The organism is Flavobacterium polysaccharolyticum, assembly GCF_038739875.1.
Taxonomy (GTDB): Bacteria; Bacteroidota; Bacteroidia; order Flavobacteriales; family Flavobacteriaceae; genus Flavobacterium; species Flavobacterium polysaccharolyticum.
Genome location: NZ_JBCGDP010000016.1, coordinates 57672 through 112477, shown reverse-complemented (window position 1 = coordinate 112477; position 54806 = coordinate 57672). Strand labels below are relative to the sequence as shown.

The 54806-nt window shown below is 37.1% G+C and carries 42 protein-coding genes (1 of these 42 only partly in view); 37 read left to right on the top strand and 5 right to left on the bottom strand.

What is annotated here, in order from left to right; translation table 11 throughout:
- Positions 1–470 precede the first annotated feature (470 nt).
- Positions 471–968 (bottom strand): PH domain-containing protein, encoded by a 498-nt coding sequence (locus tag WFZ86_RS15400; protein ID WP_342692757.1) that lies wholly within the window; start codon positions 966–968, stop codon positions 471–473.
- 447 nt (positions 969–1415) lie between these two features.
- Between WFZ86_RS15400 and rlmD the strand changes: the two genes are divergently transcribed.
- The 3 genes from rlmD (at position 1416) to WFZ86_RS15385 (ending at position 4726) form a co-directional block, all read left to right on the top strand.
- Positions 1416–2828, top strand: coding sequence for a 23S rRNA (uracil(1939)-C(5))-methyltransferase RlmD (gene rlmD / locus WFZ86_RS15395; protein ID WP_342692756.1), 1413 nt, complete (start codon positions 1416–1418; stop codon positions 2826–2828).
- Between the two features lie 553 nt (positions 2829–3381).
- Positions 3382–3921, top strand: a complete 540-nt coding sequence (locus WFZ86_RS15390) for a DUF6452 family protein (RefSeq protein ID WP_342692755.1) — start codon at positions 3382–3384, stop codon at positions 3919–3921.
- Positions 3893–4726 carry a DUF6048 family protein gene (locus WFZ86_RS15385; RefSeq protein WP_342692754.1) on the top strand — a complete coding sequence of 278 codons (834 nt, stop codon included), beginning with the start codon at positions 3893–3895 and terminating at the stop codon, positions 4724–4726. Before WFZ86_RS15390 ends, WFZ86_RS15385 begins: the two co-directional genes overlap by 29 nt.
- 115 nt (positions 4727–4841) lie before the next feature.
- Here the strand turns inward: WFZ86_RS15385 and WFZ86_RS15380 are convergent, their stop codons facing one another.
- Together WFZ86_RS15380 and WFZ86_RS15375 are read right to left on the bottom strand one after the other, a co-directional pair.
- Complete coding sequence (locus WFZ86_RS15380; protein ID WP_342692753.1) at positions 4842–5078, bottom strand: hypothetical protein; 237 nt, start codon at positions 5076–5078, stop codon at positions 4842–4844.
- 106 nt (positions 5079–5184) lie between these two features.
- Complete coding sequence (locus tag WFZ86_RS15375; protein ID WP_342692752.1) at positions 5185–6363, bottom strand: THUMP domain-containing class I SAM-dependent RNA methyltransferase; 1179 nt, start codon at positions 6361–6363, stop codon at positions 5185–5187.
- Positions 6364–6474: 111 nt separating this feature from the next.
- Here WFZ86_RS15375 and WFZ86_RS15370 point away from each other — a divergent pair, with 111 nt between their 5' ends.
- The 20 genes from WFZ86_RS15370 (at position 6475) to WFZ86_RS15275 (ending at position 26801) form a co-directional block, all read left to right on the top strand.
- Positions 6475–7239, top strand: coding sequence for a class I SAM-dependent DNA methyltransferase (locus tag WFZ86_RS15370; RefSeq protein WP_342692751.1), 765 nt, complete (start codon positions 6475–6477; stop codon positions 7237–7239).
- Between the two features lie 64 nt (positions 7240–7303).
- Positions 7304–7972 (top strand): ZIP family metal transporter, encoded by a 669-nt coding sequence (locus tag WFZ86_RS15365; protein WP_342692750.1) that lies wholly within the window; start codon positions 7304–7306, stop codon positions 7970–7972.
- A gap of 270 nt (positions 7973–8242) precedes the next feature.
- Complete coding sequence (locus tag WFZ86_RS15360; protein ID WP_342692749.1) at positions 8243–9385, top strand: PDDEXK nuclease domain-containing protein; 1143 nt, start codon at positions 8243–8245, stop codon at positions 9383–9385.
- Positions 9386–10192, top strand: coding sequence for an N-acetylmuramic acid 6-phosphate etherase (murQ, locus tag WFZ86_RS15355; RefSeq protein WP_342692748.1), 807 nt, complete (start codon positions 9386–9388; stop codon positions 10190–10192).
- Between the two features lie 62 nt (positions 10193–10254).
- Positions 10255–10476: a DUF6095 family protein gene (locus WFZ86_RS15350; protein ID WP_315142069.1), complete on the top strand. Its 222-nt coding sequence runs from the start codon at positions 10255–10257 to the stop codon at positions 10474–10476.
- Complete coding sequence (locus tag WFZ86_RS15345; protein WP_342692747.1) at positions 10476–11048, top strand: pentapeptide repeat-containing protein; 573 nt, start codon at positions 10476–10478, stop codon at positions 11046–11048. Before WFZ86_RS15350 ends, WFZ86_RS15345 begins: the two co-directional genes overlap by 1 nt.
- A 2-nt stretch (positions 11049–11050) precedes the next feature.
- The gene (locus WFZ86_RS15340; protein ID WP_342692746.1) at positions 11051–11632 is read left to right on the top strand and encodes a DUF1572 domain-containing protein; all 582 of its coding nucleotides are present in this window, start codon (positions 11051–11053) and stop codon (positions 11630–11632) included.
- A 35-nt stretch (positions 11633–11667) separates the two neighbouring features.
- Positions 11668–12036: a DNA topoisomerase IV gene (locus tag WFZ86_RS15335; protein WP_342692745.1), complete on the top strand. Its 369-nt coding sequence runs from the start codon at positions 11668–11670 to the stop codon at positions 12034–12036.
- 44 nt (positions 12037–12080) lie between these two features.
- Positions 12081–12854, top strand: a complete 774-nt coding sequence (locus tag WFZ86_RS15330; protein ID WP_342692744.1) for a TerC family protein — start codon at positions 12081–12083, stop codon at positions 12852–12854.
- Positions 12855–12947: 93 nt separating this feature from the next.
- Entirely contained in the window at positions 12948–14867 is a 1920-nt protein-coding gene (locus WFZ86_RS15325) for a DUF294 nucleotidyltransferase-like domain-containing protein (protein WP_342692743.1), read from the top strand.
- The gene (locus tag WFZ86_RS15320; RefSeq protein ID WP_342692742.1) at positions 14867–15529 is read left to right on the top strand and encodes a 3'-5' exonuclease; all 663 of its coding nucleotides are present in this window, start codon (positions 14867–14869) and stop codon (positions 15527–15529) included. The genes WFZ86_RS15325 and WFZ86_RS15320 overlap by 1 nt, the downstream gene beginning before the upstream one ends.
- Before the next feature lie 382 nt (positions 15530–15911).
- Positions 15912–17351 carry an MFS transporter gene (locus WFZ86_RS15315; protein WP_342692741.1) on the top strand — a complete coding sequence of 480 codons (1440 nt, stop codon included), beginning with the start codon at positions 15912–15914 and terminating at the stop codon, positions 17349–17351.
- 96 nt (positions 17352–17447) lie between these two features.
- Positions 17448–18284 (top strand): 5-dehydro-4-deoxy-D-glucuronate isomerase, encoded by an 837-nt coding sequence (gene kduI, locus WFZ86_RS15310; RefSeq protein ID WP_342692740.1) that lies wholly within the window; start codon positions 17448–17450, stop codon positions 18282–18284.
- 25 nt (positions 18285–18309) lie between these two features.
- A complete protein-coding gene (locus tag WFZ86_RS15305) occupies positions 18310–19101 on the top strand; it encodes a gluconate 5-dehydrogenase (RefSeq protein WP_159683796.1) in 792 nt (263 codons plus the stop codon).
- 19 nt (positions 19102–19120) lie between these two features.
- Positions 19121–20521 (top strand): glucuronate isomerase, encoded by a 1401-nt coding sequence (uxaC, locus tag WFZ86_RS15300; RefSeq protein WP_342692739.1) that lies wholly within the window; start codon positions 19121–19123, stop codon positions 20519–20521.
- A gap of 40 nt (positions 20522–20561) precedes the next feature.
- The gene (locus WFZ86_RS15295; protein WP_342692738.1) at positions 20562–21584 is read left to right on the top strand and encodes a PfkB family carbohydrate kinase; all 1023 of its coding nucleotides are present in this window, start codon (positions 20562–20564) and stop codon (positions 21582–21584) included.
- A gap of 12 nt (positions 21585–21596) precedes the next feature.
- Positions 21597–22265, top strand: a complete 669-nt coding sequence (locus WFZ86_RS15290; protein ID WP_342692737.1) for a bifunctional 4-hydroxy-2-oxoglutarate aldolase/2-dehydro-3-deoxy-phosphogluconate aldolase — start codon at positions 21597–21599, stop codon at positions 22263–22265.
- Between the two features lie 24 nt (positions 22266–22289).
- The gene (locus WFZ86_RS15285; RefSeq protein WP_342692736.1) at positions 22290–23105 is read left to right on the top strand and encodes an SDR family oxidoreductase; all 816 of its coding nucleotides are present in this window, start codon (positions 22290–22292) and stop codon (positions 23103–23105) included.
- A gap of 38 nt (positions 23106–23143) precedes the next feature.
- Entirely contained in the window at positions 23144–24586 is a 1443-nt protein-coding gene (locus tag WFZ86_RS15280; RefSeq protein ID WP_342692735.1) for a tagaturonate reductase, read from the top strand.
- 598 nt (positions 24587–25184) lie between these two features.
- The gene (locus tag WFZ86_RS15275) at positions 25185–26801 is read left to right on the top strand and encodes a UxaA family hydrolase (protein WP_342692734.1); all 1617 of its coding nucleotides are present in this window, start codon (positions 25185–25187) and stop codon (positions 26799–26801) included.
- Positions 26802–27375: 574 nt separating this feature from the next.
- Here WFZ86_RS15275 and WFZ86_RS15270 read toward each other — a convergent pair.
- Complete coding sequence (locus WFZ86_RS15270; RefSeq protein WP_342692733.1) at positions 27376–28395, bottom strand: LacI family DNA-binding transcriptional regulator; 1020 nt, start codon at positions 28393–28395, stop codon at positions 27376–27378.
- A gap of 317 nt (positions 28396–28712) precedes the next feature.
- Between WFZ86_RS15270 and WFZ86_RS15265 the strand changes: the two genes are divergently transcribed.
- From WFZ86_RS15265 to WFZ86_RS15200, 14 genes are all read left to right on the top strand, one after another.
- Positions 28713–30155: a glycoside hydrolase family 28 protein gene (locus WFZ86_RS15265; protein ID WP_342692732.1), complete on the top strand. Its 1443-nt coding sequence runs from the start codon at positions 28713–28715 to the stop codon at positions 30153–30155.
- A 25-nt stretch (positions 30156–30180) separates the two neighbouring features.
- On the top strand, positions 30181–33384 hold the full coding sequence (locus WFZ86_RS15260; RefSeq protein ID WP_342692731.1) for a SusC/RagA family TonB-linked outer membrane protein: 3204 nt from the start codon (positions 30181–30183) through the stop codon (positions 33382–33384).
- A gap of 19 nt (positions 33385–33403) precedes the next feature.
- Complete coding sequence (locus tag WFZ86_RS15255) at positions 33404–35191, top strand: RagB/SusD family nutrient uptake outer membrane protein (protein ID WP_342692730.1); 1788 nt, start codon at positions 33404–33406, stop codon at positions 35189–35191.
- Positions 35192–35232: 41 nt separating this feature from the next.
- Positions 35233–36786, top strand: coding sequence for a DUF5123 domain-containing protein (locus WFZ86_RS15250; RefSeq protein WP_342692729.1), 1554 nt, complete (start codon positions 35233–35235; stop codon positions 36784–36786).
- Between the two features lie 473 nt (positions 36787–37259).
- Entirely contained in the window at positions 37260–40394 is a 3135-nt protein-coding gene (locus tag WFZ86_RS15245) for a SusC/RagA family TonB-linked outer membrane protein (RefSeq protein ID WP_342692728.1), read from the top strand.
- Positions 40395–40405: 11 nt separating this feature from the next.
- Complete coding sequence (locus WFZ86_RS15240) at positions 40406–42061, top strand: RagB/SusD family nutrient uptake outer membrane protein (protein WP_342692727.1); 1656 nt, start codon at positions 40406–40408, stop codon at positions 42059–42061.
- A gap of 205 nt (positions 42062–42266) precedes the next feature.
- Positions 42267–43166 (top strand): alpha/beta hydrolase fold domain-containing protein, encoded by a 900-nt coding sequence (locus WFZ86_RS15235; RefSeq protein WP_342692726.1) that lies wholly within the window; start codon positions 42267–42269, stop codon positions 43164–43166.
- Positions 43167–44126, top strand: a complete 960-nt coding sequence (locus WFZ86_RS15230; RefSeq protein ID WP_342692725.1) for a DUF4861 family protein — start codon at positions 43167–43169, stop codon at positions 44124–44126. It abuts the gene before it with no gap.
- 5 nt (positions 44127–44131) lie between these two features.
- On the top strand, positions 44132–45352 hold the full coding sequence (locus WFZ86_RS15225) for a glycoside hydrolase family 88/105 protein (protein WP_342692724.1): 1221 nt from the start codon (positions 44132–44134) through the stop codon (positions 45350–45352).
- A 23-nt stretch (positions 45353–45375) separates the two neighbouring features.
- Positions 45376–46575, top strand: a complete 1200-nt coding sequence (locus WFZ86_RS15220; protein ID WP_342692723.1) for a glycoside hydrolase family 88/105 protein — start codon at positions 45376–45378, stop codon at positions 46573–46575.
- 3 nt (positions 46576–46578) lie between these two features.
- Positions 46579–48204 (top strand): glycoside hydrolase family 43 protein, encoded by a 1626-nt coding sequence (locus WFZ86_RS15215; RefSeq protein ID WP_342692722.1) that lies wholly within the window; start codon positions 46579–46581, stop codon positions 48202–48204.
- Between the two features lie 10 nt (positions 48205–48214).
- Positions 48215–50224, top strand: a complete 2010-nt coding sequence (gene pelA, locus WFZ86_RS15210) for a pectate lyase (protein ID WP_342692721.1) — start codon at positions 48215–48217, stop codon at positions 50222–50224.
- Between the two features lie 229 nt (positions 50225–50453).
- Positions 50454–51800 carry a glycoside hydrolase family 28 protein gene (locus WFZ86_RS15205; RefSeq protein WP_342692720.1) on the top strand — a complete coding sequence of 449 codons (1347 nt, stop codon included), beginning with the start codon at positions 50454–50456 and terminating at the stop codon, positions 51798–51800.
- Between the two features lie 7 nt (positions 51801–51807).
- The gene (locus tag WFZ86_RS15200) at positions 51808–52539 is read left to right on the top strand and encodes a rhamnogalacturonan acetylesterase (protein ID WP_342692719.1); all 732 of its coding nucleotides are present in this window, start codon (positions 51808–51810) and stop codon (positions 52537–52539) included.
- A 56-nt stretch (positions 52540–52595) separates the two neighbouring features.
- On the opposite strand, the gene WFZ86_RS15195 is transcribed toward WFZ86_RS15200, so the two are convergent.
- A protein-coding gene (locus tag WFZ86_RS15195) for a DNA gyrase/topoisomerase IV subunit A (RefSeq protein ID WP_342692718.1) crosses the window boundary here: on the bottom strand, positions 52596–54806 show its 3' portion. It continues 495 nt past the right edge of the window; the window shows 2211 of its 2706 coding nt (coding positions 496–2706); its start codon lies beyond the right edge, outside the window; the stop codon is at positions 52596–52598.

Genomic DNA, 54806 nt, shown 5'->3' with positions numbered 1-54806 from the left:
CAGCCTATTTATGCGTCTTGCCAACTTAACCCCGGATGCCATGTGTTCAGTAATCAGGTTTCCAACACACTTGGTCATAGGTACAAACGTAACTACCTATTTTTGACATCGTCTTTTGCGCTAACGAGGCTTCATCATTGGTTCACTTGCGTTCAACTCACATAAACTTACCTTCGACATTCTTTGATGCCGTTTTTCTTTGTCGCTCACCACATTACAGTTTCCTAATAATGCAGCACAAAGTGGTTTAGTAACTACTCCTGAAAGTCGTCACTGATAGACCTACTATCATCTGTTTTAAAGCATCAACAACTACGTTGTTGTTCAAGTCACACACATTCGCGCGCTTCAAGTAGTTTGAGACTAAATTAAGCCCTATATTCGGATTTGCCAAATCTTCCAAATACAAAACCAATTTCAAATTAAGCCTAATGCCCAAATTGCTTGTAGCGTGTGTTAGTGGCTGTAAACTAGTACCAAGGATATAAATTATCAATTGTAAACTTTTTAATTCTTTTACTTTTTAATAGATTATTTTCTGAATTTATCGTTTCGGTTAAACAATTGTAATATATTTTCTTTCCGTTTTTCAAGTTTAATTTAACATAGTAATAATCGCTCCAAGGATTTCGCCCTTTCCACGACACAATATGTTTTTCCACTTCCAAAACTTCCTGATATAAAATATTTTCTATTTCAGCATCTGTCTCAATTTCTAAATGATTTTGTTTGAAAGTTATTTTTCGATTTTTATTTAGTATTTCGTAGCGATAATTCAAAATAAACCCTGGAACGGTAATTGAAGAAAGTACCAGGAAGATAACGCTTGAGCCATAAATATTTTTATTGATTGTAAAATTTTCTATTTCAATATAAAGTATGACTATCAATATTAGGAAACCAAAAATTGACATTGATAACAACACAATTGAAGGCATGATATAATTTAGATTTCTCTTATATTCCATAATTCGTTTTTTCTGCTATTTTTCGGTTTTATAGTCACTAACTTGCAAATACGTCTTACAAAACCAGACCAATCTACCTCATTTTAGGTGAATAAGTCTAAAAACTACCAAACCTTTATTCTTTCCCCAAATATATTCTTTTTCCTCCTAAAAACATAAAATTTTTCTGAAAGTTTCTCTCGTGTTTTGGGTGTTGTATCTGCTGTCTGAACACTGACAATTACCGTCTTAAAAGCGTGAGGGATGGGAGCGGCATCCTCTTGGGGCGGGGTTCGCCCCAAGAGATATAGCGGACTGCCCGACCCCCGATTTCCGAGATAGTGTGGGTTCAAAGAAAATGGGTTTCGGGGGGCACGCCCAAATGGTACTTCTCAACAAATACAGTGGTTTTCAAAAAAAATTGTGAAATTGAATTTGTAAAACGTTTCAAAGCCTTATTTTTGCGCCATGGCAAAGAAAAATACAGACAAAGTTGTCTTTCATCAGATAAAAGTCCTTGATGCTGGAGCAAAAGGCGTGTCGGTGGCTAAAGCGCCCGATGGTAAAGTAGTGTTCATCTCGAATGTCGTGCCTGGCGACGTGGTAGATGTGCAAACGTTCAAGAAAAGAAAAGCCTATTACGAAGGCAAAGCGGTGAAGTTTCACGAGTTCTCGGAACACCGCGTTGACCCAATTTGTGAGCATTTTGGGGTGTGTGGCGGTTGCAAATGGCAAAATATGAAGTACAGCCAGCAATTGTTTTTTAAACACAACGAGGTTAAAAACCACCTGCAACGTATTGGTAAAATTGAATTACCGGATTTCGAACCAATTTTGGGTTCTGAAAAACAGTTTTTCTACCGTAACAAAATGGAGTTTTCGTTCTCAAACAGCCGTTGGCTAACCGAAGCCGAGATTGGAAGCAGCGAGGAATTGGACAATAAAAATGCCTTGGGTTTTCATATTCCGAAAATGTGGGACAAAATCCTAGATATCAATAAATGTCATTTGCAAGAAGACCCTTCGAACGCCATTCGCAACGAAGTGCGTGAATTTGCCAATGCAAACGGTTTGACATTCTTTAACCCCAGAGCGCACGAAGGCTTGTTGCGTACGCTAATGTTGCGCACCGCATCGACTGGCGAAATTATGGTGTTGATTCAGTTTTTTGAAGACGACCAAGCCAATAGAGAGTTGTTGTTGGATCATTTGTATGCCAAATTTCCGCAGATTACGTCTTTACAATACGTGATCAACAACAAAGCAAACGATACCTTGTACGATACGAACATCAAATTGTACAAAGGACGTGATTACATCCTTGAGGAAATGGAAGGTTTGAAATTTAGCATCAACGCCAAGTCGTTTTACCAAACCAACTCGGATCAAGCGTACGAATTATACAAAATCACAAGAGATTTCGCTGGATTGACAGGTAACGAAACGGTGTATGATTTGTACACAGGAACGGGAACTATCGCTCAGTTTGTGTCGAAAAAAGCCAAAAAAGTAATTGGGGTTGAAAGTGTGCCCGAAGCGATTAAAGACGCCAAAGCGAATGCCGAAAGAAATAACATCACCAATTGTGAGTTCTTTGTAGGAGATATGAAAGTGGTCTTCAACGAAGCCTTTATCGCGCAACACGGCAAACCAGACGTAATCATCACCGATCCACCAAGAGACGGAATGCACGCGGCGGTTATTGATCAAATCTTGAAAATTGAGCCTCAAAAAGTGGTGTATGTGAGTTGTAATTCGGCTACACAAGCTCGTGATTTGGCTTTGATGGATGAGAAGTACAAAGTGACGCGCGTTCGACCTGTGGATATGTTTCCGCAAACGCATCACGTGGAGAATGTGGTGTTGTTGGAACGTCGTTAGTTTTTGTAAACATATAAGTCATTTGAATTTCTTTTTAATGGTTTGTGTATTTTTTAAACCATATAAGGCATTCAAGGGCATGTAAGGGTTGTGGGTAATTTTTAAACATATAAGTCGTTGAAGTTTCTTTTTAATGGTTTGTGGTTTTTTGAAACCATAGAAGGCATTCAAGGGCATATAAGGGTTGTGGGTAATTTTTATAAACATATAAGGCATTGAAGTTTCTTTTTAATGGTTTGCGTGTTTTTTAAACCATATAAAGCATTGAAGAGCATATAAGGGTTGTGGTTAATTTTTAAACATATAAGTCATTGAAGTTTCTTTTTAATGGTTTGTGGTTTTTTGAAACCATAGAAGGAATTCAAGGACATTTTAGGTTTTTCTTGGCGGACTTGGCGTAAATCTTTGCGTACTTTGCGGTTAGGTTTTTAGACCATAGAAGGAAATATAAGGTTGAGCATAAATAATGAATAGATATAGAAATCATTTGAGTTTTTTTTGTAATCTTCAACAACTACTTAAATGATATAGCCGTATAAATAAATAGTTTTAAATGAAAAAAATAACGCTTTTACTGTTGGTGTTTTGTTTCTCTTTTTCGAGTTGTGAGAAAGATGATATTTGCGATGCCAATACGCCTACTACACCTAGAATGGTGATTAAATTCTTCGATATCAACAATCCAACGGTTGAAAAAAGCGTGTCGAATTTAAAAGTAATAGGCGAAGGGATGACCGATGGTGTGATTTTTAATGCTTCGTCTTCGGGAGAATCAAAATTTTTGGCGAATACTTCAAAAATTTCGATTCCGCTGAAAACCAATGCCACTACGACTACTTTTAGCTTTACGCTAAATTCTGGCAGTACCAATACCGCCTTGGTCAATACGGATGTGATCAAATTCAACTATACCACCAACGAAGTCTATGTCTCTAGAGCTTGTGGTTTCAAAACCTTGTTCGAAATGAGTGCTACTACACCATTTGAACACACGGATGGTCCCGCCTCTGATACCAAATGGATGACAGTAGTGCAATTGCAAAAAACTAACATAAACAACGAAAATGAAACACACCTTTCTATCTTTTTTTAGTGGCTGCTTGCTCTTTTCTATGTTTACTGTTCAAGCACAAGAAACGACTTCGACTACTACACCTCCTAAAGCCACCAACATCCTTCCTGCAAAACCAAAGCAAGAATTAGAAAAATTACCTGCCAAAAAAAAGGACACTGTTGTTCCTCCAAAATTTAATCGTTATGGTCTAAGAGTAGGCGCTGATTTATACAAACTGACCAGAGGTTTGTACGACAGCAACTATAAAGGTATTGAGTTGGTAGGAGATTATCGAATAACGAAAAAATATTTTTTAGCTGCCGAATTGGGTTCTGAAAACAAAACCACCGAAGACGACCGTTTGACTTCGACTGCCAAAGGTTCTTACCTAAAAGCAGGATTCGATTATAACGCTTACGAAAACTGGTTGGATATGGAAAACATCATCTCGATTGGGATGCGTGCTGGTTTTTCGAGCTTTAGCCAAGAATTGAATAGCTACAAAATCTACAATCCTAATCCATATTGGGGAGAAGTTCCTGTTGTGGTTGCGGGAAAAAATTACAGTGGCTTAACGGCTACTTGGGTAGAAGTGGTGGCAGGAGTAAAAGCCAAAGTATTCAACAACGTTTTTGTGGGTTTCAGTTTGCGATTGAACCGCTTAATTACCAACAAAACTCCAAGTGGATTTGATAATTTGTACATTCCTGGTTTTAACCGAACGTATAATGGTGATTTTGGCGTAGGTTTTAACTACACTGTTTCGTACTTTGTTCCGCTGTATAAGAAAAAAGTACTTCCTGCTGAAAAAGCAAAAAAAGAAGAGAAAAAGCCGAAGAAATAGAAAGCAGAAGGCAGAAGGCAGAAAGCAGAAGGCAGAAAAAAAGCGTTTTTACTAATCGTAAAAACGCTTTTTTATGCTTGGAAATTATGAATCAGTTCTACAACTGACCAATCCATTATCCTATGATTCGGACTCCTTTAAGAAAAATCCAAGACATAAATAATTTTTCGCCGTCTTTCGTTTTGGCTGCTTGAAATTTAGGTGCCAAAATTGTACCCAAAGCAAATGCGGTTAACGGAACCCAAAAACCTATTAAACCTGTATAGGTTCCCACTAAATAGCGAAAACCAACAAACAAAATGGCAAAACACCCCAATTGGTATAGAAATGCTCGTACTTGTAATTTCGTCATATCAGTCCCCTATCCCGTCGCGGCGGGAAATCCTATTAGGGGTAAATAGGTTTTTATGTTTGACTATTAAATTTAAAATATATCCTTTTCAACTTTACCTGCAGGACTACATTCCCCCTTCGGGGGTTAGGGGGCTCTGAAACTTGGTTCTTTTACTTCCTTCATACATTTCGTATTTCACCAAACGCGCTTCTAAACTAGCGTTAAACAATTTGATTTTTCGGGAAGGTTTTAAACCGACAAATTTCAAAGCATCTAAATTCGCAGTAATAAACCACGCATTGGTGCCTGGATAATTCTTCTTCAAAGTATCGCCAATGTTTTTATAAAATTCTTCCATATGAATATCTAATCGCTCGTCATACGGCGGATTAAAAACCATATGCAATTTGCCTTCGGTAGTTTTCTCTGTATCAAAAAAGTTTTCCTCAGCAACCTTTACGTATTCGTCTAAATTGGCATTTTTGATATTGTCTTTGGCTTTTTGAACCGCACTTGGCGCTTTGTCATAACCAGTAATCGTGTAATGAAACTCTTTTACTTTTTTCAGCAAACTGTCCATAATTTGGTCAAACAAATCATTATCCCAATCCTTCCATTTTTCAAAAGCAAATTCTTTTCTGTTGATATTCGCAGGAATATTACAAGCAATCATTGCGGCTTCGGCCAAAAATGTTCCTGAACCGCACATTGGATCCAAAAAATGCCCTTGTCCTTCCCAACCTGATAACAATAAAATACCTGCTGCCAAAACTTCATTGATAGGAGCAATATTCGTAGCCGTTCTGTAGCCACGTTGATGCAAGGAATTTCCAGAAGTATCTAATGCCACCGAAACTTGGTCTTTGCCAATATGAATGTTGATTCGTAAATCAGGAAAAGCTTTGTCAATGCTTGGACGTTGCCCTGTGCGTTCTCTAAATTGATCCACAATCGCGTCCTTACACTTTTGAGACACAAACTCCGAATGGTTAAAATGATCCGAATGCACCGTTGCATCAATCACAAACGTTTGATTAGCATTAAGGTATTTTGACCAATTCACACTCGAAATGCCTTTGTAAAGTGCTGCTTCATTATTGGCTCTAAAAGAATAAATAGGTTTTAACACCTTTAATGCCGTACGTAAAGACAAATTGGCCTTATACATAAATCCTTTATCCCCCTTAAAACTCACCATTCTCACGCCTTGCTCAACCTCTTGCGCACCCAATTGGCGCAACTCTTTGGCCAATATTTCTTCAAAACCAAAAAAGGTTTTGGCTATCATTTTAAAATTCTCCATCGTATGCTATATTCCAAGTATTAAATTCCAAACTCCAAACGGTTTGAAATAGTATATTTTCTGCAAAAATACACTAAATTTGCCGGACTTAAATTAAATGAAAACGAATAAATGTCTGAAGACCACAAACCCACTATAAACCACCAAGAGCCTTCCACCAAAAATTGGTTTACCTCTTGGTTTGACACTCCTTACTATCATATCCTTTATAAAGAGCGCAATTATCGTGAGGCGCAAATTTTTATGGATAATTTGACGCAATATCTCAACTTACCCGATAAAGCAAAAGTTTTAGATTTAGCTTGTGGGAAAGGCCGTCACGCGATTTATTTGAGTCAACTAGGATATACCGTTTTGGGAGCCGATTTGTCTGAAAACAGTATTGCTGAGGCGAGCAAAAACAGCAACACCCATTTATCCTTCAAAGTGCACGATATGCGTGAACCTTTTGAGGAAAAATTTGACGCTATTTTCAATCTATTTACCAGTTTTGGCTATTTTGAAGATGAAGCTGATAATCTGAAAACTTTAATAGCCATCAAAGACAGTCTATCCGAAACAGGATTTGCAGTAATAGATTTCATGAATGTGAATCAGGTGATTGAAACCCTAGTTCCCGAAGAAGTTAAAACGGTAGACCAAATCGATTTTCACATCAAAAGATATGTAAAAGAAGGACATATTTACAAAGAAATCAGCTTTGAAGACCAAGGACAACACTATCATTTCACCGAAAAAGTAAGAGCCTTTAGTTTGAAGGATTTCCAAGAGCTAATGGACGAAGCTGGCATTTATTTGTTGGATATTTTTGGCGATTACAAGCTAAAAAAATTCCACAAAACCGAAAGCGAACGTTTGATCATGATTTTTAAATAAGTTAATCTTTTTAAACTTTAAACTTCTAAACCTTAAAAATCTACAAACCAATTAAATAAAAAAAATGAACTACCTCTTGCCTTTAATTGCAGTAATCCTTGGCTATGTCTTGGCATTAGTAATCAAGCCTAAAAAAAAATCCAATTTAAAACTCTTATTGGCTTTTAGTGGTTCATTTTTGCTATCGATTACTGTAATCAACCTCCTTCCAGATGTATATGCCACCAAAAATGATACAATAGGCATGTATATCATGTTAGGGATTTTATTCCAAATCTTGTTAGAATTTTTCTCAAAAGGAGCAGAACACGGTCATGTACACGGTCATGATAAAATGAGCCAAATTCCTTGGTTGTTGTTCATCAGTCTTTGTATTCATGCGTTTTTAGAGGGTTTCCCAGTGGGGCATCATCATGATTTGGCTATCGGAATTGCCATTCATCACCTGCCTATTGCTATTATTTTGACTACTTTTTTCGTGCAAGCCCAACTCGACCGAAAAGCCATTTTTGCCTTCATGATAACCTTCGCCATGATGACACCTTTCGGAACATTCGCTTCAGATTATATTCCCGAATTACAAGAGTACACGACAGAAATTACCGCCATCGTGATTGGAATTTTGTTTCACATCTCCTCTACGATCATTTTTGAAAGTAGCGAAGGACACAAATTCAACGTGGCCAAAGTATCGATGATTATTCTAGGAATCGCCCTAGCTTTTTTCATTTAAAAAATAATTTGGGCGTGCCCCATAGAGCAAAGCGACTTATTTATAGCCCCATTTATAAAGCCCCTTTGCACTATGCGGTCGGGCTTTACGCGCTACTTCGGTAGCCAGCTGCAAATAAATTCACTGAACACCTACGTAAATAAATGTGTGTGAAGTAATCCCTCACGCAAAAGAAAATGGTATTCAATAAATTCCTATTTTTACAAGATAACGCATTTATTAAAATTGTATTTTAGAAGCTTATAAATTAAGTCAACCGCAAAAATAAGTATGCAAGAAATCCAAAATTTAGTAGCCGTAATTAATGAAACTCAAACTTATTTTAGGCAACAAGCCCAAAAACAAGTCAATATTGGGCTTACTTTACGCAACTGGCTAATTGGTTACTACATTGTAGAATATGAGCAAAAAGGCAAAGACAGAGCGGTTTATGGAGAAAATTTATATAAAGAAATTGCCAATCGATGTAAGCATATAAAAGGGATGTCTAAATCCAATCTATACATCTATAAAACATTTTATCAGCTATATCCAAACATTTTCCAGACAGTGTCTGGAAAATTATATATTAATGACTTACAAAGAAATACAATTTTACAGACAGTGTCTGGAAAATTGATAGCCGAGCAAAACCAAGCAGAAAACAACGAAATTGTAATTTTACAATCACCGAGTAAAAAATCTATTCTGGACATTGAAAAATCAATAAATCATTTGAGTTTTTCTCATTTTATAGAATTGATAAAACAAGACAATGATGCCAAACGCGATTTCTATGAGTGGCAAAGTATCGAAAATAGCTGGTCGGTTCGAGAACTACAAAGGGCGGTAAACAGTATGTTGTTTGAACAAACTGGTTTAAGTTTTGACAAAGAACAAGTCATAAAAAACCAACAGAAACAATTGCCACTAGTTGCCGAAGATTTTTTCAAAAACCCATATGTTTTAGATTTTTTAGAACTTAAACAAGAAACATCATATTCTGAAAGTGATTTAGAACAAGCAATTATCGATCACTTACAAAGGTTTTTAATTGAATTGAGCAAAGGTTTTTGCTTTGAAGCTAGACAAAAACGCATCACTTTTGACAATACACATTATTTTATTGATCTCGTATTTTACCATCGTATTTTAAAATGTAACATTATCATCGACTTAAAATTAGGTGAATTTACACACGCAGATTCAGGTCAAATGAATGTTTATTTAAATTATTACAACGAAAATGAAAAACAAGAAAACGATAATCCACCAATTGGATTAATTTTGTGTGCAGGTAAAAACGAAAGTTTGGTAAAATATGCAACGGCTAATTTAACACAACAAGTTTTCGTCTCTAAGTATTTAATAAACTTGCCTAACGAAAATGAACTTAGAAAAATCATCGAAGAAGAACAAAACAAATTTAAATAAATGACCTTCACTAAAACCACCGAACAATCCTCAAAATACGAGCATTTAGAAAAAATGTCGGTTCAGGAATTGCTGCACAATATCAACCAAGAAGACCAAACAGTTCCATTAGCAGTTGCAAAAGCTTTACCCCAAATCGAAACCTTGGTAAACGAAATTGTGGCCAAAATGAAACTAGGAGGCCGCCTTTTTTATATTGGAGCTGGAACTTCTGGACGATTAGGTGTGGTCGACGCATCGGAATGTCCACCAACTTTTGGCGTTCCTTTTGATTTAGTTGTTGGTATCATCGCTGGTGGAGACAAAGCCATCCGCAGAGCTGTAGAAAATGCCGAAGATGATGCGGAACAAGCTTGGAAAGATTTACAACAATTCGACATCAATGAAAATGATGTGGTCATAGGTATTGCTGCTTCAGGCACAACTCCTTATGTAATTGGCGGTTTAAAAGTCTGCAACGAGAAAAAAATCAGTACTGGAAGTATTTCTTGTAATGCAGGAAGTCCGTTGTCACAAACTGCTAAATTCCCAATCGAAGTCATTGTAGGTCCAGAGTTTGTAACCGGAAGTTCGAGAATGAAAGCAGGTACCGCTCAAAAATTAGTCCTCAATATGATTTCTACGGCTACTATGATTCAGTTAGGCAAAGTAAAAGGCAACAAAATGGTCGATATGCAATTGAGCAACGCCAAATTAGTAGACCGTGGCGTGAAGATGATTATGGAAGAAATTCCAGTTTCCTACGAAAAAGCATCCGAATTATTGGCCAAATACGGAAGCGTTCGAAAAGCGGTAGATAACTTCTAACTTTTCATCTTTCACTTCTCACTTCTAACTTCTCACTTCTAACTTCTCACCTCTAACTTTAAATGGCAACCAACAAAGACTTTTTATCCAAAGGAATCAAATATTTATCGGGAGCTTTGCCCCTACTCTTCCTTGGCCCGTCTATCATTTATAACGCCTTTATGAACCAACATACGAATTGGCATTATTTGGTACTCGGCATAGGAATCATAGCTTGTTTGGCTTCGATGTACTTAATCTTTACAGGCCTTAGATGGATTATGAAAGCTTTATTTAACGACTAATGGAAAACCTAATTAACGTTCAGAAAACCTTCGAAAAGGTCATCGCTGTTGATCAAAAAATAAACCATCGCGAATTTGAAGATTGCGTGTTTAAAAACTGTGATTTCTCCAATAGTGATTTATGCAACAATACCTTTATGGATTGCGAGTTTATAGACTGCAATTTATCTATGGTGCAACTTGCAGCCAGTAGCTTAAAAACCGTTCGTTTCAAAAACTGCAAACTCTTGGGCATTCAATTTCAAGGATGTGATGATTTTTTATTCGATGTGGGTTTTCAAGATAGCGTGTTGGATTATGCTTCTTTCGCCAATAAAAAAATGCCCAAAACCCAATTTTCAGGGTGTTCGCTCAAAGAAGTAACTTTCATTGGGACACAACTGAACAATAGTGTGTTTGATAATTGCAATCTTGATCGTGCGATTTTTAATGATACCCAATTGGCAGGAGCCGATTTTAGAACCGCATACAATTACAGCATTGACCCCGAATTCAATCCTATGAAAAAAGCTAAATTTACAACACAAGGAATCGTAGGCCTTTTGGATAAATACGATATTAAAATAGAGTAGTTATGGAGCAAAATGCAATCTATCTTGAAAGTGTAAAAAAGCAATTTTTGTATTATAAATTGTTGGGAGAAAAAGCTATTAATCAATTAGCTGAAGAACAATTGTTTGTAGCTTTAAACAACGATACTAATAGTATTGCCTTGATTGTAAAACATTTGTCGGGAAATATGCTTTCGCGTTGGACAGATTTCTTAACTACCGATGGTGAAAAGGATTTCAGAAATAGAGATGCCGAATTTGAAAATAATTGGAGTACTAAAGAAGAAGTAATGGCGCATTGGGATAAAGGCTGGAATTGTTTTTTAAATTCTCTTGAAAGTCTTCAACCAGAGCAATTGAATACCATCATTTACATTCGAAATGAAGGACATACCGTTATGGAAGCCATAAACAGACAATTAGCTCATTATCCTTATCACATTGGGCAAATTGTCTTCTCAGCTAAACAATTGAAAAATGGAGACTGGGAAAGTTTATCCATCCCCAAAAACAAATCTCAAAGTTACAATGCCACAAAATTTGCTCAAGAAAAGAAAAAACAACACTTTACCGATGAAGAAACGCATCGATTAAAAAACCAATAAAATTATAAAACCTAACTGTAAGTATTTCAGTATATATGAAAAAAACAATAAGCGCATTGGCTATTTTAAGTATGATTTCCTGTTATAACGTGGACCGTAAATGCTCCGATTTTAAAACAGGGAAATTCAAATTTGAGTACGAAGTAAATGGTATCAAAAAAACAACCCTTTTCGAACGCAAAGACAGCATCGAAATTGAGACTTTTGAAGGCAAAACCGATACAGCCACCATTCGTTGGGTCAACGATTGCGAATATGTAATCCAAAAAAAACATCCAAAAAATATGGCGGAAGAAAAAGCCATACAAATGAAAATCCTGACCACAACAGCTAATTCCTATACCTTCGAATTCGGAATGGTGGGTTCAGATGCCAAACAAACTGGCACCGTAATTAAACTTTAGTACATTGTATAAAAACGTAAATCTTAACTTTTAACAAAACCTAAATGGAAGTATTTCTGAATCCTGATGCATGGATCGCCTTATTGACCCTAACTTTTCTAGAAATTGTTTTAGGAATAGACAACATAATTTTTATTTCGATTGCCACAGGAAAATTACCCGAAGAAAAACGCAAAAAAGCCACCAAAATTGGAATATTTTTGGCCATGTTCATGCGAATCGCTTTATTATTTGGAATCAATTTGTTGATTCAAATGAAAAAACCATGGTTTACCATCGACTGGGGATGGTTACAGGCAGGTATTACCGGTCAAAGCATTATTTTACTGTTGGGTGGTCTGTTTTTGATTTATAAAAGCACCAATGAAATCCGTGAAAAAGTAGATGAAAAGGGACATGAAGAAAAAGAATTAAGCAAAGCAGCCACCAAATCTTTCCAAAGTGTCATTCTACAAATCATTATGATCGATTTAGTTTTTTCTTTCGACAGTATTCTTACTGCGGTTGGGATGACCAATGGCGTTCCTGGAGCTATCTATATCATGATTACCGCAGTAATTGTTTCGGTTTTCGTTATGATGCAATTTGCTGTTCCGGTAGGTAATTTTGTAAACAAACATCCATCTATTCAAATCTTAGGATTATCCTTTTTGATTTTGATTGGCTTTATGTTATTGACAGAAAGTGCGCATTTATCCAATGCTTCAATCTTTGGAAGTCACGTCACGCCAGTACCTAAAGGCTATTTATACTTTGCCATTTCATTTTCTTTGTTTGTCGAAGTATTGAATATGAAAACCAAAAAGAAATACCACTAAAAATAAGCTTCCAAAACTGGAGGCTTTTTTTATGCGGCTATTTCACTTTTTAGTACATTACAAAACAAGAAAAATAGCACTAAAACATTCATAATGAAAAATACCATTTCACAGAGAGTTGCCGATTTTTTGAAAAATTATCCGCCTTTCAGTTTTTTAAACTTAAGAGAAATCAATACTTTGTCAGAAGAGGTTTCTATTATTTATAAAGAAAAAGACAGTATTGTTTTTGAAGAAAATGAAGGGGCGCATGATTCGTTTTATGTCATCCATAAAGGGGCTGTTGCCTTGAAAAAAGGAAGTAATAACGAAATCATCAATATTTCAGACGAAGGCGATCTTATCGGTTTAAGACCTCTCATTACGCACGAAAATTACAAAATGGAAGCACGTGCTCACGAAGAAAGCATCCTTTATGCCATTCCGAGTGACTTATTCAAACCTTATGCCTTAAAAAACAAGGATGTAGCTAATTTTTTGATTGAAAGTTTTGCTTCAAATACCGAAAATCCCTATTCTGAAAGTCATCGCGGCAAACTTTATGGCGAAATAGTGAATGAAGAAATTTTGGGCAGTAGCCAAAAGCTTTTAGATTTTCAACCTGTCAAATACTCCAAAAAAATCATTACTTGCACGCCCTCAACACCAGCCAATAGCATTGCCGAGATGATGACCAAAAAAAATGTGGGCGCTATTTTGGTTGTTGAAAACGAACTCCCCATTGGTATTGTAACCGACAAAGATTTAAGAAATAAAATCGTGACGGGAGCCTTTCCTATTACAGCTCAAGCGGCCTCTATAATGAATAGCCCTGTGATTACGTATCCAAAAAAAATGACAATCACGCAAGCCCAAATGGCTATGATTAAAAGCAATATTAGCTATTTGTGTTTGACTAAAGACGGAACGCCAAATACCAAAGCCGTTGGAATCCTCTCCAAACATGATGTAATGGTAGCCATTGGCAACAATCCAGCTGTACTTATCAAAGCCATCAAAAGAAGTAAAAAAAGCAAAGAAATAAAGCCTATCAGGCAAAACATCATGCGATTGTTACAAGGATATATTGACCAAAATATCCCTATGACGCTTACTACAAAAATCATCACTGAATTGAATGATGTATGCATCCAACAAGTCATCAAACTTTCGCTAAAAAAAATGAAAACTTCTCCTCCAGTTGCATTTTCATGGCTGGCGTTAGGAAGTCAAGGCAGAAGTGAGCAATTGTTGCATACGGATCAAGACAATGCATTAGTATACGAAGATGTTGCAGAAGAAAAAGCTACCGAAACTAAAAATTATTTCTTAGAATTGGCAACTCATGTCAATAAAGGATTGTTCGAAATTGGATACGATTATTGTCCAGCCGAAATGATGGCCTCTAATCCCAATTGGTGTTTGAGTGTATCCGAATGGAAAAAGAAAGTATTGCATTGGATAACCAATACAGGCAAAAATGAAGTCTTATTGTCCTTTATCTTCTTTGATTATTCGTTAACTTACGGTGATAGTAAAATTGTAAATGAATTATCTGACTATATTTTTGAAACGATAAAAGCCAATCCAGTATTTTATCTGCATTTAGTTAGCGGTGCTTTGCAAAGTCCGTCACCTACTGGTTTCTTTAGACAATTTTTAGTAGAACAAGACGGAGCAAACAAAGACACCTTCAATATCAAAAACAGAGCCTTAATGCCGCTTGCCGATGCCGCACGACTATTGATTTTATACCATTCTGTAAAATCAATCAGTAATACCGCAGAACGCTTTGAAAAATTAGCAGAGTTAGAACCTAACAATCGAGAACTGTATTTGTCTTGTGCTTATTCCTATAAAGCCTTACTGAAATTTAGAACCAAACAAGGCCTATTGCATAATGATTCTGGGCAATATATTGCTTTGGATTCCCTTACCAAACTCGAAAAGATAAAACTCAAAAACACGTTTAAAACCATTAAAGATTTGCAAGAACTGATTACCGTTCGATTTAATGCCTCAAACATATTATAATGAAAGATTTTATTAAAAAAATATTGCCTTTTATTAAATCAAAGCGTTTCAGCACAAGTACTCCAGCCGAAAAGAAATGGACTATATCTGCAATTGAAGCCACACGAATTGTAGTTCTTGATACCGAAACCACAGGATTTGATTATTTACAAGATTGCATTTTATGTATAGGAGCTGTTTCGTTACAAAACAATACGATCTCGTTGAAAGATAGCTTTGAAGTATTCATAGAGCAAGATCATTACGATCAAAATAGTGCTAAAATTCACGGAATATTAAAACAATGGATTTTGGATCGTCCGACTGAATTAGAAGCTTTACAACAGTTCTTAGAATATCTAGGTGATGCTGTTATTGTGGCGCATCACGCTTATTTTGACATTGGAATGATCAACAAAGCATTAGAAAGAAACGGTCTTCCCCGACTAAAAAATAAAAATTTAGATACTGCCACATTGTATAAAGAAACCTTGCTAAAATCAAACTTATTAGAAAAAAAAGACAACTACAGCCTTGATGAATTGGCAGATAAATTTGATATTTCAAAAAAAGACAGACATACCGCAATGGGCGATGCATATATTACAGCTATTGCTTTCCTTAAAATCATCCATAAATTAAAGCACAACAAAGATTTCAACTTGAATGATTTTTTAAAATAAATGAAATAACCACCAGAGACTAACCTCTTTTACCTTTCTACACAACTCTTTTAGTGCTATAAAATGTAAATACAATAGCTATTTTGCTATTACAATTATGGTACTTATTTCGATAGCAGATTACTTTACCCTATGTTTCTACCTTCGAATATTTAGCTTGATTATTTGACTTTTTAAAAAGTATGCATCGAAATATCAAAGCTACTTACAAAAACGCATGATTTCCCTTTGCAAAAGATCTTTTATTACACATTACTCAATAATTAATTAAAACTTTTATTGCATCAAAAAAAAAGTAACCAAAAAATTGTATTTATAAAAATATAATCTATTTTTGTGTAATCGATTACATTGAATATTTTAATTCCTTATCCAATAAAATATGAACAACGCTAACCTTGGAAACTACCGCTGGAAAATTTGTAGTTTATTATTCTTCGCAACCACCATTAATTATTTAGACCGACAAGTACTTTCGTTAACTTGGAATGATTTTATTGCTCCAGAATTTCATTGGACAAATAATGATTATGGGAACATAACCGCTTTATTTTCTATATTTTATGCAATATCATTACTATTTGCGGGAAGATTTGTAGATTGGCTAGATACCAAAAAAGGTTTTTTATGGGCTATTGGCATTTGGTCATTTGGCGCTTGTATACATGCTTTTTGTGGCATAGCCACTTCGGGCATCATCACAGGAAATTGGTTGGTAGGTTTTGAAGGTGCAAAAGAAGCCATCAAAACAGTAAATGACACCGCTATGGTAATCAATGTAAGTGTTTATTTATTCATTTTTGCCCGATTGATATTAGCCATAGGCGAAGCTGGAAACTTTCCTGCAGCCATCAAAACAACAGCTGAATATTTTCCTAAAAAAGATAGAGCCTTTTCTACTAGTATATTCAACTCTGGAGCCACAGTTGGTGCTTTGGCAGCGCCAATTACAATTCCGTTTATTGCCAAATCCTTTGGATGGGAAATGGCCTTTATTATCATTGGTGCATTGGGATTTGTATGGATGGGGTTTTGGGTTTTCATGTATGATAAACCCGAAAAACACCCAAAAGTAAGTGCCGCTGAACTAGAATACATTCAGCAGGACGATATAGCCGATAGCAAAATTGTAGGCTACATTCCTGAAACAAGTACAAAAGTTTCCTTGATGGAATGTTTCAAATACAAACAAACTTGGGCTTTTGCCTTTGGTAAATTTATGACCGATGGAGTTTGGTGGTTCTTTTTATTTTGGACTCCAGCCTATTTAAGTTCTGTATATGATATGGATGCTACAGAAGCTGCATTGCCTTTATTTGTGTTATACATGATAACCTTGTTATCAATTATTGGAGGATGGCTACCCACCTACTTTGTGGATAAAAAAGGCATGAATCCTTATGAAGGTAGAATGCGCGCCATGTTAATCTTTGCATTTTTCCCATTATTAGCTTTGATTGCACAACCTTTAGGCTACATCAGTTATTGGATCCCTGTTATCATTATTGGGATTGCGGGAGCCGCACATCAATCATGGTCTGCCAATATTTTTACTACTGTTGGCGACATGTTTCCCAAAAAAGCAATTGCCACCATAACAGGAATTGGTGGATTAGCTGGCGGCTTGGGTTCAACACTAATCAACAAAGGATCAGGAATGCTATTTGATTTTAGTAAAGAAACTAATATGGCGTTTATGGGTTTCAAAGGAATTGAAGCTGGTTATTTCATCATTTTCTCTATTTGTGCCGTGGCCTACTTAATTGGCTGGAGTGTGATGAAATCATTGGTACCAAAATACCGCCCTATCACTGATTTATAATAGAAATAAATATTATTTTTTAAGATTAACAAAAAAACAAAACGAATTTCATATAACTTTTATACTTTTGTGCAATCGATTACAATATAAAATATCATGACAAAATACAGCTCTAGATACGCTTCTAATCCGCAAGCGGTAAAACAATATGATACCAAACAATTAAGAGATGAATTCTTGATAGACAACCTCATGGAGGAGGGAGAAATCATATTAACCTATTCTCATTACGATCGTTACATTGCGGGTTCTGCTGTTCCCACTATTCCGTTAAAACTTGAAACCATAGACCCACTAAAAGCCAATTATTTCTTAGAACGCCGAGAAATGGGAATTATCAATGTGGGTGCGAACGGAACAATTGTAATAGACGGTATAAGCTATGAATTAGGTTTCAAAGACGCCCTTTACATTGGCAGTGGAAACAAAGATATCCTCTTCAAAAGTGAAGACCCCAAGAATCCTGCTAAATTTTATATCAATTCAGCACCTGCACATACGAGTTATCCCACGAAAAAAGTGAGTTTGGCAGAAGCCAATAAACTTGAATTAGGCAGCATGGAAACAGCCAATCACCGTACCGTAAACCAAATGATCATTGGTAGTGTGGTAACTACCTGTCAGCTACAAATGGGAATGACTGAATTAAGACCTGGAAGTGTTTGGAATACTATGCCAGCACACGTACACGACCGCCGAATGGAAGTCTATTTTTATTTGGATATTCCAGAAAACCAAGCCGTTTGCCATTTTATGGGAGAACCACAAGAAACAAGACATCTTTGGATGCAAAACCATCAAGCTGTGATTTCTCCACCTTGGTCCATTCATTCGGGTTCAGGAACAAGCAATTACTCCTTCATTTGGGGAATGGCTGGCGAAAATTTGGACTATGGCGATATGGATGTTTGCAAAATCACCGATTTAAGATAAATACTAACTTATTAAATAAAAATATATGTCAATCAACCTTTTTGATTTAACTGGAAAAACCGCATTGGTTACTGGAGGTGTTCACGGATTAGGAATGGCAATGGCAAAAGGACTAGGACACGCAGGCGCAAAAATCGTGGTAAACGATCGCGCTTCGAGAGAGACGGTAGATCAAGCAGTGGCAGAATACAAATCTGTTGGAATCGATGCATATGGTTACGTTTTTGATGTAACCGATGAAGCAGCCGTAATCGAAAACATTCAAAAAATAGAAGCCGAAGTAGGCCCAATCGATATCTTAATCAACAATGCAGGAATCATCAAAAGAATCCCCATTATTGATATGGAAGTTGCAGATTTTACCGCTGTTGTCAACGTAGACTTGATTAGCCCTTTCATTGTTTCCAAAAATGTAGCCAAAGGAATGATTCAACGTGGAGGTGGAAAAATCATTAACATTTGTTCGATGATGAGTGAATTAGGAAGAGATTCGGTTAGTGCTTATGCTGCAGCAAAAGGAGGTTTGAAAATGTTAACCAAAAATATGGCCACAGAATGGGCTAAATTCAATATTCAAACTAACGGAATTGGTCCAGGCTATTTTGCTACTAGTCAAACTGCACCCATTCGTGTAGATGGTCATCCTTTTAATGAATTCATTATCAGTAGAACCCCTGCCGCTCGTTGGGGTGACCCAGATGATTTGCAAGGTGCTGCCATCTTTTTAGCTTCGAAAGCAAGTGATTTTGTCAATGGGCATATTCTTTATGTAGATGGAGGAATATTGGCCACTATTGGAAAACCTTCCAACGAATAATAACTTTTAATCCTGTCGTATGAGCACCACATTTATACACGATAATTTTTTATTAGAAAATAAATATGCTGAGGAATTATACCATAATTATTCCAAAAATCAGCCTATCATTGACTACCATAATCACTTAAATCCACAATTTATTGCCGAGGATAAAATTTTCGACAACATTACCAACGTTTGGATAAATGGTGATCACTACAAATGGCGCGCGATGCGTACGTTAGGTATAAATGAGCAATTCATTACTGGTAACGGATCAGACAAAGAGAAATTTTTAAACTGGGCCAAAACTGTTCCTTATACTATGCGTAATCCTTTGTATCATTGGACACATTTGGAATTAGCACGCTATTTTGACATTTATGATTTGCTCAACGAAAAGTCGGCAGAGAAAATATATGAAGAAGCTTCGGCAAAAATAAATTCAGCTGCTTATAGTACCCGCAACTTACTTCAAAAAGTTAATGCGGAACTGGTTTGTACTACCGAAGATCCTACCGATAGTTTGGAGTTTCATCAAAAATTAAATCAAAATCCTTTTCCAACGAAAATGAGCACGGCTTTTAGACCCGACAAAGCCATTTTAATTTCGAACGACGGATACAATGATTACCTTGATACTTTGGGGAATGTGGCCGAAATAGTGATCAACACCTATACCGATTTATGTGATGCTTTGAGAAAAAGAATTACTTTCTTTCATCAAAACGGTTGTCGTTTGAGCGATCACGGATTGGATCAGATTTATTTTGAAAACTTTACAGCATCCGAAATAGACTCAATTTTCAAAAAGAAAAGAGAAAACCAAAGCATTACTTCAGAAGAAGCGTTAAAATTCCAAAGTGCGGTATTGTTATTTTTATCCGAAACCTATCACGAATTGGGTTGGGTACAGCAATTTCACTTAGGCGCTTTGCGTAACAATAATGCGCGTATGCACCGAATTTTAGGCCCAGATACAGGATGGGATTCTATTGGAGATTATCCACAGGCTCAAAAATTATCTTCATTTTTAAATGCCTTAGATAGCAAAGATAAACTTAGCAAAACCATCATTTACAACTTAAATCCAGCTGATAATGAGGTAATGGCTACAATGATTGGTAACTTTAATGATGGAAGTGTAAAAGGAAAAGTTCAGTTTGGATCGGGATGGTGGTTTTTGGATCAAAAAGACGGAATGACCAAGCAACTGAATGCCCTTTCTAATATGGGACTCATTAGCTGTTTCATCGGAATGCTAACTGATTCCAGAAGCTTCTTATCATTCCCAAGACACGAATATTTTAGACGTATTCTTTGCAATCTTTTAGGAGACGAAATCAAAAGAGGAGAATTACCAAACGATATGGAATGGATTGGCAAAATGGTAGCCGATATTTCTTATCACAATGCAAAAGAATATTTTAAATTTTAAATAAAAAACAACCGTAAAGCTCGCAGTAAAAAATAATATTATGAGTAAAGTAGTAGCATTCGGAGAAATTATGTTGCGCCTTTCGACGGAAAGACATTTGCGTTTTGCTCAAGCAAAAACATTGGAAGCTTGCTATGGTGGAGGTGAATTTAACGTCGCCGTTTCTCTTGCCAATTATGGCATTGCTTCAGAATTTGTCACAAGAGTTCCCAACAACGAAATTGGAGCTTGTGCGGTTCAAGAAATGCGCAAAATGAATGTAGGTTCACAACACGTGGTTTTGGGCGGAGAGCGTTTGGGAATTTACTTTCTTGAAACGGGAGCTGGAGTGCGTGGCAGTAATGTGGTCTACGATCGTGCACACAGTGCAATGTCTACACTAGAAAAAGGTACTATTGACTGGAAAAAAGCGCTGGAAGGTGCTACTTGGTTTCACTGGAGTGGCATCACTCCTGCTCTGTCAGAAAATGCTGCAGAGGCTTGTCTAGAAGCGATTCAAGCCGCTTCCGAACTAGGCCTTACGATTTCCTGTGACTTAAATTACCGCTCAAAATTGTGGCAGTACGGGAAAAATCCAAGTGAAGTGATGCCTGAATTACTAAAGTATTGTCACGTTATCTTAGGCGATATTGATACTGCTTTTTTTATGCTCGGAAAACCAAAAGTAGCACCCGATTATAACGCTATTGACCAACTCCCAAAATGGTATAATGAATTACTAGATTATATTCCGAATTTAAAAGTAGCTGCTACCACCCTACGCTGCTCTGTGAATGCCTCACATCAGCGCATCGGCGGACTTTTGTTTGATGGCAAAAAAATATATCAAGCAGCAGTAAGAGAGGTCACTCCAGTAATTGACCGCGTAGGTAGCGGAGATGCTTTTATGGGAGGTTTGATTTATGGACTACTACAGTATCCAAACGATTATCAAAAAACGATAGCATTTGCAACGGCAGCTTGTTGCTTGAAACACACTATTGCTGGCGATTATAATTTAGCAACTTTAAAAGAAGTAGAAAACAGTTTAGATGGCGATTCTTCGGGATTGGTATCACGATAAAACAATAAAATTATGGCAAAATACACAAGAATCGAAGTAGCTACCGTAATGAAAGAAACAGGAATGATTCCTTTATTCTATCACGGAGATGTGGCACTTGGCAAAGAGGTACTCAAAGCCTGTTATGATGGAGGCGCTCGTTTGATGGAATTTACCAGCAGAGGCGATTTTGCCTTCGAAATTTTTGGAGCACTCAACAAATATGCGTTGGCGGAATTGCCCGGAATGATTTTGGGCGTAGGCTCGGTAACGGATGCTGCTGCCGCCTCGTTGTATATGCAATTGGGAGCTAATTTTATAGTAACTCCTGTATTGAGAGAAGATATTGCCCTAGTTTGTAACCGCCGAAAAGTACTTTGGTCACCCGGTTGTGGCTCGCTTACTGAAATTGCCAAAGCCGAAGAATTGGGTTGCGAAATTGTAAAATTATTTCCGGGTGATATTTACGGTCCTCAATTCATAAAAGGCATAAAAGGTCCTTGTCCTTGGACGAGTATTATGCCAACGGGAGGCGTTTCAACTTCGGAAGACAATTTGAAAAGTTGGTTCGATGCTGGCGCAACATGTGTTGGAATAGGTTCTCAATTGATTTCAAATGAAATACTAATCAACAAAGATTTTGATGGTTTACGAGAAAAAGTAAAACAAACACTGGAAATCATCAAAGCCATAAGAGCCTAACGAACCCATTAAAAGTAAAGCATTTTGGAAAATAATTTTTCGTTAGCAGAAAAAGTCATTGTAATTACTGGAGCGACAGGAGTAATTGGAGAGGCATTCGTAAATAGTGTGAGTAAAGCTGGTGGAGCTGTGGGGATTTTAGGTAGAAATGAAGCGGTTGCCAACGAAAGAGCTAATGCCATTATTGCTGCTGGCGGGAAAGCAATTCCGCTAATCGCAGACGTAACGAACGAACAACAACTGCTTGCTGCGAAAGAAAAAATGCTGCAACATTTTGGCAAAATTGACGGACTCGTTAATGCCGCAGGAGGAAATCAGCCAAAAGCAATTATTCAGCCTGATCAAGATATTTTCAAACTGGATATTCCGGCTTTGGAACAAGTAATGCAGCTCAATATGTTGGGAACGATTTTACCAACTCAAGTCTTTGGCGAAGCTATAAAAGAAACGGGTTCAGGAAGTATTGTCAACATTTCGTCTGTAACGGCTCATTTGGCGGTGTCAAAAGTGCTTGGTTATAGTTTGGCAAAAGCCGCAATTGACTGTTACACCCAATGGTTTGCCCTAGAATTGGCCAAACGATACGGCGATGCTATCCGAATGAACGCGATTGTGCCCGGATTTGTGCTAACCGAACAAAATAAAAGTTTGCTCACCAATGAAGATGGAAGCTGGACCGAAAGAGGAAACTTAATTATCAATAAGACTCCGTTTCATCGTTTTGGGACGCCCAACGAACTCGAAGGAGCTTTGATTTGGTTGCTTAGCGATGCTTCCAAATTTGTGACTGGAACGAGAATTACAGTAGATGGAGGATTTGCAATGTTCAGCGGTGTCTAAAAGAACGAAAAAGAAATATTTATTTTATATATCTAGAAATGAAAAAATTAAATAGCGAAAACATAGGATTAACCGAAAGAAATCCGATAAAAATAGTACAATTTGGCGAAGGAAATTTTCTTAGAGCCTTTGTAGATTATGCGTTTCAGGAGCTGAATGATACCGTAAATTTTGATGCGGGCATAGCCGTTGTACAACCCATAGAAAATGGGATGGTTCATTTGCTAAACGAACAAGATGGGCTTTATACCCTGTTTATGAAAGGATTGAGCAAAGGCCAAGAAATCCAAGAAAAAAAACTAATTACCAATTTGGTAAAAGGAATCAATCCTTACAAAGAATACGAAAGCTATTTGGCTTTGGCCAAAGAAGAAGCCTTAGCATTTATCATATCGAATACGACAGAATCGGGCATTGCTTATGATGCTAACGATACCTTAGCAATGCAACCGCCCAATTCTTATCCTGCCAAAGTAACCGCACTTTTGTATGAAAGATTTAAACATTTTAAAGGTGATACTACCAAAGGGTTGACGATTATTCCTTGTGAATTGATTAATAATAATGCCGATACTTTAAAAGAAATCATTTTAAAATATTGTTCGGATTGGCAATTGGAAGAAGCTTTTGCTTCTTGGATTTTGAACAGCAACTGTTTCCACAATACCTTGGTAGACCGCATTGTTCCTGGATATCCAAGAGCCGAAATAGAAGCCTACAACCAACAACTCGACTACAGTGACAATCTTATCGTAACCGCCGAAACTTTTTTCCTTTGGGTAATCGAAGGAGACGAAACGCTGAAACAAAAACTACCGTTTGATAAAACCAAACTCGATGTAAAGATTGTAGCCGATATGCAACCATACCGCACAAGAAAAGTACGAATCTTGAATGGTGCTCATACCGCGATGGTTCCGTTTTCGCTGCTATATGGAAACGAAACCGTAAAAGAAACGGTAGACAATACTTTTACAGGAAGCTTCGTCCATAAAGCCATTTTTGAAGAGATTAACGAAACCATCGCGATGGACAAGAACGAGTTGGATGAATTTGCCGATGAGATTTTGGACCGTTTTAGAAATCCATTTATCAAACACAATTTGTCTAGCATAGCGCTGAACTCTATTTCAAAATTTAAAGTGAGAGTACTACCGAGCTTGTTAGGATATGTCGCTAAATATGGCAAAATCCCTACTCATCTCACTTTTTCATTGGCGTGTTTGATTTTGTTTTATAAAGGAACTTGGAAAGGAAAGCTTTTGCCAGTAGATGATAGTTCTGACATTACTGATGCATTTGCTGAAATTTGGAAATCAAGCACTACGGAAGAAGTGGTACAAAAAACATTGGCAAACGTAGCGTTTTGGGACGAAGATTTAACAGCTGTGAGTGGTTTACAAGAGGCTCTAGTTCATGCAATCGAAGAAATAAACAGCAACGGAATTGAAGTAGGTTTTGAAAATTTTAGCAAACAATAGTACGCTTTTTATATCATTTTTATTGCCTAGGGTTTAAACCCTAGGCAATAAAAAAACATAGCAATCAGATATTTTGTAGCAACCAATTGGACTGAAGTCCAGCCTTACAAAATAAATCGAGTCTAAGACTCTTATTAAAACGAAAGTTCCGTAGGAACGAAACATTTTGTAGCAACCAACTGGACTGAAGTCCAACCTTACAAAATGAATCGAGTCTACGACTCTTATTAAAACGAAAATTCCGTTGGAACGGAAAATTTTGTAGCAACCAACTGGACTGAAGTCCAGCCTTACAAAATGAATCGAGTCTACGACTCTTATTAAAACAAAAGTTCCGTAGGAACAAAACATTTTGTAGCAACGGATTTTAATCCGTTGAATAAAATAAACAACAAAACGTTCTTTATAGCAGGAATTGCGTGAGGGATAGTAGTGGAGCTCTTTTTGTAGGCTGGCTTTTTTGCCAGGTTACAAAAAAGCGGGAACGGATAGCCCGACCCGACCTTTTTCGGGAGGGGCACGCCCAAAAATCTTTGAAACGTTAGTGTTTTGGGAGATGGTTTAGAAAAATAATAGCAACATTTTATACTTGATTAAAATGCAAAAGAAATTAATAAAAGTAAATCCAACAGACAATGTAGCTGTTGCCTTAGTGAATCTTAGCGCCGGTGAGGTACTTTCGTTTGAAAACGAAACCATCACTATCGAAACGGATGTAAAAATGAAGCACAAGATTGCGTTGCAACCTCTAGAAGCTGGAGACCGCATCATTATGTATGGTGTTTTGGTAGGGAAAGCGAGTGGGAGAATAGCAAAAGGAGGGCTTTTGTCTACTGCCAATGTGAAGCACGAAAGTGATAAAGTTACTGGAAAAACAGAGTCTATTGGATGGACGGTACCTAATATTGAAAAATGGAAAGACCGAACGTTTATGGGCTATCACAGAGAAGATGGACAAGTAGGAACTGAAAATGTGTGGCTGTTTTTTCCGCTAGTATTTTGTGAAAACAGAAATATCGAAATCTTAAAAGATATTTTTGAAAAAGAGTTGATGAAACCCAAAGAAAATGATTATCAACTTTTGTTGCGTTCGTTAGTGAAATCAGAAACGGGCGGCGCTGGCAATGAAGCCGCATCTAACGAGGCTAATTTATTCAACAATATCGAGGTAAAATTCATCACACACCAAGGCGGTTGTGGCGGAATTCGTCAGGATTCGCACAGCTTAGCCAAATTATTAGCGGGCTATGTGAACAATCCTAATGTGGCTGGCGCTACGGTGTTGAGTTTGGGTTGTCAGAATCTTCAAATTCAGATTTTCAAAGATGCTTTGGATGCTATTAATCCGAACAGCAAAAAACCGGTGTTGATTTACGACCAACAATCGATTGGAACCATTGAAGCGATGTTAAGTAGCGTGGTGAAAGACACCTTTGATGCCATAAAAGAAGCTAATAAAATTCAGCGAACTCCAGCGCCTTTGTCTAAGCTAAAAATTGGTTTGGAGTGTGGTGGCTCGGATGGTTTTTCAGGTATTTCGGCCAATCCAACTCTGGGAGTATTGTCTGATAATTTAGTGGCTTTGGGCGGAACTACAATTCTTTCGGAGTTTCCAGAATTGTGTGGGGTTGAGCAAGAATTAGTAAACAGATGTATTGATGATAAAGACGGAAAACGCTTTTTAGAATTGATGCAATGGTACGAAAAAACTGTAGTAGATGCTGGTTCTGGATTTGATATGAATCCTTCGCCAGGGAACATCAAAGACGGTTTGATTACCGATGCGATGAAATCTGCTGGAGCAGCAAAAAAAGGAGGAACTTCTCCAATTGTGGGGGTTTATGATTATGGAGAATACATTAATGAGTCAGGCTTTACTTTGCTTTGCACTCCTGGAAACGACGTAGAATGTACTACAGCTATGGTGGGCTCTGGAGCCAATATGGTGTTGTTCACAACAGGATTAGGAACACCAACAGGGAATCCGATTGCGCCCGTAGTAAAAATTTCATCGAATACTGAATTGGCTAACAAAATGTCGGATATTATAGATATTGACACAGGTGGTATCATTAAAGGAGAAAAAACAATAGACGAAATGGCCGATGAAATGTTGGATTTCATCATTGATGTCGCCAGCGGAACCATTAAAACCAAAGCTGCTATACTGAATCAGAATGATTTTATTCCTTGGAAAAGAGGCGTTTCTCTATAATAATATGTGGTTGATAAATAGCAACTTTATAATATTAAAAGGTCATTAGACTTTTTACCACATTAGTTTTAGGATTTTTTATTTGTTTTAAAAAAAAAGCTGTTGGAGTTTATTTTCAACAGCTTTTTTGATGGTATGAAGTCTTTTGTGGGTTAATCGGTTATGGTAATTGTTTAACTGATTTAAACATTGCGTTCCTTGCGTAATCCTTTGCGGACTTTGTGGTTAAATTTTTGCCACGGATTTAACGGATGAAACGGATTCATAGTGAATGTTGGGCGGTTAAACCTTGCGTTCCTTGCGTAAAACCTTGCGAGCTTTGCGGTTAAATTTTTGCCAAGGATTTCACGGATGAAACGGATTCATAGCGAAACGTTAGGTATTTAAACTTTGCGTTCCTTGCGTAAAACCTTGCGGACTTTGCTGTTAAATTTTCACCACGGATATGACTGATGAAACGGATTCATAGCGAATGTTTGGCGGTTAAACCTTGCGTTCCTTGCATAAACCCTTACGAGCTTTGCGGTTAAAATTTTAAGTAGCTATGTTCCCCCTTTTGGGGGTTAGGGGGCATTTACCTAGTCGAAGATTTTCTGATTTGTAATTCGGGTTTGAGGACGACTTTCTTTTCTATTTTTATGTTGTCGGTATTGCTAATTTGTTCCAAAAATACTTTGGCAGCCATTCGTCCCATCTCAAGTGGGGACTGGTCTACTGAAGAAATAGACAACTCTAAAAAACGAGTAAAAGGCTCATTACCAAAACCAAAAACACAGAAATCTTCCGGGATTTTGATGCCGTTTTCTTTTAATTCTTGGATGGCACCCAAGGCCGCAAAATCACTCGAAGAAAAAATAGCATTCGGAGGATTTGGCAGGCTCAACAGTTTCGTTACTGCATTGCGACCAGCATCAACGTTACTTTTGGTTTGAATCACATAGTCGGGATTCCATTCTAAACCAAAATCTTTGAGCGCTTGTTCGTATCCTTTGAACCTGTTTTCATAAATCTCTAAAGAGCGATCACCCGAAAAATGCGCAATTCGGGTGCACCCCGCGTCAATCAAATTTTTGGTGGCCAAATAGCCACCTTCAAAGTCATCGATGGTCACCGAACTCACACCATCCATTTTTTTCTTTCTATCGAAAAAGATGAGTGGTACATTCTTATCTACTACGTGTTTTATAACAGGATCGTTTTCTTTGGACATATTAGAAATAGACATCAAAATACCGTCAACCTGAGCATTCATCAAGGTTGTAATATTTTCAATTTCTCTTTTTTCGTCTTCGTGCGTTTGACAAATAATGACATGATAGCCTTCTGGATGCAGCTCTTCTTCTATACCCCGAATAACAGATGAAAAAAAGTTCACGTCAATACGAGGAACAATTACTCCAACATTATTGCTTTTTCCGCTGCGAAGCGACTGTGCTAATCTATTTTGCTTATAATTCATTTTAGCGGCGGTTTCCAATACTAATTTTCGGGTTGCCTCGCTAATTTTTGGATTATTGTTCAAAGCTCTAGAAACCGTTGCAGCGGTGATATCTAGCTTTTTAGCAATATCATAAATTGTTGTTTTTTGGTCCATAAATTGGATGAATTGTGAAATAGTTCTTCGGTAAATCTACTAAAAAAAATACATTTAGCTATTCTTTTGTTATCGATTGCATAAAAAAATATTTTTTCTCCTATTTTGCGCTGGTTTTTTAATTTTTGAGTATTGAAAAAGCAGGATAAATTCCAATTCATTAAGAATATGATAAAAATTAATCGCTTTTTTTTTACTACCCGTTTTTTTAGAGCATTTTTTTGTTTATATAAAAAAAAATATTAGATTTGTGTAATCGATTACATAATTGATATTCTTCCTTTTCTATAGAATTGAATAGCATAACCAAAATTAATATGAAACTCAACCATTCCATCGTTACTCTTTTCACGCTGACCATTATTTTTTCTTTTTCTTTTCTAGCTAAAGCACAAACTACTAAAACAAATACAGATAAAGTATGGGTCCAGATGAATAAGGTAATTGCCTCAATCAAACCAACTCAATTCAAAAACAAAGTATATAATATTTTAGATTTTGGAGCTAAAGCCGACGGAACCTTCAACTGCACCGAGGCTTTCAAAAAAGCTATAGTTGCATGTGCAAAAAACGGTGGTGGAAAAGTACTTGTACCTAACGGAAAATTTTTTACTGGTCCCATTCATTTAGAAAGCTATGTCAATTTACACTTAGATGACCAAGCAGAAATCTTATTTAGTACCAATACAAACGATTACTATCCGCTAGTACATACTTCATTTGAAGCAACCGAATTAATGAATTACTCCCCACTTATTTATGCCTACAAAAAAACAAATATAGCCGTTACTGGCAAAGGTACCCTAAACGGTCAAGCCTCAAACGACAATTGGTGGTCTTGGTGCGGTAAAGATGAATACGGATGGAAACAGGGAATGCCTAGTCAGAATGATCCTCTCAATCGATTTCGTTTAGTAGATATGGCCGAAAAAAATATCCCAGTAAAAGAAAGAGTTTTTGGTAACAATGGGTACTTAAGACCAAACTTTATTCAGTTTTTTGAATGTAAAAACACCTTGATTCAAGATGTAACCATCACCAATGCTCCGTTTTGGATCATCCATCCTATCAAATCTACCAATGTTGTGGTTGATGGTGTAACCGTAAGAAGTCATGGACCAAACAATGATGGCTGCGATCCAGAATATTCGAAAAATGTTTGGATTAAAAACTGCATTTTTGACACTGGAGACGATTGTATTGCCATCAAAGCAGGAAGAGATGCTGATGGTAGAAGAGTAGGCATAAAAAGCGAAAACATCATCGTTCAGAATTGTAAAATGTATGACGGTCATGGTGGAGTTACTATTGGAAGTGAAATATCTGCAGGAGTGAGTAACGTATATGTAGAAAACTGTTTGATGGATAGTCCCAATTTAGACCGAGCCATCCGAATAAAAACGAATGCAAAACGAGGCGGTTTAATCGAAAACATTCATGTGAGAAACCTCCAAGTAGGTCAAGTTAAAGAGGCTGTACTAAGAGTGGATATGTTTTACTCTGTATATAAAGGAGACAATGAAGGCCCATTTATTCCAAGAGTAGAAAATATCACCTTAGAAAATGTACAAGTAAAAGATGGAGGAAAATATGGCATCCTAGCCAAAGGATACGCAACATCTCCTGTGAAAAATATTCTATTCAAGAATGTTACCATAGACAAAGTAGACAAAACATTTCAATTAGAGCATGTTGAAAACCTTCGCTTTATCGATACCAAAATCAATGGTGAAGTCATCAAGGAAAACCACAAACAATAAACCACAAACTATTAAGAAATAAATTATGAATTTAAACCACTTTTCAAGTAAAAAAATACATCCTTATGGATTGTTACCCTTGTTACTCTGTTTGTTCATGAGTATACAAAGTTTTGCTCAAAGCACTACTATCAAGGGGGTTGTAACCGACAATACTGGTTTACCAATTCCTGGAGCCAATGTCATTGAAAAAGGAACTACTAACTCCAGTTCTAGTGATTTTGATGGAAAATACGCTATCAAAGTATCAAGTCCAAATGCTGTTTTAATCATCACTTACATTGGATTCGAGAAAAAAGAAGTAAAAGTAAATGGAAGCACCATTAATATTTCTTTAAAATCAGAAGAACAAACCTTAAAAGAAGTTATTGTTATTGGATACGGTACTTCTAAAAAATCTGATTTAACGGGTTCTGTTTCTTCAATTTCAGGTGCTGATTTGAAAAAACAACCAATTGCTAACGTTGCCGAAACATTAACTGGACGAATTGCAGGGGTACAAATTACCTCCTCGGAAGGTTCTCCAGATGCCGATATCAAAATCAGAATTCGTGGAGGAGGCTCATTAACTCAAGACAGTTCTCCACTTGTCATTGTAGATGGCTTCCCAGTAAATAGCATCAACGACGTTTCTCCTTCCGACATCGATAATATTTCTATTCTAAAAGACGCATCCTCGACTGCCATTTATGGTTCGAGAGGTGCCAATGGTGTAGTGATTATCACCACTAAAAAAGGAAAAAACGGAAAATTAACCGTTAACTACAATACCTTTTATGGCGTAAAAAGCTTAGCCAACAAAATAGACGTCCTAAAGCCAGAAGATTTCGTAAAACTTCAATACGAATATGCTTTATTAGATAACGATATTCCCTCCTATGAGAAATATTTTGGGCAATGGCAAGATTACGACCAATACCTCGGCATGAAAGGTAACGATTGGCAAGAGCAAATCTATGGTCGATTAGGTGAAGTAAAAAGTCATGATTTAGGTATTCGCGGAGGATCGGATAAAGTGAATTTCAATTTTAACTACGCTCGTTTTGACGAAAAAGCCATTATGGTTGGTTCTAATTTCAATAGAAATAACGTTTCGTTAGGTTTGAACAACAAAGCCAGTGACAAAATTGACCTTTCATTTACGCTACGTTATTCAGATACTGAAATTAACGGTGGAGGGGTAAATGAACAAAGAGAAGTTTCAGCTGCTGATGCAAGATTACGTCATAGTGTGGGCTACTCTCCTATTCCTCTTCCAGGATTAACAACAGATGATACCGATGAGGCTTTGTCGAGTTATTTGGTGAATCCTTTTGTTTCTGTGGCTGATAATGACCGTAAACAAGAGAGAACCAATTATAATATGCTAGGAAGTTTTGGTTGGAAAATCATTCCAGATCTTCAATTCAAATCTGATTTTGGTTTAGACAATTACACCTATTCTGACAATCGTTTCTATGGCCGCTCAACCTATTATGTAAACAATATTCCTGCAGCCGAAAATCAAGGTTTACCTTCTATCATAATCAGCGAACGCAAGGATACTCGATTTAGAAATGCAAATACCTTAAATTATGATTTCAAAAACATCCTAAGTGAAAATCACAAATTGAAAATACTAGTTGGAGAAGAAATGATCGATTCTCGTTCGAATCAAATTGCCAGTACTATTCATGGTTTTCCAAAGTTTTTTGATTTTACTAGTGCTCAAAACCTTTCCTCACAAGGAAAACCTCAATCCGTTATTAATTTTTTCAGTCCAGACGACAAACTACTTTCGTTCTTTGGTCGTGTGAACTATGATTATAAAAACCGTTATTTGTTTACTGCAACGTATCGTGCAGATGGGTCTAGTAAATTCCTTGGCGACAATCGTTGGGGTTATTTCCCAGCAGCAGCAGTTGCTTGGAAAATCTCGGAAGAGAACTTTTTAAAAGATGTAAACTGGTTAAATGCTCTTAAAGTAAGACTAAGCTATGGTGAAGCCGGAAATAACAATATTCCAACAGGACAAACTGTTCAAAATTTTGAATCTTCAAACTCTGCATGGATCAACAATGTAACTAGCTATTGGTCTGCTTCAAAAATCCTTGCTAATCCTGATTTAAAATGGGAAACTACCGTTACTCAAAACGTGGGGCTTGATTATGAATTATTCAGTGGAAAATTAAGCGGAACGGTTGAAATGTACAAAAACATTACCAAAGATCTTTTAATCCGCTTTCCCGTTCCTGGTACTGGCTATGATTTTCAATACCGAAATATGGGTGAAACACAAAACACAGGTATTGAAGCTTCACTTAACGTAATTGCACTTGAGAGACAAAACTATGGTTTGAATTTTTCATTTAATATAGGAATCAACAAAAACCGCATCAATTCCCTTGGGGTGATGCAAAACTTTGGTGAAGCAACCAACTGGGCATCTACTGCCATAGGAAATGATTTCGTTGTAAACGTAGGTCAACCTATCGGACAAATGTACGGTTACAAAAGCGATGGCCGTTATGAAGTTTCCGATTTTGATTTTAATGGAACTAGTTATACTTTAAAAACAGGTATTGCTAATAGTTCTAATGTGGTAGGAACTGTGGTTCCAGGAAGTATGAAACTAAAAGATATTGATGGTGATGGTATTGTAAATGCAAAAGACTTAACTATCATTGGTGACGCCAATCCAAAGCATACAGGCGGTATGGTTATCAACGCCAATGCTTATGGCTTTGACCTTTCGGCTGCCTTCAACTGGAGTTACGGAAATGATATTTACAATGCCAATAAAATTGAATTTACCACTGCCAATCCAAATGGTCAATACCGCAACTTAAGCTCAGAAATGGCCGATGGTAAAAGATGGACCAATCTTAATGCAGCTGGACAACTTGTAACTGACCCAACAGAATTAGCCGCATTGAATGCGAACACAACACTATGGTCACCTATGATGTCTAGGTTTGTATTGAGCGACTGGGCTATAGAGGACGGTTCTTTCTTGAGATTAAACACTCTTTCTTTAGGATACACACTTCCTCAAGATGTTACTTCAAAAATTGGAGCAACCAAATTTAGAATCTATGCTACAGCTACCAATGTATTTGTGTGGACCAATTATTCAGGTCTTGATCCTGAAGTTTCAACCAGAAGAAACACCCCTCTTACACCTGGAGTAGATTATTCGCCTTACCCACGAAGCAAGCAAGTGGTTTTTGGTTTAAATCTAAATTTTTAATTTTAATAAGTAGTACAATATGAAAAAGATAGTAATTGCAGGAATAATTATAGCAGGCTTATTTTCTTCTTGTCAGGACATAGGAGATGATTATTTAGAGGCTCCAGCAAAATCAACCTTAGATGAATCAGTGATTTTTTCCAACGCAGGTTTAGCTAAAGGCGCTGTGGATGGAATCAAAATACCTTTTGCAGAAACCAACTCTTATAGAGGACGTTTTTTGCCTTGGTACGGATTGAATACAGACACCGAATGGTACAACACCTCGCAAACTGCTGGTGACAATGCCGATTTATGTGTGTACGATACCAAACCCACCAATACCCAAATGAATACAACCAACAATGCTTGGGCGATGATGTATTCTGGGATAGAAAGAGCAAATATTTGCATTCGAGGATTGAGAAATTTTGGTAAACCAGAACCAGGAACTGATTTAGGCTATCTTCTAGGAGAATCTTTAACGCTAAGAGCGATTTATTATGCTGATTTGCTAAAAACTTGGGGAGACGTTCCAGCTCGTTTTGAACCAATCAACTCTCAAACGATTTATCTGGCCAAAACCAATCGTGATGAAATCTACAAACAACTAATAAAAGATTTAGAAGAAGCAGCTACTTTAGTGCCTTGGCCGAATCAAAGCCCTAATACCACTACTGTAGAAAGAGTAAACAAAGCTTTTGTAAAAGGACTTAGAGCTAGATTAGCTCTTGCTGCAAGCGGCTTTCAACAATACCCTGACGGAATTAGAAGAAGTAAGGATGCTGAACTTTCTGTAGAGAAAATGTACAAACTGGCTTTAGATGAATGCCGTTCAGTAATTAGTAGTGGCTCGGCACGTTTGGAGTCATCTTTCGAAACCTTGTGGAGAAACTACAATCAAGAAAACATTACCGCTGGTGGTGAATCGCTTTGGGAACTTCCTTTTGCAGATGGTAGAGGGAGAATGTTGTTTACCTTCGCCGTTAGACATGCTACCAATAATCAATTTCATGCCAATGGAAGCAATCGCGGTGGAGCTGCAGGACCACTTCCTCATGTTTTTTATGACTATGACCAAGCCGATAGCAGAAGAAATGTTACTTGTGTTCCCTACAGATATGGTGCAGCCGTAAACGGAATTGCTAAACAAGAATTAGGAGCGTTAGACACTTGGTATTTTGGAAAATACCGTTACGAATGGATGAAACGCTTTGTTACTTCTACCAACGATGATGGCGTAAACAAAATGTACATGCGCTATGCCGAAATACTTTTAATGGCTGCCGAAACCGCTAACGAATTAGAAGGACCTGCAGCAGCAGCACCCTATTTAAAAGAAATTCGTAGAAGAGCCTTTGCACCAGCATTACATGGCCAAAAAGTAGACAGTTATGTAAATGCACTCAACTCAAAAACTACCATGTTCAATGCTATTGTAGAAGAACATAAATTTGAATTTACTGGCGAAATGGAACGCAAACAAGCATTAATTCGCTGGAATTTACTAAAAACAAAGTTAGACGAAGCAAAAGTAAAAATGGCTAACCTAAAAGCCCGTGCTGGAGAATATGCTGATGTACCTAGTACCTTATATTTTAAACTTGGGACAGACAATGTGACTCTAACTATTTATGGGTTAAACAGAGGCGAAGTAACAAATCCTGGAGCAGACTATACCTCATTTGCTTGGAACAAACTTGACGACGTAAAACTTAACTCTTTGTACAAAGCAGGTGTTAATCCAGATAACCGACAATTTTGGCCAATATGGCAAGTGTTTATCGATGGAAGCAATGGCAAATTGACCAATGATTATGGTTATTAGTCTTCTAAAAAGTAAAATAATAATTTAAGCTATCAATGACCATGAAAACAAAACATATCCTAAAAGGCTTACTATCATTCTTCTTTATAGCCTTAATAGCAAGCAGTTGCGAAAACTATAACGAAGAATTAATTGACAGTTTAATAACCGATAGAGCCTTTTCTCCCATTGGACTAACAGCCAAGGTAAAAAATCAAACAACAGTAGAACTTAACTGGACAACCAGCGAAGCAATCGACTATTATGTTGTGGAATTTAGTGCCGATGATACCGAATTCAAAACCATTTTCAAAACAGTCAAAGTAACTGCCAAAGAACTTCCTGTTCAAGTAGCACTTGAAGGAGAAACCACCTACTCCATAAGAGTAAAAGGAATTAGCGCAACAGGACTTGACGATTCAAAATGGTCCGTAATTACAGCCAAAACATTATCTGAACAATTATTTTTAGCCATAATTGAATCCGAAATTGAAGCTAAACAAGCTACTTTAAGATGGGTGGCTAATAGTAATGTAACTCATATTACCTTAAATCCTGGAGCAATACAACGCGACTTAACAGTAGAAGAAAAAACAAAAGGAATAGCAATAATCACTGGTTTGACCGGTGAAACACAATACACTGCTGAGTTATTCAACAACACAAAAAAAAGAGGAAACACGACGTTCAAAACAGGAATTGATATCGGAAATGGAATACTTATTAAGCCCGAAGACAATTTAAATGATAAAATAACCAATGCGGCTTCAGGTGCGATTCTTGTTTTGGCTCCTGGAGACTACAAAGCTTTCTCGGGTACAATCACAATCAACAAACCTATTACAATCAGAGGCTTATATAGTTACAACAAACCCTTATTACATGTGAATTTTCTAGTAACCAGTGGCGCTGCAGACATTACTTTGTTAGACTTAGACATGAATGGTGACAAAACATTAACAGACGCTATTCGCTACAATTCTACAAGTACCACTTATGGGCCATTGGTCATCAGTGGATGCAACATTCATGATTTCGATCGTTCCCTACTAGGAGGTAATGTGGCCAGTTCTAAAGTTCCATCGATTACCATAGACAACTGCATAGTAACCAACATCACAACTAATAGTGGTGATTTTATTGATTTTAGAACTACTCATGTTAGCGATTTAACCATTAAAAACAGTACATTCAACAATTGTGCACCAACTAGAGACTTTATCCGTATTGATGCGGCATCGGGACTTTCTGGCACAGGAATAACTACAAAAGTAAATATTGATAGTTGTACACTATACAATGTATGTAATGCAGCAGGAAATAGAATTCTTTATGTACGCTTTGTGACCAATGTTTTATCAGTTAGCAATACCCTATTTGCACAAACCACAGCTACCTATTCAAATCAAGCGGGAACAACAGTACCCACTTTCTCTAAAAACAATTATTTTAATGCTACAGCACTTTTCTCTGCTGCTGCCTCTCCGATAAAATTTGATAATTCTGGTACGCACACCACCTTAGATCCACAATTTACTAATGCTACTACTGGCGATTTCAAACTTAAAAATCAAAGTTTAATTGATTCCAAAATTGGTGACCCTCGCTGGCGTTAATTCTGTAAATAAATAGCAACTCAAGAACGAGACATACTTTATGATATGTCTCGTTTTTTTTTACCCTATAAAACAAGCACTTAGCACTTCATTTACTTCATCAATTTAGAACCTTAGTAATAGAATTACAATTAAAACAACTATTGTTATCGATTACAATATTTTAAACATACTATCATCTAAATTAGTTTTAAATAAAAAACAATAAAAAAAAATCAGTAAAAAGACAAATAATATATAAATATCATAAAAAATAACATATTTTTTTTTACTACCTGTTTTTTTTATTGCTTTTTTTTGTTTATATCGAAAATAATATTAGTTTTGTGTAATCGATTACATTTAATAATTTATTTTTGAATACATCCAGATACAAAAGCTTTTCAAAAAACCTCAATCGATTTCGAAAAAAAGAAAAGAAATCTCTCCATGTAGAAGAAACCAAAAAAACTAACTATTAACATTTTTAAACTATGAAATTGAACCACTTTTCAAGTAAAAAACTACATCTACTTTGGTTGTTCTCGTTTTTGCTCTGTTTACTCTTAGCAAATGAAACGTATGCGCAAAGTTTGACCACTATCACGGGTAAAATTACCGACAATGCAGGTCTTCCAATCCCTGGAGCAAATATCATTGAAAAAGGCACAAACAATTCCAGCTCAACTGATTTTGATGGAAAATTTGCCATAAAAGTAAGTAGCCTTAATGCTACACTTACCGTAAGCTATGTAGGGCATCAATCAAGAACGGTAAAGGTTACTGGAGAAGTGATGAATATTGCATTACAACCTGAAGAACAAAGTTTAAAAGAAGTTGTAGTAGTAGGATACGGTACGGCCAAGAAAACAGATTTGACTGGCTCTATCAACACCCTTACATCTGCAAAAATAACCGAACGAAATGTAACCAATCCGCTGGAAGCCATTCAAGGAGGTATTGCGGGTGTTCAAGTTACCTCTAATTCAGGTCGTCTAGGTGATGGATTTAATGTAATCATTAGGGGAGCCAACTCCATTAATAAAGATGGCTCCAAACCCCTTTTTATCATTGATGGTGTACCAGCAGATGGAATCGATTTCTTGAACCCTCAAGATATTGCCCGAATGGATGTTTTAAAAGATGCTTCATCAGCAGCCATTTACGGTTCAAGAGGAGCTAGTGGGGTAATTATCGTAACGACCAAAGGTGGTGCCAACGCAAAGTCTGGATTTAATGTCTCTTACGAAACGTCATATGGTAACAAACAAGTAGCACGTTTACCTAAATTTATGAGTGGTGAAAAATGGTGGTTGTATCACCAAGCAGCTTTCTTACCTACTTCGCTTTCAGCAACTATAAGAACATATGCCGATGTAACTCCTACATTATTAAACAATAACGTCGGAGCTAGTGGTTCAAATAATGTACTTTTCCAAAGAGTAGCAAGAAATCAAACCTTCAATTGGACAGATGCCGTACTGAGAGGAGCAATGACACAAAATAATTACTTATCTGTTTCTGGAAGAGCTGATAATGGAGTAGCCTACAATTTGGCTATAGGACAACAAAAAGAAACGGGTAATATCGAAAATGAAAGTATTGACAAATACACTTTCAAAGCGGGACTTACTCATAAAATAAATGATAAATTCTCATTGGGAGTAAATTTGACTATAGCCAAGACAGACGAACAATTGGGTAGTCCAACCGCGATGCAAGAAGCCTTTAGACAAAATCCGTTTACATCGCCATGGGCAATTGATGCCGCTGGAAATGAAATTATCGGCACTTATGCTTTACAACCAGGAACATTGAGATACCCAAACAACACTTTGGCAATCAACAAAACAGGTTCAATAAACCCACTTTTAGAAATTGCTAACTCTAGCGACGAAAGAAATAGTTGGACAACCATAGGAAATTTATTTGCAGAATATAAAGCTAATAGCTGGTTATCGTTCAAATCGACTTTCTCAGCAGGAAAAGTAGAGTCAAAACGTGGAAAAGCATTTGGTGCACAAACTAATATTGGTATCGCTAATAAAAACTTACCTTCTGGCGAAATTGAAAACCTAGATAATTTTAATTTTACTTGGGACAATCAATTCAATATCAATTATACTCTCAAAGAAGATCATGTTTTCAGTTTCTTGGGACTTCAGAGTTTGTATTCTAATGTAACTGAAACTTCTTTTTTATCTTCAAGAGAAAACCCTTTCGATACCGGATATTACAATTTAGGTTCTGGACCGCAATCTACTTATAATGTAGCATCAAATTATTTTAAAAATACTTTGAACTCTTATGCTGCAAGATTGAACTATACCTTCAAAGGACGTTATTTATTGACTGCCACTACAAGATATGATGGCTCTTCAGTTTTGGCTAAAGGTAATAAATGGGCTTCATTTCCCTCTATCGCTGTGGGATGGAAAATCAACGAAGAAGGCTTCATGAAAAACTTAACTTTTATCAGTAACTTCAAACTTAGAGCAAGTATTGGATATACAGGAAACGACAACGTAACACCTTATTCAAGCTTAAGTGTTTTGAAAACTCCAACTTATTATGACTTTAACAATACCTTAGCCAATGGTTACATCCCTGCAAGTTTAGGTAATAGCGAACTTACTTGGGAAAGAACCAGAGAGGTAAACTTTGGGGTTGATTTTGGATTTGCTCAAAACCGAATCTCAGGAAGTGTAGATGTATACGATCGTTTATCTAAAGATTTATTATTCCAACAAGCTCTTCCGTTAGAAATTGGTGTACCTACCATAACATCAAACGTAGGTTCTGTAAGCAACAAAGGAATTGAAGTAGCTTTGACTACCAAAAACATCCAAACAGAAGATATTACTTGGGAAACTAGTTTTACGTTCACCAAAAATGTGAATGAATTAGTTTCAATTTATAATCAGAAAGAAGTTAGTGATGTGGGAAATAATTTGTTTTTAGGAGAAAATATTCACTCTTACTACAACTTTGTTTTTGATGGAATTTGGCAAGAAAGCGATAGAACTTTGGCTGCTACTTACGGACAATTACCTGGAGAAGCACGTGTAAAAGATCTAAATAACGATGGTAAAATTGACGGAAATAACGACCGTGCCATCATAGGTAACTACGATCCTAAATGGACTGGAAGTTTTTCAACTTCTTTAAAAGTAAAACAATTTGATTTCTCATTATCATTGATCACCAATCAAGGAATGACAGTATTTAGTGACTTTCACAACAACTTTGCCGATGTAAACGACAGAGGGCGTCAAAAATTAGATTTAAAAGACTGGTATGTTCCTGCAAATGGTGCGGGGGTACCAGCACAATTCTCTAACACGAACCCACTTCCACGTGCAGCTGGTGTATATTATACCAATAACGATGTTGCTTTTTATAAAGACGCTTCATTTGTAAAAATTCAAAATATAGCTTTTGGATACAGTTTTAATCAAGAATTATTAAACAAGCTAAAAATCAAAAACTTAAGATTGTATGTCAATGTATTGAATCCTTTTGTATTTACAGAATATGAAGGATATGATCCAGAATGGGCAACTGCCTCTCTTGGAGTAAATCGTGTAGCATCAACCACCATTCAAATGGGTGTAAGTTTAAAATTTTAAAGTAAAGTAAAATGAAAAAAGTTATAGTAATTTTAGGTATATTGGTCCTCTCACTTAATTCTTGTTCCTCTTTTATAGAAGAAGATAATCGTTCTTTTGCTGCAGCTGAAGAATATTTTCTAACAACAGCTGGATTTGAATCCTTGGTTAATACCAATTATTCCATGCTAAAAGACATTTACGGAGGAGATCCCTGGCTATTTGAAGCTGGAACTGATATGTATTCTGAAGGAAGAAATATGGAACCAGATGGTTTAAGCAGATACCTCAACCTTAACCCAACTTCACAAGGGGTTGATCAACTGTACAGAACGTGTTATGCTTCGATACAACAAGCCAACAAAGGTTTGTATTATGCTAATTTAACTGCTCAAAGTCCAAATTTAAGTACTCGAATTGGCGAATTAAAATTCTTAAGAGCTAATGCATATTTTTTATTAGTCCAAACCTATGGTGGCGTTCCAATTGTTTTAGAGAGTATTAACACCGCTATTTTGGCCTTTGACAGAAATACTGCAGAAGAAGTGTACACACAAATCTTGAAAGACTTAAATGAGGCTTTACCCGCAGTGAGCACAGGAGCTTATACTGGAAGAGTAAACAGACGTGCAGTTCAAAACTTATTAGCCAAAGTATACTTAACCAAAGGATATGAAAGTTTTGGCACATCGGCTGACTTTACTACTGCTGCCTCTTTAGCAGATCAAGTAATTAATGGACAACAATTGAATGTCTCTTTTGATAATGTAGTTCGTCCTGGAAATGAAATGAATGCCGAAACTATTTTTTCTGTACAATTCTCTGCTGCTACAAACGCAACAGGAGTAGCTACTCTAGGAAACGCTCAAGGCTACTATTTTGGTCCATATCTTGGACCAGCAGCTACTGGCAATCCTTATCCAAACAGAAGTTACACCCTATTGCCTACCGTTTATGCGCTTTCCTTGTATGAAAAAGGAGATAGGAGATGGGAAGGAACCTTCATGACCGAAATTTATTCAAGATATTATGCCTATTATGAAGTAGTAGATAAAACGGCTTTAAAAATCACTGACTTTTATGAACCAAGTTGGTTTACAACAGCGGATAGAGCTGCTTGGAAAACAGCCAATGCTTCTAGATATCAAAATGCAGCAACCTTTAGATACCATGACTGGGGAACCTATTCTTCATCCTCTAATGTAAGTGCTGATTATGCTACCATCCCAGTCCGTAAATTTGATGACCCAACCGCACCTTACGGAACTGCCACCAACAACAGAGTAAGTACTCGTGACTTTATTATTTCTCGTTTGGGAGAAACCTATTTAGTTGCCGCAGAAGCGTATCTTAAAGCTGGTAACACCGTAAATGCTTTGGCAAGATTAAACGAAGTAAGACGTAGAGCTGGTGGTGGAACAGCAGGTGTAATTCCTGTATTGACTTCAATTGATATCAATACCATCCTAGACGAAAGAGCAAGAGAACTACTAGGGGAATATCACAGATGGTTTGATTTGAAACGCACAGGTACTTTGGTGACCAGAACAGTTTTACACAATCCAAAAATTACAAATGCAAGTGTGTTTAATGGACTAAATGGTAACTTAAAAATCCTAAGACCTATTCCACAAACGGTGCTGGATTTAAACAGAAGTACTAATTATCCACAAAACCCTGCTTATTAATCGCATTATTATTATTTTATTGGTTTAAGCTTTTGTTTTAGTAATTAGGAGTTTGGTGTAATCATACCAAACTCCTTTTTTAAGTGAAGATCTAATTATAATTTGATAAAAGAATCAAAAAATAATTAAAAACAAGCCATACAATCATCATCAAGTTGGCAAAAGCTAAGCCCATTAAGCATCGCTGAAAGATAAAATAACACGTATGAAAAACTTTTTTATACTATTCGTTTTTCTTCCCTTCCTTGTAGGAGCACAATCGACTTTCCCAAAGGATACCTCCTACACGATATCGAATACGTATCAAAAAGAAATAAAGAAATTCCCTTTCATTAGCATTGCCAAAACCTTGCACAATGAAAACATAAAATCTGAAAAACAAATAGTTTACCAACAAACAGCAACTCGCGACCTTCATCTTGACTCTTATTTATTTCAATCCAAAAAAAAGCTTCCCGCAATTATTCTGTTACACGGTGGCGGATGGAAATCTGGAGATAAATCTCAGATGGAAAACCTAGCAACTGCAATTGCTGTAAAAGAATACAACTGTTTTGCCATTGAATATCGATTATCCCCAGAAGCCAAATATCCAGCTGGCTACAATGATGTAAAAGAAGCTATCGCTTTCATTATCAAAAATGCAGTGCGTTTCAATAGTGATCCAAATAAAATAGCCATTTTGGGCTGTTCTTCAGGAGGACAAATGGCTGCTTTACTTGGTACCACTTCTCCAAACGAAATACAAGCCATTGTTGATTTAGATGGTATTTTAGCTTTTCATCATCCAGAATCGGAAGAAGGTAAAATCGCAGCAGAATGGTTGGGAGGAACCTATGAAGAAAATTCCAAAAATTGGATAGCAGCCTCAGCACTTACCCATACCAACAAAAACACTCCTCCTATTCTTTTTGTGAATAGCCAATGGAATCGATTTCATGCTGGAAGAGATGATATGATTCGTATTTTAAACCAAAATGAAATTTACAGCGAGATAAAAACTTTCGAAAAATCACCACATTCTTTCTGGTTTTTTAATCCATGGTTCGAAAAAACCGTAACTTTTACAACCCAATTTCTAGATAAAATACTAAAAAAAGAATAAATGAAAACACTACAGCTACTAGCTTGTTTAGCCCTAATGGGTGTCTACCAAGCCAATGCCCAAACTTTGAATAAAAAGGCCAAAACCTACGCTGAAATTTCTGTGAAAGAAGGCGGAAAATGGGAAGGTCGAAAATACATCGGTGGTACCTTCAAAAATGTTCAAAAATTGAAACTAGCACCAGAACATACAGATCATTCCTTTGATATCCGTTACGAAGGTCCAGGCTGGGAAAGCAACAAAATTGGCTACCGATTGTACCTAGATTGGAGAAATGCCATTGACATTTTTGGAAAAAAAACCGAAGCGATTGTTTTGCCGCAAGTCGGACAAGATGGTTTTGACTCCTATCATGAAATGAGTGATTGGGGTGCCGACATCCTTAAAGCAGGAAAAGGAATTGGAATTGGCTCCATAGACCGCTACCTAAACAATCAAAGATTACATTTTTATGAAGTCGATTCTACTCTCGCAAAAGTGGAGAATAAATCCAAATCTTCTGGGGTAAAAATCAATTACTACGGTTGGAAAACAGCGGGAGAAAAAATTGATTTTACCTCTCAGTTAACGATTACTCCAAACCAACGCCACACCCAACATAACATCCAAGCCTCTAAAGCAATTAGTGGTATTTGCACAGGAATTGTAAAACAAAAAAATACGGAAATCTTCAAAAAAGTGAGCCAAAATAAAAAATGGGCTTATCTCGCCACTTATGGCACTCAATCGCTAATTCCGGATCAACTAGGGATGGCCATTTTATATGAAGTTACTAACATAGAATCAGAAGTTGATGCAGAGTTTGATCATCTTTTAGTTTTCAAACCTTCAACCCAAGCCGTAACCTTTTACTTTTTAGGTGCCTGGGAACAAGAAAAAGACGGTATTAAAAGCAAAGAAGCATTTGTAAAATACTTAGATGAAAAACTCAACGAACTCAACAAAAAAGGTAAAATTTAATAAAAATGGCTATCTATAAATGGATCTATTGTTGTTTAGCGTTATTGATTTCTGTCAATAACGAAACTATGGCTCAAAACCAAAGCCCTACAATTGATTCCAAAAAGAGCAATACAATCGCTAGTACTCTCAAATGGTCAGAGCGAATGGCGCTTTCGATAATGAAACGTCATCCCAAAATTTGGCAAATAGACAATAATGAAAAACCCAAATGGGATTACAAAATTGGATTTGTTCTTAGTGCTTTTGAAAAGTTATACCAAAAAAGTCATAATCAAGTCTATCAAAACTACAGTAAAGAATATATAGATTCTTTTATTGATAGTTCGGGAACTATTGCCAACTATAATTCAAAAGAATACAATATTGATTTAATCGAACCTGGAAAATTGCTTTTCAACATTTATAAGGAAACCAAAGAGATTCGCTACCTAAAAGCCTTAACACTTTTGAGAAACCAACTCAAGGAACACCCCAGAACGGCTAGTGGTGGTTTTTGGCACAAACAAATTTATCCCAATCAAATGTGGTTGGATGGTTTGTATATGCAAACTCCTTTTTACACACGTTATACTGTAACTTATGAGAAAGGTGAAAACCTAAATGATATTGCGCTTCAATTCCAACTTGTACAAACGCATTTCATAGATCCAAAAACAGGTCTGTTTTATCATGCTTGGGACGAAAGCAAGCAAATAGCATGGTCAAATCCTGTAACAGGGACTTCGCCAACCGTTTGGTCAAGAGCCATTGGTTGGTATGCTATGGCGTTAGTTGATGTATTAGATTATTTTCCAAAGAAACATCCAAAACATAAAGAATTAGTAGGCAATTTGAACCAATTAATCAAAGGGGTAATCGAATATCAGAACCCTTCTGGCCTGTGGTTCCAAGTAACAGACAAAGCCAATGAAACGGGTAATTTCTTGGAAACTTCTAGTACTTGTATGTTCATTTACACCATAGCAAAAGGAATTAAAAAAGGCTATTTACCATCCAAATATAAAGTTAATGCAACTAAAGCCTTTGATGAAATCATCAAAAAATATTGCAAAGTGGATGATGATGGTGAGCTTCATCTCACTCAAATATGCTCTAATTTTGGTCTTGGGGGAATCCCTTTTAGAGATGGTTCTTATCAATTTTATACAAAATCAAATAACAAAAACGATAGTTCTGCGGGCGTTGGTGCTTTTATGCTATCAGCCCTCGAACTAAATAAATAAAATTACTATTTAAATCATTTCCAATGAAAAAAAACATAAAAAGAAACAAATTGCTATACCTATTACAAGGGTTACTCCTTATTTTGATTGGTAATAATCTCCAAGCTCAAGAAATACCTAAAAAACTAAAATGGTCAGAACGTATGGCCGCTACAGTAATGCTGCAGCACAAAGAATCCTTCATGATCGATCACGCTACTTCTCCAAAATGGGATTACGTTCATGGACTAGTTTTGACTTCAATGGAAGAATTGAATAAAAAACATCCTAACCCAAAATACACAGAATACATAAAATCGTATGTAGACAAACTCATCCAAAACGATGGAACTATTGATAGCTACAAATTCGATTCGTACAATATTGATATGGTAGTTGCCGGTAGATTATTGTTTGATATTTATGCCAAAACCAAAGAGGAAAAGTATCTAAAAGCATTGCAAACGCTCAGAAAACAAATCGAGGAACAACCCAGAACTCCTAGTGGTGGATTTTGGCACAAAAAAATATATCCTAACCAAATGTGGTTGGACGGATTATATATGGGAGAGCCCTTTTATACCCAATACACTATGACTTTTGAAAACGGAAAAAGTTTAGACGACATCGCAAAACAATTTGAACTCATTCAAAAAAATGATCGTGATCCGAAGACTGGACTTCTTTATCATGGTTGGGACGAAAGCAAACAAATGCCTTGGGCCAACAAAACGACTGGGACGTCTCCAAATTTCTGGTCTCGTTCTTTGGGTTGGTATGCTATGGCCTTGGTTGATGTCTTAGATTATATGCCCAAAAATCATCCAAAACACAAAGAATTAGTCAACTATTTGAACCAATTGGCTACAGCATTAACTCCCTTTCAGGATGTTTCTGGGCTTTGGTACCAAGTAACCGACAAAGGAGCAGTTGGTGGAAATTATTTAGAAGCGTCTGGAACGGCTATGTTTGCTTATGCTTTTGCCAAAGGAGCCAACAAAGGATACTTACCCAAAAAATATAAAAAAATCGCTCAGAGAGCCTTTGATGGTATGACCAAACAATTAATCAAAATTGGTGCGAATGGCGAAGTGATTATCACTCAAGCCTGTGCTGTTGCTGGACTTGGCGGAAATCCCTACCGTGATGGCTCGTTTGAGTACTATGTAAACGAAAAGAAAAAAGACAACGACCCAAAAGCAACAGGGCCCTTTATTCTTGCTGCCTTAGAATTAAACCGATAAACAATGAAGCTCAAAATCAGTTTCTTATTGCTCATTTTCAGCGTTTGTGGTACAAGTACAGCGCAAGAAATCCAAAACGGCTCCCCATCACAAGTTTGGGTGGCCGATTTGGGGAATGGAAACTATCAAAATCCTATACTTCATAGTGATTATTCAGATCCTGATGTCATTAGGGTCAATGAGGATTACTATATGACAGCTTCTTCCTTTAATTGTATTCCGGGTTTGCCAATTCTGCATTCAAAGGATATGATTAACTGGAGCATTATAAATTACGCCCTTCAAAAACAACCACCTTTTGAGTTGTATGACCAACCGCAACACGGTAATGGTGTATGGGCACCTTGTATTCGGTTTCACAATAATGAATTTTATATTTACTATCCAGATCCCGATTATGGTATTTATATGGTCAAAACCAAAGATCCAAAACAGGCTTGGTCTGCTCCCGTCTTAGTTAAGGAAGGAAAAGGATTAATTGATCCCAGCCCGCTTTGGGATGAAGATGGAAAAGTATACCTCACCTACGCTTTTGCCGGTAGTCGTGCGGGTATCAAAAGTATTTTGGCGCTTTGCACGCTCAATGCAGAAGGAACTTTGGCTAACAATGATGATGTGATTTTATTTGACGGTCACCCAAACGATACTACAGTTGAAGGTCCAAAATTCTACAAACGCAACGGATACTATTACATCTTTGCTCCTGCAGGAGGCGTGGCCACGGGTTGGCAGTTGGTATTAAGATCCAAAAACGTATACGGACCTTATGAAAAAAAAGTAGTACTCGAGCAAGGGAATTCAAAAATCAATGGGCCTCATCAAGGTGCGTGGGTACAAACACAAAAAGGAGAAGATTGGTTTTTCCATTTTCAGGATAAAGGAGCTTATGGAAGAATCGTGCATTTACAACCTATGATTTGGAAAAACGACTGGCCTTTCATAGGAACTGATACCAACGAAAACGGCATTGGTGAACCCGTGAGTGTTTTCAAAAAACCGAATGTAGGTAAGACATTCCCAATACAAACTCCCGTAGAAAGTGACGAGTTCAGCGAACCAAAATTAGGATTACAATGGCAATGGCACGCCAATCCAAAAGTGAGTTGGGGCTTCCCTTCTACTCTAGGCTACTACACCTTGTTTTGTCAAACTAAACCCAAAAACAGTACTAATTTATTCGATATTGGGAACTTGTTACTACAAAAAATTCCCGCTGAAAAAGCGACCGTCACAACCAAAATCACCTTCAATGCAAGAGCCGACGAAGAACAAACAGGCTTAGTCATAATGGGATTGAATTACAGTTATCTCAAAATGAAAAAACTTGGCAATAGCTATTGGTTATCTCAAGTGACTTGCCTCGGCGCAGACAAAAAAGGAATCGAAAAAGAAAGCCAAAGCATCGCCCTACAAAGCAATACCTGCTTCCTAAGAGTACAAATAACCGCTGGTGGACAATGCCTTTTCTATTTCAGTGAAGACAATCAAAAATTCCTGCCAATTGTAACGACTTTTAGTGCCAAAGAAGGAAAATGGATTGGCGCAAAAATTGGCTTTTTAGCACTACGAAACGAAACAACCAACGATGCTGGAAATGTAGTTATTGATTGGTTTAGAGTAACAAAATAAAGCACAAAAAATGAAGAAAATAATTCTTGTTTTATGTATCTGCGTCGGAAGTTTGTCCTACGCGCAAGTCTTGAATAAAAGCTGGAAAGCCATTACCGAGATGAAAGAAGGCCCTTGGTTTAGCAGCCCTGAAGCCATTGCCATTGCCGAAAATGTATTGTTGTACCAACGCTCTATTGGCGGTTGGCCGAAAAACATCCAAATACAAAAAGAACTAAATGATACCGAGAAAAAAAAGCTACTCTCCGAAAAAGACAGTACCGACGAAATCACCATAGACAATGGTGCTACGGCGCAGGAAATGCTTTTTCTATCCAAAATGTACCGCCAAAATACAGACGAACGCTATCAAAAAGCCTTTTTGTTGGGTCTAGATTACTTACTCAAAGCCCAATACGCTAATGGAGGTTGGCCTCAGTTTTTCCCTAATAAAAAAGGCTATTACACCCACATCACTTTCAATGATGATGCAATGGCCAATCTGCTTTTTATGTTCAAAGAACTGAAAGACAAAAGCGATTATTTTGCCATAAAACCTTCAGATGCTTTGGTCAATCAAATCAAAGTTGCTTTCGACAAAGGCATTGATTGCATCCTAAAAACACAATACAAACAAAACAACACCTTAACCGCTTGGTGCGCACAACACGACGAAGTGACTTTGCTTCCTGCAAAAGCCAGAGCCTACGAATTGCCTTCGTTGAGCGGAAAAGAATCGGCAAAAATTGTCTTGCTGTTGATGTCTATCGAGAACCCATCACCTGAAATTATTCAAGCCGTAAAAAGTGCTGTCACTTGGTTTGAAGCAACTAAGATAACAAATTTAAAAGAAGAACGAATCCTAAATGAAGCTGGAAAAATTATCGATAAAAAAATGACTGCCACCGAAAATGCCGAGCCAATTTGGGCCCGCTTTATGGAGCTTGACACCAACGAACCTTTCTTTTGTGACCGAGATGGCATCAAGAAAAAAACAATAGAAGAAATTGGTCCCGAGAGACGAAACGGCTACGCTTGGTACACTAATGAACCCAAAGAAGTACTAAAAAAATATCCCAATTGGCTGAAAAAAATCCAAACAGAGGAACCAAAAAAAAAAGACCAACAACCACTAACCAATGAAAATTATTTTGTGGTAGACGCTAACGGATCTGGCAATTTCACCAAGATTCAAGATGCCATAAATGCGGCTCGTTCCTATCCCGACCAACGCATTATAATCTATATCAAAAACGGAAAATACTACGAAAAAGTAAAAATCCACGCTTGGAACACCAAAATTTCCTTCATTGGCGAAAGCAAAGAAAACACGATTATCACTTTTGACGACCACTTCAAAAAAATGAATATAGGGCGAAACAGCACCTTCCACACCTACACCGTTTTGGTTGAAGGAAACGATTTCATCGCTCAAAATTTAACCATCGAAAATAGTTCGGGTGAGGTTGGACAAGCAGTTGCGCTCAATGTCAACGCCAATCGGGTAAAAATTGAAAACTGCAATCTCTTAGGCAACCAAGACACGCTATACACCTCGGGCGAGGGAACCAAAAACTATTTCAAAAATTGCTACATCGAGGGCACCACCGATTTTATTTTTGGCGATGCCACGGTTTTGTTCGAAAACTGCACACTGCACAGCAAAAAAGATTCCTATATCACCGCAGCTTCAACGCCTCAAGACAGCACTTTTGGCTACGTTTTCAAAAACTGCACACTCACGGCAGACGCAAGTGTCAAAGAAGTCTATTTGGGCAGACCTTGGCGCATCTATGCGAAAACCGTTTTCATCAATTGCACGATGGATGCCCATATTCTCCCGCAAGGATGGCACAATTGGTCAAAACCCGAAGCCGAAAAAACTAGCTTTTATGCCGAATACAATTGTTCTGGCGTAGGCTTTCAACCGCAAAAAAGAGTCTCGTGGTCGCATCAACTCACCAAAAATGAAGCTAAAATGTACACCATAGATAACATTCTTAATGACAAAATCAAAAATTGGTACTTAACCTCTAAGTAACTATTTTTTAGGAACAGCAACAAGGGACGTTTCAGGAAACAAAGTCCCGCTATTCGTTCCACCCGAGCGATAGTGAACTGACGAAGTAATCTTTTGTACCGAACACCGGCACAAAAGGATTTCCACTACACCCGAGCGATAGCGAACTGGCGAAGCAATCGGGGCTAGCAGCCAAGAAATTGTACTCTTGGTTTCAACCTTTAAAACAAAATAATAAATGCCACCAAAAATGAAAAAATACCTGCTTTTCTTTGTCTGCATCAGCCTAAGTGGTTGGGCGCAAAACGCAGCTTTTCCCACAGAAAAAGTGAATACCATATTAAATCGTATCATTTTACCCACCATTCCTGCCTTTACCATAAAAGTAACCGCATTGGGAGCCAAAGGAGATTCGATAAGCAATGCAAAACCCGCTTTTGATAAAGCAATGGCGCTTTGTAAAAAGAAAAACGGCGGAACAATCCTTGTCCCAAAAGGTGTCTATACGTTACAAGGGCCGCTTCATTTTGTGAGCAATATTCACTTGCATTTAGAAGACGGTGCCAAAATCCGATTTGGCTCTAATCCAAAAGATTATCCGCTGGTGTTAACTAGTTGGGAAGGCACGATGCTATACAATTACAGTCCATTGATTTACGGAATTGGTTTAGAAAACATCGCCATCACTGGAAACGGAACTATCGATGGAGAGGCAAAAAACACTTGGATCAAATGGAAACCACTCGAAAAGAAAGACCAGCTTTTGAGTAGGGACATGAATCATCAAAATGTTCCCATCAAAGAACGAATTTTCGGAGAAGGACATTACCTGCGACCGCAACTCATTCAATTCATCGACTCCAAAAATATTCTTATCGAAAATGTTCAAATCGAAGATTCACCATTTTGGTGCATTCATTTGTTAAAAAGCAAAAGCATCACAGTTCGTGGTTTAAAATACAAAGCATTCAATAACAATAACGACGGCATCGACCCCGAATATGCTAGCGATGTACTAATCGAAAACATTTCTTTTGATAATGCCGATGATAATATTGCCATAAAATCAGGAAGAGACCACGAAGGAAGAGCCAATAGCGCTACCCCAAGCCAAAACATTGTCATACGAAATTGCAATTTTAAAGGCTTGCACGGAGTAGTGTTGGGCAGCGAGATGTCGGCTGGAATTCAAAACATTTATGTAGAAAACTGCAAAACGATTGGCTACCTCAAAAGAGGCATTTACCTAAAAACCAATGCCGATCGAGGTGGCTATATCAAAGATGTTTTTGTAAACAATCTGCAACTGGACGAGGTAGAAGACGCCTTGCACATCACTTCCAACTACCACGGCGAAGGCAGTGGTTATGCTTCAAGCATTAGCAACATCAATTTTTCGAATATCCTTTGCAACAAAGCCACACAAACCGGCATTGTGATTCAAGGCTATCCTGATTTAAAAATAAAAGATATTTTTTTTAATAACATTCATATCCAATGGGCCAAAAACGGCATTTCAAGCCAAAACGCTGAAAATGTAGTACTGAACGAAGTCACCATTGGAGAAAAAGCGAGTATACCAACTTCTGTAAAATAACATTAAAATGAAAAAGTACTTCCTACTAATTGCCTGCATCACCCTAAGCGGTTGGGCACAAAAAACGACGATTTATACCATTGGCGATTCGACTATGGCCAACAAAGTAGCACCTGAACAAAACCCCGAAAGAGGATGGGGACAAATGCTACCCACTTTTTTTTCAGACAATGTGGTGATAGACAACCGCGCAGTTAATGGCAGAAGCACGCGCAGTTTTATTGATTTAAAATTATGGGACGCGGTGTATAATTCCTTAAAAAAAGGAGATTATGTCTTTATACAATTTGGTCATAACGATGGCAAAATAACCGACCCAACTCGTTATACCAACCCACACACAAGCTACCGACACAATTTGATTCGCTTTGTAGAAGAAACCAGAAAAAAAGGAGCCACTCCTATCCTATTCTCTTCCATAACCCGAAGAACCTTCAATGAGCAAGGTGTTTTGATTGACTCACACGGCGATTACACACAAGAATTAAGGCTTGTAGCACAAGAATACAAAGTCCCTTTTATCGATATGCAATACTACACGGAACTTCTGGAGGAATCCTACGGAGTAGAAAAATCAAAAGAATTACATCTGCACTTTGCCCCGGGAGAAAATAGCTATATCCCAAAAGGAATCGATGACAACACCCATTTATCTATAAAAGGAGCCACAGAAATTGCTAAAATTGCCGCACAACAAATCAAAGCACTCAACATTCGCTTGTCTAAAGAAGTGAAATAATTTTTATCTCATAACGCTACAAAAAAAGCTTCCGTCATTGGAAGCTTTTTTATGAATTATTCTAAGGATAAAGTCACTTGCCCATCATCTTCTAATTGAATGGAAGAATCATCAATGGTATCTTCTATACTTTCAGTCGGTTCGGGCAGCTCTTCTTCTGGCTCATCATAAGGCAAAGGATCAAGCAAATTCACTTGTTTTAACTTATCGGTTGTCAATTGGTTTCCTAAAGCTTTAAATCCTTTTACTGCAATAAAACTCTCGATGTCTACCACTTGATTCTCTTTTTGAACACCTTTCACTTTAGCAAAAATCAATTCAGCTACTGGGCGATAATCGGTAGCTACAATTTCTAATTTTGAATTTGGATGATCGGTAATAAACGATTCTTCTTTATTCTCCACCTCCACTAAGAAACGCTTGATAAAATAACGTTCTTTTTCACCATCAAAATAGATAGCAGAAATCGGTTTTTTAGGATTCCATTTTTCTAAAACAATCATATCCTCATCAAAATGAGTAGACAGCTCTGGAATAATAACTTTTAGTTTTCCAGTCTGAGAAATGACTAATATCTTGTCGCTTGGTCTAAATTCACCCAACAGCTCTCCTCTTCCATCCACATTCAATCGCTGCACGGTATCGTCAAACCAAACTTTTCTTGGTAATAAAGTAGAAATTCCTTTCTCTTTTAATTCAATTTTCTTGATTGGATATTTGGTTACCAAATTCCCTTTGGAAGCTCTTCCTTTGATGGCTAATTTGGCGAAATCAATATCAAATTTGAGTTTTTTGATACTACCAACTTGACGCAGGATGATATTGATTACCTCCGCTTCACCATTTGGATTGCAAGAAAAATAAAGAATTTGAGAACCCGCAGCTCCATTGGTTAAATCGTAGGCTTTATCTCTAGTAACACCTGAAACATTGAATCGTTTAATGTAAGAAGGCCCTGATTTTCCATCACGATAAATCAAATTGTAAATCGTGCGTTTATCGCCTTTGTCAAAAATGGCAACGTGAATAATGTCTTTACCAACAAATGTCTTAGCATCGACTTTGGTAATCATCATCGTTCCATTACGTAGAAAAACAATTACATCATCGATATCAGAACAATCCACCACATATTCATCTTTTTTCAAGCTAGTTCCCACAAATCCTTCTTCGCGATTGACGTATAGTTTGGTATTACGCAAAACCACTTTGGTCGCTTCGATGTCATCAAAAATGCGGAGTTCGGTTTGGCGTTCTCTTCCTTTACCATATTTTTCTTTAAGCTTGGTAAAATAAGCTATCGCAAAATCAATGATGTGATCCAAATGATGTTGTACTTCCTTCATTTCGTCCTCTAATTTCGCAATGAAATCATCGGCTTTATCTGAGTCAAAACGCGTGATTCGAATCATTGGGATTTGCGTTAGTTTTTGCAAATCATCATCGTTAATTTCTCTCACAAAGGACGCTTTGAAAGGCTCAAAACGATCATACATGTATTTGTACAACGCTTCTCTGTCCGAATACAATTTGAAGTCAATGTACATTTCTTCACGAATGAAAATCTTTTCAAGTGTAGCAAAATGCCATTTATTTTTTAATTCCTCTAATTGAATTTCGAGTTCTTGACGCAACAAATCTACGGTACGGTCTGTCGAAATTTTCAACATATCCGAAACCCCAATAAAAAGCGGTTTGTTGTCTTCAATCACACAACCTAACGGTGCCACTGACGTTTCGCAAGCAGTAAAAGCGAACAAGGCATCGATGGTTTTATCTGGAGAAACACCTGGGAAAAGATGGATTAAAATCTCAACCTCGGCAGCAGTATTGTCTTCGATTTTCTTGATTTTGATTTTCCCTTTTTCATTGGCTTTCAAAATACTATCAATCAAACTAGATGTATTGGTCGAAAACGGAATTTGGGTAATCACCAAGGTGTTTTTGTCCAACTGACTGATCTTGGCACGCACACGCACACGTCCGCCACGCATACCATCGTTGTAATTCGATACATCCGCAATCCCAGCGGTTTGAAAATCTGGATATAAAGTAAAGGGTTTCCCTTTCAGAATTTTTATAGAAGCATCGATTAACTCATTGAAGTTATGAGGCAACACTTTGGTGGAAAGACCCACCGCGATTCCCTCTGCTCCTTGTGCCAAAAGCAAAGGAAATTTTACGGGAAGATTATTTGGTTCAGCACGACGACCGTCATACGATACACCCCAATCTGTAATTTTAGGAGAATACAATACCTCTAAGGC

What these genes read in the sequence shown, in the direction of transcription:
- WFZ86_RS15400 (WP_342692757.1), bottom strand. Translation starts at nt 968, where the DNA reads ATGGAATATAAGAGAAATCTAAATTATATCATGCCTTCAATTGTGTTG.
- rlmD (WP_342692756.1), top strand. Translation starts at nt 1,416, where the DNA reads ATGGCAAAGAAAAATACAGACAAAGTTGTCTTTCATCAGATAAAAGTC.
- WFZ86_RS15390 (WP_342692755.1), top strand. Translation starts at nt 3,382, where the DNA reads ATGAAAAAAATAACGCTTTTACTGTTGGTGTTTTGTTTCTCTTTTTCG.
- WFZ86_RS15385 (WP_342692754.1), top strand. Translation starts at nt 3,893, where the DNA reads ATGAAACACACCTTTCTATCTTTTTTTAGTGGCTGCTTGCTCTTTTCT.
- WFZ86_RS15380 (WP_342692753.1), bottom strand. Translation starts at nt 5,078, where the DNA reads ATGACGAAATTACAAGTACGAGCATTTCTATACCAATTGGGGTGTTTT.
- WFZ86_RS15375 (WP_342692752.1), bottom strand. Translation starts at nt 6,363, where the DNA reads ATGGAGAATTTTAAAATGATAGCCAAAACCTTTTTTGGTTTTGAAGAA.
- WFZ86_RS15370 (WP_342692751.1), top strand. Translation starts at nt 6,475, where the DNA reads ATGTCTGAAGACCACAAACCCACTATAAACCACCAAGAGCCTTCCACC.
- WFZ86_RS15365 (WP_342692750.1), top strand. Translation starts at nt 7,304, where the DNA reads ATGAACTACCTCTTGCCTTTAATTGCAGTAATCCTTGGCTATGTCTTG.
- WFZ86_RS15360 (WP_342692749.1), top strand. Translation starts at nt 8,243, where the DNA reads ATGCAAGAAATCCAAAATTTAGTAGCCGTAATTAATGAAACTCAAACT.
- murQ (WP_342692748.1), top strand. Translation starts at nt 9,386, where the DNA reads ATGACCTTCACTAAAACCACCGAACAATCCTCAAAATACGAGCATTTA.
- WFZ86_RS15350 (WP_315142069.1), top strand. Translation starts at nt 10,255, where the DNA reads ATGGCAACCAACAAAGACTTTTTATCCAAAGGAATCAAATATTTATCG.
- WFZ86_RS15345 (WP_342692747.1), top strand. Translation starts at nt 10,476, where the DNA reads ATGGAAAACCTAATTAACGTTCAGAAAACCTTCGAAAAGGTCATCGCT.
- WFZ86_RS15340 (WP_342692746.1), top strand. Translation starts at nt 11,051, where the DNA reads ATGGAGCAAAATGCAATCTATCTTGAAAGTGTAAAAAAGCAATTTTTG.
- WFZ86_RS15335 (WP_342692745.1), top strand. Translation starts at nt 11,668, where the DNA reads ATGAAAAAAACAATAAGCGCATTGGCTATTTTAAGTATGATTTCCTGT.
- WFZ86_RS15330 (WP_342692744.1), top strand. Translation starts at nt 12,081, where the DNA reads ATGGAAGTATTTCTGAATCCTGATGCATGGATCGCCTTATTGACCCTA.
- WFZ86_RS15325 (WP_342692743.1), top strand. Translation starts at nt 12,948, where the DNA reads ATGAAAAATACCATTTCACAGAGAGTTGCCGATTTTTTGAAAAATTAT.
- WFZ86_RS15320 (WP_342692742.1), top strand. Translation starts at nt 14,867, where the DNA reads ATGAAAGATTTTATTAAAAAAATATTGCCTTTTATTAAATCAAAGCGT.
- WFZ86_RS15315 (WP_342692741.1), top strand. Translation starts at nt 15,912, where the DNA reads ATGAACAACGCTAACCTTGGAAACTACCGCTGGAAAATTTGTAGTTTA.
- kduI (WP_342692740.1), top strand. Translation starts at nt 17,448, where the DNA reads ATGACAAAATACAGCTCTAGATACGCTTCTAATCCGCAAGCGGTAAAA.
- WFZ86_RS15305 (WP_159683796.1), top strand. Translation starts at nt 18,310, where the DNA reads ATGTCAATCAACCTTTTTGATTTAACTGGAAAAACCGCATTGGTTACT.
- uxaC (WP_342692739.1), top strand. Translation starts at nt 19,121, where the DNA reads ATGAGCACCACATTTATACACGATAATTTTTTATTAGAAAATAAATAT.
- WFZ86_RS15295 (WP_342692738.1), top strand. Translation starts at nt 20,562, where the DNA reads ATGAGTAAAGTAGTAGCATTCGGAGAAATTATGTTGCGCCTTTCGACG.
- WFZ86_RS15290 (WP_342692737.1), top strand. Translation starts at nt 21,597, where the DNA reads ATGGCAAAATACACAAGAATCGAAGTAGCTACCGTAATGAAAGAAACA.
- WFZ86_RS15280 (WP_342692735.1), top strand. Translation starts at nt 23,144, where the DNA reads ATGAAAAAATTAAATAGCGAAAACATAGGATTAACCGAAAGAAATCCG.
- WFZ86_RS15275 (WP_342692734.1), top strand. Translation starts at nt 25,185, where the DNA reads ATGCAAAAGAAATTAATAAAAGTAAATCCAACAGACAATGTAGCTGTT.
- WFZ86_RS15270 (WP_342692733.1), bottom strand. Translation starts at nt 28,395, where the DNA reads ATGGACCAAAAAACAACAATTTATGATATTGCTAAAAAGCTAGATATC.
- WFZ86_RS15265 (WP_342692732.1), top strand. Translation starts at nt 28,713, where the DNA reads ATGAAACTCAACCATTCCATCGTTACTCTTTTCACGCTGACCATTATT.
- WFZ86_RS15260 (WP_342692731.1), top strand. Translation starts at nt 30,181, where the DNA reads ATGAATTTAAACCACTTTTCAAGTAAAAAAATACATCCTTATGGATTG.
- WFZ86_RS15255 (WP_342692730.1), top strand. Translation starts at nt 33,404, where the DNA reads ATGAAAAAGATAGTAATTGCAGGAATAATTATAGCAGGCTTATTTTCT.
- WFZ86_RS15250 (WP_342692729.1), top strand. Translation starts at nt 35,233, where the DNA reads ATGAAAACAAAACATATCCTAAAAGGCTTACTATCATTCTTCTTTATA.
- WFZ86_RS15245 (WP_342692728.1), top strand. Translation starts at nt 37,260, where the DNA reads ATGAAATTGAACCACTTTTCAAGTAAAAAACTACATCTACTTTGGTTG.
- WFZ86_RS15240 (WP_342692727.1), top strand. Translation starts at nt 40,406, where the DNA reads ATGAAAAAAGTTATAGTAATTTTAGGTATATTGGTCCTCTCACTTAAT.
- WFZ86_RS15235 (WP_342692726.1), top strand. Translation starts at nt 42,267, where the DNA reads ATGAAAAACTTTTTTATACTATTCGTTTTTCTTCCCTTCCTTGTAGGA.
- WFZ86_RS15230 (WP_342692725.1), top strand. Translation starts at nt 43,167, where the DNA reads ATGAAAACACTACAGCTACTAGCTTGTTTAGCCCTAATGGGTGTCTAC.
- WFZ86_RS15225 (WP_342692724.1), top strand. Translation starts at nt 44,132, where the DNA reads ATGGCTATCTATAAATGGATCTATTGTTGTTTAGCGTTATTGATTTCT.
- WFZ86_RS15220 (WP_342692723.1), top strand. Translation starts at nt 45,376, where the DNA reads ATGAAAAAAAACATAAAAAGAAACAAATTGCTATACCTATTACAAGGG.
- WFZ86_RS15215 (WP_342692722.1), top strand. Translation starts at nt 46,579, where the DNA reads ATGAAGCTCAAAATCAGTTTCTTATTGCTCATTTTCAGCGTTTGTGGT.
- pelA (WP_342692721.1), top strand. Translation starts at nt 48,215, where the DNA reads ATGAAGAAAATAATTCTTGTTTTATGTATCTGCGTCGGAAGTTTGTCC.
- WFZ86_RS15205 (WP_342692720.1), top strand. Translation starts at nt 50,454, where the DNA reads ATGAAAAAATACCTGCTTTTCTTTGTCTGCATCAGCCTAAGTGGTTGG.
- WFZ86_RS15200 (WP_342692719.1), top strand. Translation starts at nt 51,808, where the DNA reads ATGAAAAAGTACTTCCTACTAATTGCCTGCATCACCCTAAGCGGTTGG.